The sequence below is a fragment of the Lentzea kristufekii genome (assembly GCF_033949925.1).
In the GTDB taxonomy this organism is placed as follows: Bacteria; Actinomycetota; Actinomycetes; order Mycobacteriales; family Pseudonocardiaceae; genus Lentzea; species Lentzea kristufekii.
Genome location: NZ_JAXAVV010000005.1, coordinates 334,670 through 391,019, shown reverse-complemented (window position 1 = coordinate 391,019; position 56,350 = coordinate 334,670). Strand labels below are relative to the sequence as shown.

Sequence of the window (56,350 nt, the reverse complement as noted above, 5' to 3'; positions counted from 1 at the left end):
GTGGCATGCAGGACTTCACCGTCACCTGCCGGGTGCTGGTCTCGCGCGCGGATGACCGCAGCGGGCAGAAGAAGCTGCAGGGCTACCTCGCGGCCGCCGGCACGACGTCGATCAAGGCGGCCCTCGAGGGAACCCGCACGCAGGCCGCCGGGGCGCTCGGCGGCGCCTGCCACGACCTGCAGGTCAAACGCGCCTCCGGCTACGGCTACTACGAGCACCCCAGCGGGCTGTTCTACCTCGGCGCCGAGTTCGAGGTCTACGTCATCGGGAGGGGCGACTGATGTTCCGTGTGCTCACCAACTGCCGGATCTTCGCCGGTGGCGCGGACCTCACCGGCGCGAGCAACAAGGTCGAGCTGTCGCTGGACCGTGAGGAGAAGGACCGCACGACCTTCGGTAGCGGGGGCGCCAAGGAGCGCACCGGCGGGCTGTTCGACTCGGCGCTGTCCGCGGCCGGTTTCTGGGAAGCCGGCAGCCCTGCCCAGGTCGACGACAACCGGTGGTCGCGGCTGGGCGCACACGACGCGTGGACGGTGACCGAGCACGGCGCCCTGGTCGGTGACGTCGCCTACCTGACCAAGGCGCTGGGCAGCACGTACAAGCTGCTTGGCGCGGTCGGTGAGGTCGCGCCGTGGGAGGCCGAGGCCAAGGGCGACTGGCCCACCGCACGCGGTGTCATCGCCCACCCGCCCGGTACGGCCCGCACCGCTACCGGCACCGGCACGGCGCTGGAGCTCGGCGCGGTCACCGCGGACCAGCACCTCTACGCGTGCCTGCACGTGCTGTCGGCCGCGGGCACCACGCCGTCGATCACGGTCGAGATCGAGTCCGACGACGCCGAGGCAATGGCGTCGCCGACGACGCGGCTGTCGTTCGCGGCCGCCACCGCCACCGGCGCGCAGGAGGCCGGCCGCGCGGCGGGTGCGGTCACTGATACCTGGTGGCGTCCCAAGTGGACGATCACCGGCGTCGGCCCGTCGTTCCTGTTCGTCGTCTCCTTCGGAATCAAGTGAGGTAGCAATGACTTTCATGGTGTTGACCGCCACGTTGGTGACGGTCTCGGGCAACGACCTGTCGACCTACTGCGCCAAGGCCGAGCTCGGCATGGAGGTCGAGGAGAAGGACGTCACGACCTTCGGCAGCCTCGGCTGGAAGACGCGCCTGGGTGGCCTCAAGGACGGCGCGCTCGCGCTGGCATGGAAGAACGACCTGGCCGACAACGCGCTCGACGAGATCCTCTGGGACATCTTCGGCAACGTCGTCACGTTCGCGGTCCGCGCGGCCAGCACGGCGGTCAGCGCGAGCAACCCGACCTACTCGGGCAACCTGCTGGTCAGCTCGCACAAGCCGATCGCCGGTGAGGTCGGTGGCGTCAACGAGTTCGACGTCGATTGGAAGACCTCGGGCGCGATCTCGCGCGCCGTCGCCTGACCTACTCGAAAGCCACTCGCACGGTTTCGCTTTGCAGTAGGGCGGTGTCCGCGTGCCGGTGGAGATGTCGTTCGACGAGAAGCGCCTGGTGCGCCTGGCCCGCGCGATGCGGTCCGAAGAGGACGGCAAGGCGCTGCGCAAGGACATGCTGCGCGAGTTCCGGGCGGCGCTGAACCCCACCCGCAACTCCGTGCGTGCGGCGATCCGGGCGATGCCCACCAAGGGCCACGCCGGCATGAAGCTGCGCTCCAAGGTCGCGGCCAAGGTCATGGTGCAGATCCGCCCAACTGGCAAGTTCCCCGGCGCGACGCTCAAGGCCAAGAAGACGCCGAACGTCCGCAAGTTCCGCAACGCCCCGAAGCGGCTCAACCAGAAGTCGTTCCAGCGGCCGATGATCGGCAACCCGCGCCAGCGGGTGCGCCAGGTCGGTGCGCCGGGGTGGTTCGACAAGACCGTGCGCGCACGGCGCGGCGCGCACCGCCGCGCCGCCCGCAACGTCATCAAGGCCGCGGAGAAGCGGCTCAAGCGAAAGGTGTGATCCCGCCATGATCATCACGTACCGGCCGTCCGAAGGTGACGAGCAGCGCTGGGAGTTCGACCCGGCCAAGGTTCTCGACGACGCCGCCGAGGACATCGAGTACCACTACCGCGGCACCTACGACGAGTGGCACGTCGGCATCCTGCAGGGCCAGACGCGGGCCCGCCGGGTGCTGCTGTGGCACCTGCAGCGCGAGATCCACCCGACGCTGGCGTTCGCCGATCTGCCCCGGTTCGAGCGTGGTGCTTTCGAGGTCGAGCTCAACCGCGCCGAGCTGCTGCAGATGCGCAAGCAGAGCGAGACCGCGGCGATCGCGCCGGCCGACAAGGAACGGGCGCTCATGTGGATCGACATGGAGCTCGCCAAGCACCCGGAGCCCGAGGGTGTTGCGTCGCAGGGAAAAGCCTCGCCGAGCGGCGCCACGACTACGCCGTCGAAATCGCCCTCCACCTCCACATCCCGCCGTCCGAGCAGCAAGCCCTGACGGTCGCGCAGCTTCGGCAGTGCTTCGCCGAGGTCGACGCCATCCGCAAGCAACACGCCGAGCAGCAGCGCCAGCAGCGGCGTTGATCGGCTGACCCGATGCGAGGAGGTGACTCCTCGCGATGTCGGACACCAGCCTGCTGTTCAACTTCCTGGGCCGCGACGGCGTCAGCAAGATCATCAAGGGGATCAGCGCGACCGCGATGGCGGCCGCGGTCGTGCTGCGTCACGCCGGCCAGATGACCGGCGACATGGCGCGGCGCAACGTCAGCGCGCTGCTGACGCTGTCCAAGGTGTTCGCCGGCGTCGGCGCGGCCGCGGCCGGTGGAGCTTTGATCGCCGGTGGTGCGCTGGCCGCGCTGCCGCTGGCGATCGCCGGGCTCGGCATCATGGCCGTCAAGGAGAACGCCGCCGTCGTCTCGGCGTTCACCAGCTTGGGCACCAAGGTCAAGGCCGAGATGACCAAGGCGGCCGCGCCGCTGGTGCCGGTGCTGGTGAAGATCGCGGGCGAGCTCGGCAAGAGCTTCGCCCAGATCGCTCCGATGCTCGGGCAGGCGTTCGCCGCGGTCGCCCCGATGCTGCTGACCCTCACCGAGGGCATCACCGGCCTGGCCGTCAACGCGATGCCGGGTTTCGTCACGGCGTTGCAGGCGTCCGGACCGGTGATCGACGGGCTGGCGAACCTGCTGGCCTCGCTCGGTGCGGGCCTGGGCGGCTTCTTCGCCAACATGTCGGCCGGCGCCGAGGGTGCGGGCACCGCGTTCTCCGCGCTCGGCGGCTTCCTCGCGCAGCTGCTGCCGACGCTGGGCACGCTGCTGGGCACGTTCGCGCAGGTCGGTGGCACGATCCTGTCGGCGCTGCTGCCGGTGATCAGCTCGCTGGTCAGCTCGCTGGTCTCCGCGTTGGCGCCGGTGCTGCAGGCGCTCGGCCCGGCGCTCGCGGCGGTCGCGACGGCGATCATGCCGCTGGCGGAGGCGATCGGCCGGCTGCTCGCCGCGGCCGGTGTGGCGCTGGCGGAGATATTCACTCAGCTCGGCGCCGTCCTGGTCCAGCTCGCGCCGGTGTTCGCGTCCATTGTGGACGCGGTGGTGCCGTTGGTGCCGGTGCTCGCGCAGCTGCTCACCCCGATCATGCCGCTGATCCCGGCGCTGGCGCAGGTGGTCGCGTCGCTCGTCGGCGGGCTGGCGCCGATCCTGGTGGCGCTGGTGCCGATCGTCACGCAGATCCTCGGCGTGATCGTGCAGTTCGTCTCCGGCGCGCTGCTCAAGCTGCTGGCGGCGATCATGCCGCTGCTGCCGCTGATCGGCACGCTCGCGACCGCGCTGGGCAACCTGCTGCTCGGCGCGCTGTCGGCGGTCGCGCCGATCCTCGACGAGCTGGTCAACATCATCGTGATGCTGGTCCCGCTGACCGCGGCCCTGTTCCCGCCGCTCATCGCGATCGTGCAGGCGCTCACACCGTTGATCGTGCTGGTGGCGCAGCTGGTCGGCTGGCTGGTCGGGCTGCTCGCCCCGGCGCTGCAGCTGGTGATCGGCTGGGTGAGCACGATGGCCGCCGACATGAGCGGCAAGCTGGCCGGCGCGATCAACTGGGTGGTCGGCGCCGTGCCGCGGGTGGCATCGGCGATCGGCAGCGCGTTCTCCTCCGCCTACACCGCGGCGGTGACCTGGCTGGGCAACCTCGTCAGCAGGGTGACCGAGCTGCCCGGCAAGATCATGTCTGTCCTTTCAGGACTGCCGGGGCAGCTGTACAACTCCGGCGCGTCGATGCTGCGCTCGCTGCTCGACGGGTTCATGTCGATGGTGCAGACCGTCAAGAACCGGATTTCCGGTGCGCTGCAAGACGTTCGTAACCTGTTCCCCTTCTCCCCTGCCGTCGAGGGACCGTTCGCCGGCCGCGGCTGGGTGAGCTACTCGGGGCAGTCGATCGCCACGGCGTTCGGCGCCGGTATCGACTCCCGCCGAGAGGTCGCAGTCACCGCGGCCCGGCAGCTCGCCGACTCCACCCGCGACCAGTTCGCCGGCGGCGGTGGTGCGGGTGGCGGTGCGGGCGGTGGCGGGTTCGCCGCGGCACGTGGTGAGCGTCCGATCCGGCTGGAGATCGGCAGTGACGGCTCGAAGCTGGGCGCGTTGCTGGTCGAGGTCCTGTCCAAGGAGATCACCGCGCGCGGCGGCGACGTGCAGCTCGTGCTGGGAAGGGGGCGGCGATGACCTTCCCCGTGGTCCAGCTTCCCCTCGAGGCAGAGATGTACGTCGGTGGCGGCTGGCAGCCGGTCGCCGACTACATCCGGGTGAGGGAGCAGTTCGACGTCGAGCGCGGGGACCGGTCCGAGAACGGGCAGGCGGGTCCGTCTCGGGTGGGGCTGCAGCTGGACAACTCCGACGGCCGCTTCAGCCCGCGCAACCCGGTGGGCCCGTGGTACGGCACGCTCGGCCGCAACACCCCGCTGCGGCTCGCGCTGCGCCTGGGCGACGACGTGTTCGCGCGCACCGTGTCCAACGGCTGGGGCAGCGCGACGTCGGGCCACGCGTGGACGGTGGAGACCAACGCGGCCAACTACGCCGTGAGCTCGGGCAGCGCGACGCAGGCGGTGCCCTCCGTGGGCAACTTCCGGATCGCCTACCTCCCGACCCTGGTGCAGGGCAGGGTCGACGTCGCGGCGACGGTGTCGCTGGCGGTGTCCAACGTGACCGGCGGCGACATCGAGCCGTGCAACATCGCACTGGCCGGTGTGTCCGTTCTGGACTACTACCTGGTGCGCGTGTCGGTCACCACGGCCGAGGCGGTCACCGTGAAGGTGACGCACCGCAACGGCACCGACTACTCCAGCACGGTCACGATCGCCGGGCTGACCCACACCTCGTCGCAGGCGTTGCGGGTCCGCGCGCAGCTGGAAGGCACGACCGTGCGCGCGAAGGTGTGGGCGGCCGCGGCCGCGGAGCCTGCCGGGTGGCACATCAGCGCCACCATTCCGGCCGCGCGTGCCGGGTGGGTCGGCATCCGGTCCGGCCTGTCCGCCAGCAACAGCAACGCCTTGCCGGTGGTGTTCACCTACACCGACGTCGTGATCCGCTCACCGCGCTACATCGGCGAGGTGTCGTCGCTGCCGCCGCGGTGGGACCTGTCCGGTAACGACAAGTGGGTGCCCATCGAGGCCTGGGGCATCATGCGCCGTCTCGGCCAGGGCGCGCCGGTGCTGCACTCGGCGCTGCACCGGGCGACTCTGTCGATCGCCCCGGTCGCGTACTGGCCGTGCGAGGACGGCCGCAACTCCGTGCAGCTCGCGTCGGTGCTGCCCGGCGGCGCGCCGTTGGTGATCGCCGGTGAGGCCTCGCTCGCCGCCGATGACGAGTTCCTCTGCTCGGAACCGCTGCCGACGATGGGCACGTCCACCTGGGACGCGCCGATCCCGGCCTACACCAGCACCGGCAAGATCCAGCTGCGGTTCCTCATGCGCATGCCGGCGGCCGGCGTGCCGACCGACGCGATCCTCGCCCGCGTCTACACCACTGGCAGTCTCACGTTCTGGCAGCTGGTCTACGCCGGCGGCGGCACGCTGCGGCTGGAGGGCTGCCGCGACGAGGTCACGATCCCGGTCTCCTCCGGCAACATCGGCTTCAACCCGCAGGACCGGCTCGTGCGGGTGAGCGTCGAGTTGTCCGACAACGGCGGCGGTGGTGTGGACTGGCGGATCAGCACGTTGCAGGTCGGCGCCAGTTCAGCAGGGTTCTTCAACGGCACCGCCGCGTCGCAGTCGACCGGGCGTGCGACCCGCGTGTGGATGGCACCGCAGCGCAACCTCGGCGACACCGTGATCGGGCACATCTCGGTGCAGGACCAGATCACGACGCTGTTCGACCTGAGCCTGGAGCTCAACGCCTACATCGGTGAGACCGCCGGGGCCCGGATCGTGCGGCTGTGCACCGAGAACGCGGTCCCGGTCGCGATCCACGGCACGCTCACCTCGACCATGCCGATGGGACCGCAGCCGGTCGGCACGTTGTTGGAGCTGCTGCGGGAGTGCGAGGACGCCGACGCCGGAATCCTGTACGAGTCGTGCGGGGAGCTCGGCATCGCCTACCGCACCCGCGAGTCGATCTACAGCCAGGGCGCGCGGGTCGCCCTGGACTACAGCGCCGGTGAGGTCGCGCCGCCGTTCGAGCCGGTCGACGACGACCAGGCCACCCGCAACGACGTCACCGCCCGCCGGGTCGACGGGGCGACCGCCCGCGCGGTGCAGACCACTGGCCGCATGTCGGTGCTCGACCCCTCGGCCGGTGGCGTCGGGCGCTACGACTCCACAGTGGACGTCAACGTCGAGGCCGACGCGCAGCTGCCCGACCTCGCCAACTGGCTGCTGCACCTGGGCACGGTCGACGAGCCGCGCTACCCGGCCATCGCGGTCGACCGGGCGAGCCCGCACGTGGTCGCGAACGCGACGCTGTCCGCGGCCGCGCTCGACCTGGATATCGGTGACCGGCTGACGGTGTCCGGCACGGTCGCCGACTCGCACAGCTACGACGTCGTCGACCAGATCGTGCGCGGCTACACCGAGACCCTCGGCGCGTTCGACCACAAGATCGAGACCACCGGCGCCCCGGCCTCGCCTTACGACGTCCTGGTGCTCGACGACACGGCACGCGACCGCATCGACAGCGGCAGCTCGACGCTGAACGCCGGCATCTCCAACAGCGACATGAGCCTGTCGATCGCGTCCACGCAAGAGCTGTGGTCCACCGACGCCGGCGACTACCCGCTCGACCTGCAGATCGGCGGCGAGGTCATCACGGTCTCCGCCATGTCCGGGGCGTCGAGCCCGCAGACCGCCACGGTGTCGGCCCGCAGCGTCAACGGCGTGGTCAAGAGCCACTCCGCCGGAGCGCCGGTGCAACTGGCCGCACCGAACTTCATCGGACTGTAGGAGGCCGCGATGCCAGTGTTCGCCGGAAACCACGCCACCGCGGCCCGGCTCAACGCGCTGGGCCGCCTCGTCGGACAGACCACGTGGACGGTCGACTCGGCGACGTTCACGACCGTCGAGACGATGGTGCAGACGCTGACGGTGCCGGCGTTCTCCGGCGTCCAGTACCTGGTGGTCGTCGATTGCGGCTGGACCAACACCTCGCTGGCGACGGGGACCTTCTGTATCCGGGCCGCCGGTGGCGCGTCCGTGACGACGGCGGGCTCCCGAAAGTACTCGCGCAAGCGGCGAGTGCACACCAGCGGCGCGTTCGACGACTTCCAGGCCTTCAGCCAGGTGTTCTCCGACGTCGCGCCGGTGGGCGGTCAGATCACCGTGGGCCTGTCCGGATCGGTCGACGGCGGCACCGGCAAGTTGGAGGCCGACGCCGACAACATCGGCTGGATGGCCGTGTTCGCCGTTGGTCTCGCCTGAACGTCCACATCGGACAACCACTCGAATCTAAGGGGGCCATGTGCCATGTCCGAAAACGACGTCTCGGCGGCCTGGGTGATGTCGCTGCTCGACGAGCTCAAGTCCTCCTTCGTCCGGCTGGACGAGAAGCTGGACGTCAAGCTCGGCGATCACGCCACCCGCATCACCAAGCTCGAAGTCGAGGGCGAGCACAAGCAGCGCCAGATCGACGCCCTGCTGCTGCAGCAGCAGAACAACACCGCCGGCCGCCGGTGGGTCATCACCACCGCCATCGCGGTGATCGCGGTCCTGGTGTCGATCGCCGCCGTCGCGGCCGCCGTTTTGGGAGGGTGAGGAAAGTGGCGGACATCTACCTGCCGGGGTTCGAACGCGCGCCGATCGACGGCAAACCCGGAGTCGCCTACGACGAGCCCAACGATCCGAAAGCCTTGGCGCACACCACACAGGGCAGCAGCATCGAGGGCGCGGTGCAGGCCTACAAGGCGTACCCGCCGCAGCTGATCGTCGACCCGTGGAAGCGGCGCAAGGTCCAGCACATCCCCGTCAACCGTGGCGGCTACGCGCTGTGGAACGAGGACGCCGACGACAGCCGGTGCATCCAGGTCGAGATGGTCGGGTTCGCCGAGGACGCGCACACCTGGCCCGACGCGGTGCTGCGGTGGCTCGGCGAGGAAGTCGCGCGCCCGCTGCACGAGTACGCGGGTGTGCCGTACACGGTGGTGTGGAAAGGCTTCAAAGCCGCGCACCAGGTCAACTACACGCTCGCATCCGCGAGCAGTCCGCTCCGCCTGACCCAGGCCGAGCTCGACGCGTTCTCGGGATGGCTGGGGCACCAGCACATCCCCGGTGACGACCACTGGGACCCCGGTGGTCTCAACGTCCAGAAGATCCTCGACTACGCGCGCGGAGCGCGAGGAAGGCAGGGCGACATGACGACCCTGTTCAAGCACGCTGTCAGCGGTGCCTGGTACGAGCAGCACGGCCCGTTCGTCACCGGCATCGACCGCAAGATCGCCGAGGCCACGATCGCCGACCCGCGCAACTCGGTGTGCGTGATGTGGCTGCCGCACAACGAGGTGATGGACCGCATCACCAAGTCCGAGCTCGCGCTCGACGCCGGCCGCGCCGCGAAGGAGAACAGCGTCCTGCTGCGCGAGCTCGTCGGCGCGGTCAAGGCGCTGCAGCTGGGCGGTGTCGACACCGGCGCCCTGGCGGCCGCCGTCGCCGGACACCTCAACGAGTCCCTGCCCGACGCGACGGCCGACGAGCTCGACGACCGCGCCCGGCAGCGCCTCGGCGCAGGCGAGGGCAGCTGATGACGACGCCTACCCCGCACGGCTCGCGCGTGCCCGTGCGCAAGGTCGGCGCGGGCGGTGCCGCCGGCGCGGCCGCCACCGTCGTGCTGTGGGTGCTCACCGACCTGGTGCACCTGCAGGTGCCCGCCGGTGTCGCTGCGGCGATCAGCGTGCTCGTCACCGCTGGCGTCGCCTACCTCGTCCCTGGTAAGGCCTCGACCGGTGAGCCGCCGAGCGAGGCAGAACAGCTCAAGGCCCGATGGCTGGCCAACCACACGGGTGCGGGCGGTCCTCACGCGGCCGAGACCTACGAGCCGCTGACCGACGACGAGCGCCAGGCCGTCCGCGCCGCCGTCGAACAGCTGACCCGCGACGCGACGCTCACCCTGCGGGTGAAGGGATCGGAAGTCGCGCAGCGCGAGCTCGCGCGCGACCTGTCCGCGTTCCTCGAGCGGCGCCGTGACCAGCAGTCGGGGGGAGGCTGACCGTGTCCACCGTGGCGATCCGGCACTACCTCTACGGGCCCGGCCAGACCGGTGTGCCGCGGCGCCGGTGCACGGTCACCCTCACCGGCCTCGGTCTGTGGCTGGCCAACGAGACCGGCGAGATCATCGACCAGGCCACCGAGGACTCCGACGAGACCGGCCTGGTGACCTTCACCGTCACGCCCAACTCGGAGATCGCCGGACCGGACAGCTACTACGTGTTCCGGATCTCGGGCACGCCGGTAGCGCGGGCGTTCATCGCGCCGGTGTCGGGCGCACCGGTGAACCTGGTCGACTGCCTGGTCGACGAGACCACCCTCGACCCGGTCGACCCCGACCTGCCGTCGCTGTACCTCGCGCGCGCCGAGCTCGGCGCAGCGAACGGCGTCGCACCGCTGGACGCCGGCGGCAAAGTGCCCGCGGCCAACCTCCCGGCGAGCTCTGGCGGTGAGCTCGACGCTGACCTGGTCGCGATCGCCGCGCTCACCCCGTCCAACGACGACGTGCTGCAGCGCAAGGCCGGCGCCTGGACCAACCGCACGCCCGCCCAGCTCAAGGCCGACCTGGCGATCGCCACCGGTGACGTCTCGGGGTTCACCGCGGCGGTCGTCGCACTCGTCGACGTCGGCATCGCCGCACTGGTCGACGGCGCCCCCGGTGCGCTCGACACCCTGAACGAGCTCGCGGCCGCGCTCAGCGACGATGCCAGCTTCGCGGCGACGATCACCACGGCGCTGGCAGGCAAGCAGCCGCTCGACGCTGACCTGACCGCGATCGCCGGGCTGACGCCAGCCGCGAACGACCTGCTGCAGTTCGTGTCCGGAGCGTGGGCCAACCGCACCACGGCGCAGGTCAAGACGAGCCTGAGCCTGGTCAAGGCCGACGTCGGGCTGTCCGCCGTGGACAACACCGCGGACACGGCCAAACCGGTGTCCACCGCGCAGGCCACGGCGATCGGCAACCGCGGTGTGCAGGCGGTCGCGTCGAGCGGCCTGCAGACCGTCACGTTCACCGGCGACACCAGCTCCAGCTGGACGCTGTGCCCGGCCGAGTACCGGGTCACCATCGCCGCGGCGGTCGGTGATGTCCTGCTGTGGGAACCGCACCTGCTCGTCAACGCCGGCGCCGACGCCGAGCTCGACGTCGCCTCGGTCGTGTCCGGGGTGCCCGCCCGGTACTTCTCCAGCGGCACCGCGGTTCAGGGCGCCAACGGCCACGGCGGGTTGTACATCGGCGTGGGCTACAACCGGGCACTCAAGCCGATCCGGTGGATCGTCACCGCCGACGACCTCGACGGCGGCAACGTCACCCTCGCGCTGATGCGCCGTGACGGCACCGGCGTGACGTTCGGCAACGCCACCTACCCGAATCAGGTCGACGTCACCAACCTGGGCGGCATACCGGCCTGACCCACAACGACAACGGCCCCCGCACACCACCTTGGTGTGCGGGGGCCGCTTTCGTCGTGCGCGGGCTACTTGAAGCTGCCGATGTTCTCCGACACGTTCACCACGGCGTACGGGCCGCTGCTCTTGCCGTCCTTGACCAGCTTGCCGTCCACGGTGATCTTCACCGTGATCTCGCCAGAGGGGCCGTTCTGTGCCAGCAGCGTCGCCATCTGGAACGCCTCGCCGGCCTTCATCTCGACGGTCTTGGACCACGGCAGCTTGACGTTCGTCTCCTGCTGCGTGCTCGTCAGGCCGTCGGTGTTGTAGGTGATGTTGTTCGCCGTGCCGGTCCCGGTCACCTCGTAGACGACCGTGCGCACGGCCGGTGCCGCGGGCTGCTGCGCGGCGGTCGGCTGCGCGGCCGCGGTCGGCTGCTCGCCCGCCGGCGTGTTCGCGGTGGTGCCGGACGGTCTGCCGCCGCCGAGCGCCGCCCCGATGATCAGCAGCAGCACGAGCACCCCGATGCCGATGAACCAGCCCTTCTTCGACTTCTTCTTCGGGGGCTGCGGCTGCGGCATGTACTGCGGCTGCTGGGGGTACTGCGGCGGGTAGGGCTGCTGCTGACCGGGCGGCTGCTGGGACATCGGACGTTCCTCCTGAGTCGACTGCTGGCTGATTGTTCGTGTGCGGATCACGCGGTGTTACGGCTGTCGGGACTTTGTCCACGATCTGTCCATTCGAGAACCCGTACGGCGTCAGCCGGAGTGGTCCCCGCGCTGGCACTGATCGCAGCGCACCTGCGACGGCACCGGCGTGCCCGCCGCGACCCAGTTCCCCCAGCGCGTGCAGGGGCAGCCGCTCGCGGTGCAGTCACATTGGTACTGCTCGCCGGTGCTGATCTCTGGCTGATTGCTTCCGCCTCGGCCGATTCCCCAGGGCATCAGAGCGTTTCCTTCCTTGGTGATGTCGTACAGGTCGCCCGTCCACGTCCACCGGCTCGGCAGGGGCGTCGGGATCGCGACGTAGGGCCGGTGACGGCGCGCATGCACGGACAAGAGGCTGGTGTCCCAATCGCCCGCCGCGGCTTCCTCGAGGAGCTCGACGAGGGGACGTCCTCCGCGATGCCGACCGGTCGTGGCCGCCATCACCGGCGCTTCCACCTGTTCGCCTGGGAGACGCCGGTGACCTCGGCGTCGAGCGGGCAGTCGACGTCCGCGTCGATCTCGCGGTGGGTGCTGCCGCTCTCCTTCGGGCGCATGAACAGCCCGTCACACGCCCTGCAACGCACGGTCTCCTTGGCGTTCTCGGCGCTGCGCGTGACGGTCACGCTCGTCGATCCCCACACGTCACCGGACATCAGGCTGCCCTCGGGAGAAAGCGGGGCGTGCGGGCCCAGATGTTGATCCGGCCGCGCGGGCAGCTGCGGCAGTCGCACGTGATGTGGTGCACCCCCGCGATCGCGCCCCAGACGATCACGAACGTGCTCAGGCCGTTGACCACCAGGTCGACGTTCATTGCCTCACCGGTCCTTCCGAGGATGGGGGCGTGGCACCGCGAGATGATCGGCTCGCGGTGCCACGCCGGCACGGCGGCAGGTGCTACGGCAGTCCCTGGCCGCGCACACACGTCCAGCCGTGCGGCCCGGCGCGCCGCTTGCGCCGGGGTCTGTGGGAGTGGTGAGCGCAGCACCTCGAACGACGAGGAAGTCAGCTCGAGGTGCCGCGCCGTACTGGCGCAGCAGCAGGCACGCCATCGCCCAGTGGAGGCGTCCTGCGATCGGGGATCTGCGCCAGGCCTGTGGACGCGACGGGCGCGGGCGCGGCCGCCGCAGGGCGCGCTCCGCTGCCCGTCGCGCATGTGGCGACCACCGACACGGTTGGTGGTCGCTGGCCTGCGGACTCACGTGGCTGCCCCAGGCATCTGTGCCCGCTTCTCGGCGAGGACGCGCTGCAGTTGATCGAGCTCACGCCACCCGAAGCACGCTGCCGGCGTCGGAATCGTCAGGCACACTTCGCCGTCGACCAGCGAGACGCTGAGCGCTCTCGGCCGACCAGTCGCGTCGCGGCAAGCGATCTCGATACGGCCGTCGTCGGACACAGCGGGCCTCCCCGGTACACGGTCACAGTGGTTCGTGACCATGATGGGTGGTCACGAACCACCCTGCAATGCACCGATCGGGCTACATCTCACAACCAGGTGGTACGTCGTACTGTGTGGTTCGTGACCGAACCCGCATCGAAACCGCGCGCACGAGACCTGGCGAAGGCGCTCGACGAACTCGTCAAGCAGCACGGTGGCGTCCGCGCGACTGCTCGGCTCATCGGCGTTGCCCACAGCACGGTTTCCCAGTGGATCAATCTCCGTCGCGTACCTTCGGTCGACGCCGTGGCCGCCGCGCTGCAGAAGCTCGGCGCCCCGGAAGATGCCCGCGAGCGGATCCTGGCGCTCGCGCGAGCCGTAGCGGAGTCGAGCTATCTCACGACCGGGTTGCCGGGCGTATCCCAGCAACTCGCGTCCATGCTGGACAACGAACGCCGGGCCGTGAGGATTTTCGACTGGTCGCCGCTGCTGATTCCCGGCATGTTACAGACGAGTCGGTATGCCCGCGCGATCTTTGGCGGCGGTGGCGCCGAGGTGGAAACGCGAGTGACAATGCGGATGGGTCGGCGTGATGCGTTGACGCGTCCTGATCCAGTCGACCTTGTTGCTGTGATTCACGTGGCCGCGTTGATGCAACACATCGGCGGATCTTCGGTGATGCCAGAGCAGCTTGAGCACCTGCTGAAGATGGCCGAGTTGCCGTCGGTAAGTCTCCACGCGGTAGCCGATGAGACCGACTTTCATCCAGGCCTACTTGGCCCGTTCATCTTCTACGAGTTCGAGGACGAGCCATCCACGGTTCACCTCGAACATCACCGGAGTGGCGTGTTCCTCTACGGAGAGGCGGATGTTGACGCCTACAGGATCGCGGCCCAAGAGGTCCGCGAGGTGGCGATGAGTGCTGAAGACACGGCAGCGCTCATCGTCGAAATCCTCAACAGTAAATGGAGATAGCCGATGAAGAAGGATCGGCGGTGGCGCAAGAGTTCACGCAGCAACAGCGGGCAAGAGTGCATCGAGGTAGCGAACGACGTCGACGCCGTACGTGACTCGAAGAACCCGACGACGCTGCTGGAGTTCGGACCCTTAGCCATGTCGATGTTCATCGAAGCCGCGAAGGCCGGCACAGTCGGCCGCTGATGAGGGAAACGGAGGCCCGCGCCCAGACTCGTTGGGCGCGGGCCTCCGCGCATCCTGCCAGCTACTGCCGTCCCACGTTTGTCCCACGCCTCGACGCGTTGACGCAGGTCCTAGCGATCCTTGCGTAACTACAACTACGTCTCCGAGGAGAACCACTTCGGCGAGGACGTGCTGGTGACGCGCAAGGGTGCGATCCGCGCCGGCCGTGGGGAACTGGGCATCATCCCGGGTTCCATGGGCACCGGTTCGTACATCGTGCGCGGGCTCGGGAACCCCGACTCGTTCGAGTCGGCGTCGCACGGCGCCGGCCGGAAGATGTCGCGCAACAAGGCCCGCAAGACGTTCACGACACAGGATCTCGCCGCCCAGACAAGTGGTGTCGAGTGCCGCAAGGACTCCGGCGTGGTGGACGAGATTCCGGGCGCCTACAAGGACATCGACACCGTGATGGCGAACCAGTCCGATCTGGTCGAGGTGGTCGCCAAGCTCAAGCAGGTGGTTTGTATCAAGGGTTGATGTTTCCCTTGTGGGTGAACGGGAAGCCTCCAGGACAGCAGAGTCTTTCTTGCCTGTCTTGGAGGTTTTTCCATGTCAACGGGCGCCATCATCGGCCTGGTGGTCGCGGTTCTTGTGGTGCTGGCGGTCCTCGCGTTCGTGCTGAGGCCCGCTATGCAGCGCAAGAAGCTGCGCGACCGCTTCGGCCCCGAATACGACCGCGCGGTCACGGACAGCGACAGCAGAACGGCCGCGGAGAAGGAGCTCGCCGAGCGGGAGCACCGCCACAGCGAGTTCGACCTGAAGCCGCTTTCCCAGACGGCGCAGGAGAGTTACCGCCGGCACTGGGCGAACGTGCAGACGAAGTTCGTCGATTCGCCGGAGAGCGCGATCGCCGATGCCGACCGGCTCGTGACCGATCTGATGGCCGAGCGCGGCTACCCCACCGAGGGGTACGAGGCACAGCTGAGCGTCCTGTCCGTCGAGCACGCGCGGACGCTGGAGCACTACCGCAAGGCGCACGACATCTCAGAGCGCCAGGAGATCGGCGAGGCGAGCACCGAGGACTTGCGCACCGCGATGGTGCACTACCGCGAGCTGTTCACCGATCTGCTGGAACGCGGCGCAGAGCCGCGCAAGGACAGGGAAGCCGTGCGGAAGGAGAAGACCGATGTCTGAGGCACCGACTCACGCCGCGGGGGTTCCGACTCCTGCTCGGCCGCAACAGACCGAGCGCACCTCGCAGACGGACCGCATGCCGCAGCAGCCGCAGCGCACCGACGCGCAACGAACCGACGCGCAGCGGACTGAGGCGCAGCGGACCGACGCAAACCGGACCGACGCGCAGCGCACCGATGCACAGCGCACCGAAGCGCAGCGGACCGACGGCCAGCGCGACGACGTTCAGCGAACCGAAGCCTCACGAACCGAAGCCCAGCGCGCCGAACACCAGCGCACTGAACCGCAGCGCAACGAACATGAGCGCGACGAGCGTCGCACCGACCAACATCGCGCCGACCAGCCCACCGGCTCGCAGCACACCGACACGCGGTCGTCCAGCAAGCTCGAGGACGAGTGGCAGGCGGTGCAGTACGAGTTCGTCGACGACCCGAAGGCGGCCGTCCGCAAGGCCGACGAGCTCGTGACGCGCGCGCTGGAGGAGCTGAACACCCGGCACCGCTCCCTCACCAAGCAGCTCGAGGGAAACGGTGATCCGCAGACCGAGGACCTGCGACTGGCTCTCCACCGCTATCGGGAACTGTTCAAGTCGCTGGTCGCCGTCAAATAAGTGCTGGAAGCCCCGGCGCCGTGGCCGTAACAGGTGGCGGCGCCGGCAGGCGTGTCCAGAAGTTCCCGGTCAGCTGGGGAGTTCGCGGATCTCCATCTCGAGGACGTCGATCTCGTCGCTGATCGCCTCGTCCAGCATGTCGTCCAGCAACTTGCGGCACTCCTCCGAGCCGCAACGCGGCAGTCCCGCGCCGAACCGCGGCACCTGCTCCCACCACACCGCCGGGTTGTTCCAGAACGACCCGGACCCCTGGTCGACGCCTTCGAGGCACCGCAGCCTCTGGTCGGTCGCCGGAAGAGCTCGCACGAACTCGATGAACAACGCGAGTGCGTCGGGATTGCTCACCGGGACCGCGCCGTAACCGCGCAGACAGTCCTCGAGTTCTGCGAGGAACTCCGCCTTGAAGGACACGGCACACCCCGCTCCTCCGCACCGTCGCGGACGTCCTGAAAGTTCGTGACAACAACAGTACCTCCGCAACTCGGGCGGGAAACGAGTGCGAACGGGCGGTATCTTTCCTGCGCCCGCACGGGGTCCGGTGACCCGCAGTCACGTCACCCGCTGGTCATGTTCCTTCGTGGGAAACGTGATGCGACGCGAGGAAACCGTTGTCCAGCTTGACGATCTGGCCCACGACGAGCTTGTCGACGGGGTCCGCGCCGGACGTGCCGCTCGCGCCGGTCCGGTCGAACGTCAGCCTCCCGGACGCGCCCGGGAAGTCACGCAAAGTGCGCAACCTGTCATAGACGTTTTCTCGTGACGCCCCAACGGAGGTATGCCTCGCGACGACACTGATGGCGTCATAGGCGAGCAGAACGTGTCCGTTGGGGCCCGAAAGAAATGCCCTGTGCGCATGCTTCTTCTGAGCTGCCTCGTACGTGGTGAAGAACTGTTGCGTCGGTTGGGGAATCGGCTCGCGGCTCGGCGCCCACGCGAACGTCGTGAAGTAGAGCCGGCCGTCGGCAAATCGTTTGATGTCTTCCAAATCCGTGAAGTTCGTCGTCTCGAGCTGCGTCAGGTCGTCTCCGCCGAACACCACCGGGTCGGTGCAGTTGCTGTGGCTCAGTTCGGTCAGCAGCCCACCGACCTCCGCGGTGCGGCCGGTGTAGAGGATGAGCGGGTTCGGTGACTTCCCGCAGATGTCCGTCACCACCTGGCCGAGCTGCGTGGTGACGGCGTTGGCGGTCTCGTCGTAGTCGTGCCGCTCAGGCTTGAGCACGTCCTGGAACTGGTCGGCGAGATCCGAGCTGTACTCGTCGCCGGGACTGCGCACGAGGTGCATCGGGCGGCCGCGCAGCGCTTCGGTGCGTTCGATGATGCGCGCGGCGACCTGGGCTTGGCGGTCGTTGGCCGGAGCGACGCGGAAGAAGTACGGCTTCTGGCTGAAGCTCGTCGACGACAACGACGAGCCCACCATCGGGATTCCCGCCGGCTGGTCCTTGGACGGTCCCAGCACGGCGAGCGCGGACTGCGTGGTCTCACGGCTCTGCCCGAGCCCGGTCACGGCGATCACCGACGGATCGCGCTCGGCGTAGGCGCGGATCTGCTCCGCGACCTTCACCGCGTACTTGGACTCGCCGCCGAAGTTCGCGAGAACGAGGCGCACCAACGGATTGCGGCCGAGCCCGTCGAGCTGGTTCCAGTCGCGCTGGGCGAGATAGGCGCCGCGCAGCTCGTTGACACCGGCGGACAGGTCCCGCTTCACGCGTTCGCTGGAACTGAGCATCGTGGCGACGACGATCGTGACGACGCTGCGGTCCTTCACCTTGGCGGCGCGGTCGTTCTCCTCCGCGATGAGCTTCGCGAGCTCCCCGACCTCGGCGTCGTCGTTGTTCTGCGTGGCCGGGTCGCCGTAGGCGAACCTACCGGGTTTCTCACTCAGGCCGACGCACTGCACTCCGTCCATCTTGGACATGCGCGGGCGCTCGCCGGAGAGGTCAGCGACGAGCTCGGCGGGTTCGAGAACGCCGTAACGCAGGCAGTGGGTGCTGTTCTGGAGGCAGAAAGCCGCGCCGTACACCACAAGCAGCACCACGACGAGGTAGACGGTCACGCGGCGCACCGAGTTGCGGCCGGGCCAGCGCCACGGATACGGGAACCTGCCGACGGTGGACGGGCGTGGCAGCGACGCCGGTGGTGACGCGGGTGTGTTGTGTTCGAGCGCGCGTTTCGTCGCACGGTAGGAGGTCAGTCGTTCCTCGGCACCGTCGAGTTCCTGATGAGCACGCAGAACCCGGTCGTACATCTCGACGGTCGGGCGGTCGGTCCGGCTGCGGGAGCGCAGCTCCCACGTCGCGACCACCGCGTCCTCCAGCAGTCCGGTCTCCGGGCGCACCACGCTGTCGTAACGGCGGTGCAGGTTGCGCGTGGTGCCGCTCCTGAGGCGTTCCCACCACGTGCGCGGCTCTTCCTCGTGCTCCGGTTCACCTTCGCCGGGTGGCATCGGGGCTTCGGCGATGGCGGCGAGCTCGGCGATCCAGCGGTCGCTGCGTTCGTCGACGTGCGGGCGCAGGCGATGAGCGACGAGGTGGACCTGGCCGAGCGCGAGTGCGTGGTACAGCGCGTCTTCGCGTTGTCCGAGGCTGTCGTAGCGGTCCTTGAGCAACCGGTGGACGTGGACGTGCGAGAACGGCTGATCCGCCGGAACCTCGCGGAGCCGGCGAGCGAGGAGGTCGCGCAACAGCGGATGCAGCAAGAAGTTGTCACCTTCTTGCCTCACGAAACTGAGCTGTGCCAGCAGAGCACGCATGTTCTCGGCCGACCACGACGGCGGCAGCAGGGCGCGGATCACGTGCCGGTCGAGCACGCGCGGAGCGGCGAGGCGGGCGAAGATCTCGCGCGCGGCCTCGCGTTCGGGCATCTCCTCGGTGCCCGGAATCCGTTGGAAGAAACGGAGAAGCAGGTAGTCGCCGACCGTGGCGTCCTGGAACGTCGTGGTCTCGTCGACGGGCAGCCGTTCGTCGAACACCGAGCGCACCGACGGCAGCACCTGGTCCCGGGCGAACACGAACTGCACGAGCTGGATGGCGAGCCGCACCGCGAGCGGGTGGCCGTGCGTGACCTCCTGCAGTTCCTCCACGAGCGCCTCGGACTCGACCGTGCTGTTGCGGGTGCGGTTCCACTCGGCGAGGAACTGCCGCGTCTGCGCGAGCGTGAAGGGCTCCAGGCGCACCGGCTTGAAGACCGGGGAGTCGGGCAGTGAGGGTGCGGACTGCTTGGTGGCGATCACGAGCAGCGGCACGTGCGGTTCCTTGGCGCGCCGCTCCGCGAGCAGGCTGAGGAAGTCGGTCGCCCGCGCGGCGGGTCGTGGCCGTTTCGGGGGCAGGTAGGAGTCGATGCCGTCGAGCAGGTCGGCGCCGTCGAGCAACAGGAGGCTGTTCATCCTGCGGTAGCGGCGGAACCGGTAGGCCGCCGTGATGTCGGCGAGGAACGCCGCGACGAGCAGGCGGTCGATCTCCAGTGTGTCGCCGGCGCGGTTGAGGCTCCACGTGTGCACGAGTGCGGCGTCGAACTTCAAGCTGCTTCCGGGCCCGGCCTTCAGCTCTTCGCCGACGTAGTTCTCGAACCAGCGCAACGCACTCGCGACACGCGGCCCGCCCAGCAGCCAGCGCAACGGCCGCGGCGCCACGACCGCGAGCCCGATGAGCCACAGCAGCAGGGGCCGCAGCACCTTGCCGAGGCCCTGGGCGGGCGGCAGCATCTCGACGACCTCGGCGGCGTCCGCGACCGCGACGAGCCGGGTCATCTGCTTGGCGGCGAGTTCGCGGGCGCGGTGGTGGGGATCGTCGGCCGGCTCGGCGTACAGCGCGAGCCGGGCGAGATCGTAGCGCGGCAGCCGCATGCGGCCGAACTCGGCGTGCTGGTAGGACCGCAGCTGCTCGGCGGCGACGTCGAGGATGTCCTTGCAGGAACGGGATCCGGCCTTGTCGAGGTCGACCTTGGCCGTGGGGGCGTCGCGGTAGCGGCGGTGGACGTGGTCGAGCAACGACGTCTTGCCGCTGCCACCGGGGCCGAACGCGACGATCACCGGCAGGGGGTGTTTCGCGCGGCGTTCCACCAGGGACTCCACCAGTGCGGTGATGTCGTCCCTGCCGACGAGCCCGATCTCCGGTTCCAGCGCCATGATCTTCAGACGCCGCGGAGACCGCTGGTGTTCCGTGCCGGATGAATCTGACTAGCGGTCGGCGTGCAGCCTCGCGACGAAGCTGAACCGGTCACCGCGGTAGAGCGATCGGGCGCGTTCGATCGGGTGGCCGTCGACGTCGTAGGAGACGCGGTGCAGCAGCAGCATGGGCAGCGCCGGGTTCGTGCCGATCAGCAGCGCCTCACGGGGCGTGGCGAGCACCGTCTCGACGCGTTCCTCGGCCTCGGCGAAACGGACGCCGAGCCGTTCGGTGAGGCACGCGTAGAGCGATCCGGCGGGGTCGAGCTTCTCCAGCAGGTCCGGGAAGCGGCCGAGGCTGAGGTAGGTCGATTCGAGGCCGATGCGTTCGTCGTCTGCGAGCAGGACGCGTTCGAGATGCACGATCGGGTCGCCCGGTTCGAGCAACAGGTCGCGGGCCAGGCCGTCGTCGGCGCCGAGTTCCTCGACCGTGATCACCGTGCGGTTCGGCTCGACGCCCTGACGGCGCATGCCCTCGGTGTAGCTGACCAGGGACAACGGCTGCACGAGCTTCGGCGGCGCGACGAACGTGCCGCTGCCCTGGCGGCGGATCAGCTTGCCTTCGAGCACGAGTTCGCTGACGGCCTGGCGCAGCGTGACGCGCGAGACGGAGAACCGTTCGGCGAGCTCGCGTTCGGACGGCAGGACGGTGCCCTCGCCCAGGTTCTCGACGAGGTCGAACAGTTCGGCCTTGACCGCGTAATAACGCGGGACTCGGCCGTGTTCTGGGATGCCCGCGCGAACGGGTCGATCAGCGCGGTGCGGCGGGACGCGGTTCACGTGGCGTGAGCCTACGTGACGCCCCGTGTGATCACGGGGCCAGCTTGGGCGGATCGGGGATCTTGTAGCCGGAAGATCCGATGTTGACTTCGAGCGACTTGCGCCAGGCGCCCGTGTCGATCATCTTCTGCAGCGCGGCCTGGACCTTGGCCTTGCTGCTCGGGTCGTCGCGGTGCAGGCCGACGCCGTACTCCTCCTTGCTGAACGGGTCGCCGACGACCCGCAGGAGCTCCGGGTTCTGGGCGGCGTAGCCCGCGAGCAGCACGTCGTCGGTGGTGACGGCGTCGACGTTCTCCGCGAGCAGCGCCGTGACGCAGTCGCTGAACTTGGCGTACTCGACCATCTTCACGTCCTTCGCGAACTGGTCGCGGACGTACTCGGCGGACGTGGAGCCCGCGGTGGAGCACAGGCGGAGGCTGGCGTTGAGCGACTTCGGGCCCTCGATGCGGCTCTCGTTCATGCGCACCAGCAGGTCCTGACCGGCGACGAAGTACGGGCCGACGAAGTCGACGATCTGCTTGCGCTTGTCCGTGATCGAGTAGGTGGAGACGACCATGTCGGCCTCACCGCTGGTCAGGAGCGTCTCGCGGTTGCCCGGCTGCGCTTCCTTCCAGGTGATGTTCTCCTCTTTGACGCCCAGTTCGTTCGCGATGTACTTGGCGACGTCGACGTCGAATCCGCGGTAGCTGCCGTCGAGCCTGCGCACCGCCATCCCCGGCTGGTCGTACGACACGGCGATGACCATGCGGTCGCTCGAGCTGACCTTGCTGGCCATGCCGGACCCACCGCCGCCGGCACACGAGGCGAGCAGGAGCACGGCCGCACATGTTGTCGCCACCAGGCGGAGAAGTGCTCTCGGCGTCATTCTTCCCTCTTACAGCGGTTATCAGCTACTACCCGTATTCCACGGGCACGCGCCTGCGCACCTGGTTCGGCGCTGCTCGGTGATGCGGGAAACCTAAGCGCCCAAAGGACGCATGTCCATACCTGCGCGCGAATGAAACATCGGAATCGTTGCGGTAACTCATCAGTACCGCGGTCACCTCAGACGGCGCGGACCGGCGTCGTGCAGGGACGGAGGCGGGCCGATGACGATGCGCGCGCTGCTCACGAAAGCCCCTGCGGCAGAAGCAAGAACGGGCTCGAGCTTCAGCGACCGCACCTCCGGAAGGTCCTCGGCCAGTGCCGCCAAACGGAGTACCAGTTCCTGAAGTGCTTTCAGGTCCGCGGGTTCGTCGCCGCGGTACCCGGTGAGCAGAGGCGCTGCTTTCGGCGCGGCAACGAGTTCCGCCGCGTCGGTGTCGGTGAGGGGTACCGCCCGGTAGGCACGGTCGCCGAGGAGGTCGCTGACCAGACCCGACAGTCCGAACCAGACCAGCGTGCCGAAGCTCGGGTCGTCCTGCAGGCCCAGGACGCAGCTGACTCCCTTGGGAGCCATGCGTTGCACGTACACGCCCGGCTTTCCGGAGAGCGCGGCGAGGTCGTGGTAGGCGGCCTTGACCGATTCGCGCTGGGCGATGTCGAGCCTGACGCCGACCAGGTCGGTGCGGTGGCGCAGGCGTTCGCTGGTGGCCTTCATCGCGACGGGGTAGCCGAGCTCGTCGGCCGCCGCGACGGCTTCCTCCTCGCTGTGGGCGATGCGGAACGGGACTACGTCGATGCCGTAGCACTCCAGCAGTTCGACGGCCTTGTGGTCGTCGAGGCGGAGCTCGCTGCCGGGGTTGTCCACAATGGATCGCGCCCGGTCGAGGTCGATGCCGCCGGGCCGGGTGAAGGTGCCCTGCGGTGCGGCGCGCCAGCGGGCGTAGCGGACGGCGCGGGCCAGGGCGAGCACGGCGCGTTCGGGACTGGCGTAGCTGGGGATCGAGCCCTTGCCCGGCATCTTCAGCTCGTCGGGGATGCCCTCGACCGCGAGGAACGTGGACACGATCGGCTTCGTGCGGTGCGCGGCTTCCTTGAGCGCGCGGGCGTAGGCGGCGCCGGGGACCGCGATCGGAGGCACGAACACGACGACGAGGGCGTCGGTGTCGGAGCGGTCCAGGGCCTCCTGGACGGCCTTCGCGAACTCCTCGGGAGTGGCCTGGGCGCCGACGTCGACGGGATCACCCGCGAGGTCGAGGTCCTGGGCGAGGAGCGTGTCGGCGGCGAGCAGGCCGATCGCGGTGGAGTTGCCGACGACGGCGACGCGTTTGCCCGTGGGCAGTGGCTGGTGGGCCAGCAGGAGCGCGGTGTCGAACAGTTGCGCCAGCGAGTCGACGCGGATCACGCCGGCCTGCTCGAACAGGGCCTGGACGCTCGCCTCGTCGACCTTCGCGCCGGTGGCGGCGAGGCCGGGGACGACGGCGTGCCGGCCGGACTTCACCGCGACGATGGGCTTGGTGCGGCCGAGCCTGCGGGCGAGGCGCGCGAACTTGCGGGGGTTGCCGAACGACTCCAGGTAGAGCAGGACGACGTCGGTGGCGGGATCGGTCTCCCAGTACTGCAGCAGGTCGTTGCCGGAGACGTCGGCGCGGTTGCCGGCCGAGACGAACGTGGACAGGCCGAGGCCCCAGCCCGCCGCGTTGGCGAGGATGGCCGTGCCGAGGGCGCCGGACTGGCAGAAGAAGCCCGCGCGGCCCCGTCCGGGCAGCTTCGGGGCGAGGCTCGCGTTGAGGCGGACCTTGGGGTCGAGGTTGATCACGCCCAGTGCGTTCGGACCGACGACGCGCATGCCGTGCGCTCTCGCTTCCGCTGCGAGCCTGCGTTCGGCCGACAGCCCGTCAGGCCCCGTCTCGCCGTAGCCCGAACTGACGACGACGAGCGCTTTCACGCCCTTGGCGAGACACCCGTCCATGACCTCGTCGACGCTGGCCGCGGGCACGGCGACAACGGCGAGGTCGACGTCGTCGGGGATGTCGAGCACGGTCGGGTAGGCCCGGACGCCCCGTACCGCCCGGTGCTCGGCGTTGACGGGGTAGACGGGCCCGTTGAAGTCGGCTTCGAGGAGGTTCTTGAGGACCGCGTGCCCGATCTTGGTCGGGTCGGTGGACGCGCCGATGACCGCGATGCTGCGCGGGTGCAGCAGGTTGTGCACGCTGCGGGCCTCGGCGGCCTGCTCACGGGCCCTGGCGACGGCGACGGACTCGTCGGTGGGGTCGATCGCGAACTCCAGGTGCAGCACGCCCTCCTCGAACGCCCTGCTGACCTGGTAGCCGGCGTCGCGGAACACCCGCACCATCTGACCGTTCTCGGCGAGCACCTCGGCCTCGAACCGGGCCAGCCCGACCTCCCTGGCCGCGGCGGCGAGGTGTTCGAGCAGGATGCTGCCCAGCCCGCGCCCCTGATGGCCGTCCTGGACGACGAACGCGACCTCGGCGCTGTCGCCCCGATGGGTGTCCCCCTGGCCGTCGCTGTGCTTATCGCTGTGGAGCCGGTCGAACCGGCCGACGGCGACGATGTCGTCGCCCAGGAGCGCGATGAGCGCCACGCGGTCGTGGTGGTCGACGGTGCTGAACCGCTCCAGGTCGCGTTGCGGAATCCGCGGGTACGGCCCGAAGTACCGGAAGTACCGGGTCCGTTCGGACAGCCGCCCGTGGAACTCCCGCAGCTTCTCGCCGTCGTCCGGCGTGATCGGCCGCAGGTGAACGGTGCCACCGTCGCTGAGGACGACGTCCGCCTCCCAGCTCCTCGGGAAGTCGAACGGATCTCTGCCCGGCATGTCTTCAGGCACGTTGTCCGGCACTTTTGTCAGTCCCTGGGGTCGTCGGGATCGAGGCCATGCAACGGGAACACCGCGCGCCGGGTCTCGCGGATCGCCTTGTCCACCGGCTCCTCCGCGTCCCCGCCCCACGGCTGGTACCCAGCGTCGCATCCATCAGTCATGGACGCAGGCAAAGGCCACTGAGGTGCGATCTGTGTCGCATGAGCCACCCAGTCCGCCGGCAACGGCCGGTTCGGGTCGACATCGCGGTCCAGCACCGTGGCCAGGAGGTGCGTCCAGGACCGCGGGACCACCCTGAGCAGCTCGTACCCGCCGCCACCGAGCGCGAGCCACTTGTACCCGTGCTCGTCGACCAGGTCGCGGAACGCCTGATAGATCGCCCGATGCCCGTCCACGCTCAACGACAGGTCCGCGAGCGGATCCTCCTTGTGCGTGTCGACACCGCACTGCGTGACCAGCACCTGCGGCCGGAACGCCCGCAACAACGACGGCACCGTCGCTTGGAACGCCCGCATCCACCCGCCGTCGCGCGTCCCGGCGGGCAGCGGCACGTTGACCGCACTCCCCTCGGCCCCGGCGCCCCCGACCTCACCGGCCCACCCGGTGCCGGGCCACAGGCTCATCGGATGCTGGTGCAACGAGATCGTCAGCACCCGCGGGTCGTCCCAGAACGCCGTCTGCACCCCGTCTCCGTGATGCACGTCGACATCGACATAAGCGATGCGCTCGACCCCGCTGCGCAGCAACCACTCGATGGCCACCGCGCAGTCGTTGTAGACGCAGAACCCGGCGGCGCTGTCCGGCATCGCGTGGTGCAACCCGCCGGCGATGTTGACGGCCCGATCCGCCTCCCCCGACGCGATGGCCCGAGCCGCCACCAGCGACCCGCCGACCACCAACGCCGACGCCTCGTGCATCCGCTCGAACACGGGGTTGTCCGGCGTCCCCAGCCCGTGCCCGACGTCCCACCCAGCCGTGGGCGCGGCCTGCACAGCACTCAGGTACCCGGGCTTGTGCACCAGCTCGATCTCGTCGTCACCGGCGGGCTGGGGCACCCGCAACTCCACGCCGTCCAGCACCCCCAGTGCCGTGGCGAGCCTGATGGTCAGATCGAGCCGAACCGGATTCAGCGGATGGTCGCCACCGAGGTCGTACCCGAGGAAGGACCTGTCCCAGACAACAGTGGCTGGCTTACCCATGCCCAGCAACCTACAGTCGCGAGCCCGGAACCGAACTCACCGAACAGGGGTCAGAGGCGACATGCACCTGCGACCAGCGGCCGTCCTCCTCGCACTGGGCCTGACCCTCGCCGCCGTCTCGGGCTGCGCCGGCCAGGTCAAGGGCCAGGCCCGAGCCGACGCCAACGCGGCCCAAGAACCCGCGGACCCCACCACGACGTCGAAGAAGCCACCCGCCAGCACCGCGGCCTCGAAGCCGGCGGCTCCCACCCCTCAGAAGCAGGGCGACGTGAAGATCGCCACCAAGAAGAAGGCCGCCGGCCTCGAGACCTGCGGCGTCCTCAAGACGGCGGACATCGAGGCGGCCACCGGCGGCAAGTCCTCGGCGGACGGCGGCTGCATCCACACCACCACCGGCCCGTCGACCGTCATCACCCAGATGGTCACCGTCCCCGACGCGGTGGACCAGGAAGGCGAGAAGAAGCAGATCGAGATCGGCGGCAACACCGCGTGGCAGGTCAGCGCGTCCAAGGAGGACTGCCAGGTCACCGTCATGCTGACCGACGACCCGACCGTCATCACCTCGGCCTTCTCGGTGAACGTCCTCGCGATCGAGGAAATGGACACCTGCGCCACGGCCCTGAAGCTCGCCACCGAGGGCTTCAACCGCATCCCCGCCGCCTGACGCGAGCGTCCGGCCCTGCCAGCCAGTTCAGCCGCCGGTCGCGACCTCACGGTCAAGCGCACACCAGTTGGACCACGACCCGGCGTACAACGCCGCCGGCTTCTCGGCCGACGTGATCCCCGAGACCTCCAGCGCCAGCACCACGGACGAGGCGGTCACCCCCGACCCGCAGTACGCGCCGACAGCCACATCACCCGACACCCCGAGCCCGGCGAACCGCGCGGCCAGCTCCTCCGGCCCGAGCCACCGCCCGTCCGCTCCGACATGGCCGGTGGTCGGCGCGTTGAGCGCACCCGGAATGTGCCCGGCCTTGGGATCCACCGGCTCGGTCTCGCCGCGATACCGGGCGGCCGCCCGAGCGTCGAGCAACACGCCCTCCTGAGCGAGCGCGGCCGCCTCGTCCGCATCCAGCACGGGCATCTGCCCAGGCCGCACGACCACGTCACCGGCGGCATCCCCCGTCAGCGGCGCCGGCACCTCCGCGGTCACCGGCAGCCCGGCTGCCTCCCACGCGGCGAACCCGCCGTCCAGCACCGCGACCTCGCCGAACCCAGCCCACCGCAGCAGCCACCAGACCCGTGCGGCGACCGACCCGTCACCCGCGTCGTACGCCACGACCTGGGCACCCTCACGCACACCCGCGGCGCGCAGCACCTCCTGCAACCGCTCCGGGTCCGGAAGGGGATGGCGGCCCCCGGCACCGGGCGGAGCGGACAGCTCGGTGTCCAGATCCAGGTACACCGCGCCGGGGACGTGGCTGACCTCGTAGTCTTGGCGTCCGGGTGGTCCGCCGAGACGCCACCGGACGTCCAGCACGACGGTGGCCGAACGCGCACTCAGCGCATCGGCGAGGGCCTCAGGAGTGATCAAGGGATGCACGGCTCACATCCTGCACCCGCGCGGACACCTGTGTCCCCCGGCACGACTACCATCGACACCATACGAAGGGGAGCGGGTGTGAACGACCTCATCGACACCACGGAGATGTATCTCCGCACGATCTACGAGCTCGAAGAAGAGGGCGTGGTACCTCTGCGCGCCCGCATCGCCGAGCGTCTCGGCCAAAGTGGACCGACGGTGAGCCAGACCGTCGGCCGCATGGAGCGCGACGGCCTGGTGATCGTGGCGGAGGACCGCCACCTCGAGCTCACCGAGCAGGGCCGCAACCTCGCGATCGCCGTCATGCGCAAGCACCGGCTCGCCGAGCGCCTCCTCGTGGACATCATCGGGCTGGAGTGGGAGCACGTGCACAGCGAGGCATGCCGCTGGGAGCACGTGATGAGCGAGGCTGTCGAGCGCAAGCTCATCAAGCTGCTCGGCAACCCCACCACCTCGCCCTACGGCAACCCGATCCCCGGCCTCGACAAGCTGGGCGACGGCGAGCCCGCCCCGCCCGCCGAGGCGGACCTGGTGCGCGTGGACGAGGTGGCCCGCCGCGGTGGCGGCCGCGTCGAGGTGCGCCGCATCGCCGAGCACGTCCAGCTCGACCCGGACCTCATGGCCGAACTGAAGGCCGCCGGCGTGGTGCCGGGTGGCACCGTGGAGGTCGAGGCGCTCGGTGGCGCCAAGGTCATCCAGGTGCGCGGTGGCAACGGCACCGCCGCAGAACTCGACCCCGCGGTCGCCCACGCCGTCATGGTGCTCGCCCGGTGACCCAGGCGACGACACCGGCGGCGAAGGCGGCCGAGGCGTTCCAGCGCCTGCACGGACGCGCGCCCGATGGGGTCTGGTCGGCCCCGGGCCGCGTCAACCTCATCGGTGAGCACACCGACTACAACGACGGCTACGTGCTGCCGTTCGCGTTGCCCCACCGCATCGCGGTAGCGGCGTCGCCCCGTGCCGACGGCGTCATGACGGTCAGCACAATGGGCGACGACGGCGCGCTGCAGGAAGCGGACCCGGTCGTGGTCGCCGACCTAGTCCCCGGCACCGTCAAGGGGTGGGCCGCGTACCCCGGTGGCGTCGCCTGGGCCCTGCGGGAGCAGGGGATCGCCGTCACCGGCGGGACGGACCTCGTCATCGCGGGCGACGTGCCCGCCGGGGCCGGTCTGTCCTCCTCCCACGCCCTCGAGTGCGCTGTCGCGCTCGCGCTGCTCGGCCTCGCCGGTGTCGACGCCGAGCGGGCGGACATCGCGCGCTGGGTGCAACGCTCCGAGAACGACTTCGTGGGCGCACCGACCGGCATCCTGGACCAGACGGCATCGCTGTGCTGCATCGAAGCGCACGCCCTGTTTTACGACGTGCGCTCCGGCAAGCCCGAGCAGGTCGCGTTCGACGCGGCTGCCAGCGGGCTCGAGGTTCTCGTCATCGACACCCGAGCCAGCCACGCCCTCGTCGACGGCGGCTACGGCGCCCGGCGGGCGGGTTGTGAGCGTGCGGCCGGCGTCCTCGGCGTCCCCGCGCTGCGCGACGTCGACATCGCCGAGCTCGACCAGACGCTCGTCCGGCTGCCCGAAGAGCTGCGTCCGCTGGTGCGGCACGTCGTGACCGAGAACGACAGGGTCCTGCGCACCGTCGAGCTGCTCCGGTCGGGCCGGCTCGCCGAGGTCGGGCCTCTCCTCTCGGGCTCCCACGCGAGTCTCCGGGACGACTACCGGGTCTCGTGCCTCGAGCTCGACGTCGCCGTCGACTCCGCGATGGCGGCCGGCGCCCTGGGCGCCCGGATGGTCGGCGGCGGTTTCGGTGGCTCGGCCATCGCCCTCGTGCCCGTCGAACGGCACGACGAGGTCGAGCGGTCCGTGCTCGCCGGCTTCGCCTCGCGCTCGCTCACGCGGCCGAGGCTCTTCACGGCGGTTCCGTCCGCGGGCGCGGGCAGGGACCGGTAGCCAAGAACGATCTTGATCAGGAATGCGAGGACTGTGGTGAAGCTGCTCGTCACGGGCGGGGCCGGATACGTCGGCAGTGTGTGCGCTGCCAGGCTGCTCGAAGCCGGGCACGAGGTGGTCGTGCTCGACGACCTCTCCACCGGCCACGAGGACGCCGTCCCCGCGGGAGCGCGCTTCATCCGGGGTGACATCGCCGAGGTGATCGGCGATGTCCTCGCGGAAGGGTTCGACGGCGTTCTGCACTTCGCGGCGAAGTCCCTCGTGGGCGAATCCATGCAGGACCCAGGCAAGTACTGGACGGGCAACGTCCTTACCGCGATCCGTCTCCTCGACGCGATGAAGGAGCACGGCACGCCGAAGCTCGTCTTCTCCTCGACTGCCGCGACGTACGGCGAGCCGCGGGAGGTGCCGATCCCCGAGACCGCCCCCACCGCGCCGACCAACACCTACGGCGCCACCAAGCTGGCCATCGACCACGCGATCACGTCGTACGCCGCCGCGCACGGCCTGGCGGCGACGAGCCTGCGGTACTTCAACGTCGCCGGCGCCTACGGCAGCATCGGCGAGCGGCACGCGACCGAGACGCACCTCATCCCGCTCGTCCTGCAGGTCGCGCTCGGGCAGCGCGAGCACATCTCGATCTACGGCGAGGACTGGCCCACCGAGGACGGCACCTGCGTCCGCGACTACATCCACGTCCTGGACCTCGCCGACGCCCACCTCCTCGCGCTCGAGAACGCCACCGCCGGCGAGCACCGGATCTACAACCTGGGCAACGGCACCGGCTTCTCGGTCAAGCAGGTCATCGACACCTGCCGCGAGGTCACCGGCCACCTGATCCCCGCCGTCGTCGCCCCCCGGCGCGCCGGCGACCCGGCCGTGCTGGTCGCCTCCGCTGAGCGGGCTCGCGCCGACCTCGGCTGGAAGCCCGAGCGCGCCGACATCACCGGCATCGTCCGCGACGCGTGGGAGTTCACCCGCGCCCGGCACGAGGCCTGAGCCGGGATGACCGACTTCGCCTCCTTCGAGAGCTACAACGCCACCCCGCGGCTCGCGTCGCTCGCGCTGTCCCCGGACGGCACCCGGCTCGTCACGGTCGTGTCCACGCTCGCGCCGGACGGCAAGACGTGGCAGGGTGCTCTCTGGGAGGTCGACCCCACCGGGGAGCGGGAGGCCGTCCGGCTCACCCGCTCCGCCAAGGGCGACTCCTCCCCCGTGTTCGCGCCGGACGGGTCGCTGCTCTTCCTCTCGGCCCGCCCGGACCCGCTCGCGAAGCCGGGCGAGTCCAAGGAGAAGAAGGCGCTGTGGCGTCTTCCGGTCCGCGGCGAGGCCGCCGAGGTGCTGCGACCCGGTAGCGGAGTCGGTCAGCTGCGTGCCGCCGGTGAGACGGTGCTGTTCACGTCGTCGGCGTACCGCTTCACGGAGTTCGGCGACGACGACAACGCCAAGCGCAAGGCCCGCGAGGACGCCGGCGTGACGGCGATCCTGCACGAGTCGTACCCCATCCGGTACTGGGACGCGGACCTCGGCCCGGCCTACCCGCGGCTGCTCGCGGCCCCCGTCGAGGACGTCACCGCCGAGACGATCACCGACCTGAGCCAGGACTCCGAGAACAGGCTCAGCGACGAGGACGTCGCGCTCAGTCCAGACGGGAAGTGGGCCGTCTACGGCCACGCCGTGGACGTCAGCGCCTCCTACGGCCGCAGGACCGAGCTGCGGGTCGTGGCCACGAGCGGTGGAGCGTCGAGGGCCATCGCCTCCGAGGAAGGTTTCTCCTTCCACGGCGCGACGTTCACGCCCGACTCCTCTGCCGTGATCGCGATCCGATTCCGTGAGTCCACTCCGGACTCCCCACACCGGCGCGACCTGGTGCGCATCGAACTGACCGGCGACTCGGTCACGCCGCTGGCGCCCGGCTTCCAGGAGGAACCGGACCACCCGGTGGTGAGCCCGGACGGTTTGGCGGTCTTCTTCACCGCGAGCCACCTCGGCCACCAGCCGCTGTGGCGGCTGGACCTGGGCACCGGCGAGATCACCAAGCTGACGATCTCCGGTTACTACAGCGATCTGGTCGTGAGCCCGGACAGCAAGACGCTGTACGCACTGCGCAACTCGGTTGACCACCCACCGCAGCCCGTGCGGTTCGCCGCCACCGGAGCCGATCAGGACCCGGAACGGCTGCGCGCGCCCGGTGCCATCCCCTCCGTGCCCGGCACCCTCACCGAGATCTCCACGGTCGTCGCCGACGGCAGGACCGTCCGTTCGTGGCTGGTGCTGCCGGAAGGCGCCTCCGCCGACTCCCCCGTCCCGCTGGTCCTGTGGGTCCACGGCGGACCGGTCATGAGCTGGAACGGCTGGACCTGGCGCTGGAACCCGTGGCTGATGGCCGCGCGCGGCTACGCCATCCTGCTGCCCGACCCCGCCCTGTCGACCGGCTACGGGCCCGACTTCATCAAGGCCGGCTGGGGCCGCTGGGGCGCTGAGCCCTACACCGACCTCATGGCCATCACGGACGTCGCGGTCGAGCGGGCCGACATCGACGCGTCCCGGACCGCCGCGATGGGCGGATCCTTCGGTGGCTACATGGCCAACTGGATCGCCACCCAGACCGACCGGTTCCGCGCGATCGTCACCCACGCGTCCTTGTGGCACCTCGACGCCTTCTCCGGCGCCACCGACAGCTCCTACTTCTGGATGCGGGAGATGGGCGATCCCCTCACCCAGCCGGAGCGGATCCTGGCGAACTCCCCGCACCTGCGGGTAGCTGACATCAAGACGCCGATGCTGGTCATCCACGGGGACAAGGACTACCGGGTTCCCATCGGTGAGGGGCATCGCCTGTACTTCGACCTCGTCCGCCACGGGGTCAATGCGAAATACCTCTACTACCCAACCGAAAACCACTGGATCCTCACCCCCGGGAACTCTCGGATCTGGTACGAGACGGTGTGGGCGTTCCTGGCCGAGCACGTCCTTGATCAGGACTGGGAGCGGCCCGAACTGCTCTGAGTGCCTGCGAGCAGCTCAAGGGCGCTGTCCAGGTACTTGACGGACAGCGCCCGAATCTCCGACGGCGGGAACGCGGCACTGACGGCGGCTCGGACGAGCTTGCTGAGCGCGTGGCCGGGACAGGCTTCCTCGGCCGCGTCGAGCGCGATGGACGCGATCCCGCCGTCGCCGCGTTGGTAGGCGTAGAACGCGAGCAGGCACGCGGGCTCCGCTCGTTCCGGTGCCGGGCAGGCTCTGGTGAGTTCGAGCCACAGACGTTCGGCCAGCCTCGACCTCTGCTGCGCCGCGAACCCCATGCTCGCGTCGCGCACCTCGGGCATCGCCAGCGCCCTCGCCAGAGCGACGATCTCCTTGTCCGGCAACGATCCCTTGCGGTGCTCCACAGCGTCGATCGCGTCACTGACCCGACGCAGTTCGGTGCTCGGGTCGGCGTCGGACGAGCTCGTCGTGAGTTCGTCTAGCAACGTGGACCTGCGTTCCAGAGCCTCAGGTGGATCCAGCGTGAGGATCGCGGCCATGGCGGCGCGCGACTCGAACGTCACGTTGCCCTCGTGTGCCGACGCGGCGGCGACAGCGGACAACTGGGGATCCGGCAACGTCCCGTGACAGTCGACGTCGAGATAGCACAGCCATTGCGCGTCCTTTTGGCACGACGGCAGCCACACGGCTTCGATGACGTCGATTCCCACGCCGCCCAACTGGTGGTTGAGGGCGGTCACCAGTGGCTCGTGCGGCAGTTCCTCGGGCATGTGCTCGGACGGAGCGCATACGACGACGAGGATCACTTCTGACGCGCCGTGTTCTTGCAACGGCCCTTCCAGCTGGGCCGCGAGCAGGCCCCTATGTCGTGGGCGTGGAAGGTCGACGCGCATGGTCATGCTGACCAGATGGTCCTTCAGCACCAGCACGACCAGCGAGTCGGCCGGGTGGAACCCCATCAGGTGCGGGATCGCGGCGTAGAGATCGCCTGCGTCACGGACTCGGATCGGCTTCGAGAGGGTTGAGGGCATGGGCCCACTGTGGAGGGTGGGACCGGGTGGTGAGCCGGGCCGGCCCGGAGGGTGTGGACAACTCAGCGGCTGTGGACAGGTTGAGATCTTGGAGTGCTCGCGAGCGAGGGTGTGTCGGGGGTGGGTGCTAGGTTGCCGCGCTTCGGTCTCGGGAGACCGAAGCGCGGCAACACGTCAGAACGACTGGAACACGGAGCGCCAGCCGCCGACGACCGGCAGCTCCACCGACGTCCGGGTGAGGTCGACCGACAGGCCGGCACCCGGCTGCGGGCGCAGCGTGTAGTCGTAGTCGCTGGAGATCACGACGAACTCGATCCGGTGACCGGCCTGCAGGACGTAGTCGTCCGGCACGATCGGCACCTCGACGTCGTAGAACTTGCCGGGCTTGATCGGCGACGTCTTGTCCGGCCGCGCCCGGTTCTGCGGGTCGGTCGAACCACGCGTGATGACGTGCGACCTCCCGTCCGGTGCACGGTCGACGAGCAGCGTCGTCACGTTCGCCGCAGGCCGGTCGAACGCGACCCGCAGGTTCGCCGTCGACCTGCCCGACAGCCGCACCGGCTTCTTCGCCGGCTCCGAGGTGTAGGAGAGGCGGTTCGGGGAGGTCGCCAGGTCGATCAGCGACTCAGCCGTCTTCGTCGCGTCGTCGGTCAGCTTCTCGACACCGCGGCCGGGCAGGATTCCGAGGCCGCCCTTGGTGGATCCGCCCGCGGACAGCCGCAGCCGCACGTCGGACGTGCCGGGAGCCGGCCAGTCCTTCTCGTCGACCCACGTCTTGTCCTCGCGCTGCAGCGTCGCCTTGGGTTCCTTGTCGACGCCGTTGCGGTGACCCCAGAGGTACTGGGTGAACCAGCGGTTGAGCGTGCGCCGCCACTCGACCGAACGCAGCGTGTCGGCGTCCGTGTGCCCGGACTGGTGCAGCCAGATCTTGTGCGGCGCACCGACCTTCTTCAACGCCGAGTACCACTGCTCGACGTGCGTCATCTTGACGTTCCAGTCGTTGAGCCCGTGCACTGCCAGCACGGCCGCACGGACCTTGTGGACGTCGTTCATGTAGTTGCGCTTGTCCCAGAACCGGCTGTAGTCACCTGTGACGCGGTCCTGGTCCTTCGCGATCTCGGCGATGATCGGCTTGCAGATTTCCCTGTCGGCGCGCGTGTAGACGTACTCGGCGAGCACGTCCGCGTCCTCGCCCTGGAACGTGCCGGGTGCGACGACGGCGCCGTCCGCGCGGTAGTAGTCGTACCAGCTGGAGATCGCGGCGATCGGCACGATGGCTTCGAGGCCGCGCACACCGGTCGAGGCGACGGCGTTGGGCAGCGTTCCGTTGTAGGAGACGCCCATCATTCCGGTCTTGCCGGTCGACCAGGTCGCCTTGATGGCTTCGCCCGTGGCGGTGCGTGCGGTCGCACGGCCGTTGAGCCAGTCGACGACGACGCGCGCGCCGATCGTTTCGTTGACGTCACCCGTCGTCGGGCAGCCCGTCGACTTGCCGGTGCCGAGCGATTCGGCGTAGACGACGGCGTAGCCACGTGCGATGAAGTAGGCCTCGTAGCGACCCGACGTGATCGGGTTCGGGCCGAGGGCGGCGGTGATGCGTTCGTCGGCGGAGGACTTCAGCAAACGGCCGTTGCGCTTGTCCGGCACGTACAACTCGACGTCGACGTTGTGATTGGCAACGTCGTTACCGCCGGAGAAGTACGGGCTGACCATGTAGACGACGGGGACCTTGAGACCGCGTTCGGTGGCGCGCGGTCGGACGACCTCGGTGTAGACCTCGTCGTCCTTGCCGTCGCGGTCGCTGTCGACCGGCGCCCGGACCCAGAGGCTCTCCTTCACCACGTCCTTCGGATCGAAGACGGGTTGCGCCTCGCCGTCCTTGAACACCGGCCCTTCGGCGGCTTGGGCCGTCGTGGGCAGGAATGGCAGAACCAGCACCGCTGTCAGCAGTGCAACTCTTCGTGCGCCCCTCACGAGGCACCCCCAATGCGGAAGCCAGAGACAGGGATCGCCCTGCACCCTCTCCTTTGACTGCAAGACATGTCACCCGTCGAACGGCCCTTGACCTGAGAGCATGGGCCGTGCACATTTCCGACTTCGTCCACGCGTTGCCGAAGGCCGAACTGCACGTCCACCTCGTGGGCGCGGCTTCCGTCGACACCGTTCTCGCGCTCGCACGCCACCACCCAGGCGGCCGAGTGCCGACCGACGAGGCCGCTTTGCGGAAGTTCTACGAGTTCAGGGACTTCCGCCACTTCATCAACGTCTACGGCATCGTCAACGACCTGGTCACCACCGGCGAGGACGTCCGCACGCTCATCGTCGGATACGCCCGTGACGCCGCACGGACCAATGTCCGATATGCAGAGCTGACGATCAGCGCGACCAGCCACCTGCGGGCGGGCATCGCGCCGGACGAACTCGTCGAGGCGTTGAACGCAGGCCGCGACGAGGCGCTCGCCGTGCACGGCGTGACGTTGCAGTGGATCTTCGACGTTCCCGGTACCTGGGACCGCGACTGGGGCATGACGAGTGCGCGGTTCGCGACGGAACACCGGCCCGAAGGGCTGGTCGGGTTCGGGCTGGGCGGATTCGAGTCGGACTCGCCGAGAACGAAGTTCCGCGAGGCGTTCGCGATGGCGCGAGACGCCGGGCTGCACATGGTGCCGCACGCCGGTGAGACGACGCCGCCCAGCGAGATCTGGGCCGCGCTGCACGATCTGCGTGCCGAACGGATCGGGCACGGCGTCAGCGCGGTGCAGGATCCGGACCTGGTGCGGCATCTTGCCGACGAGGGCGTCGTGGTGGAGGTGTGCCCGACGTCGAACATCCGCACGGGTGCGGTGATGTCGCTGGACCAGCATCCGTTGCCGCTGCTCGTGGAGGCCGGCGTGCCGGTGACGATCAGCACCGACGACCCCGGCATGTTCCACACCGATCTCGACCGCGAGTACCTGCTGTGCCACGAGCGGTTCGGGTTCGGCCGCGACGAACTCGCCGGCCTCGCGCGGGCGGCAGTGCGGGCGTCGTACGCGCCTGCCGATCTGAAGGACCAACTTCTGAAGGAGATCGACGTCCTGTGAGCGGTGCGAGTGTGGTGACGACGACGGTCGACTCCGCCGAGGCTGCGGAGTCGCTGGCGAGAGGCATCGTCGAGGCACGGCTTGGCGCGTGCGTGCAGATCGTGCCGATCCGCAGCGTCTACCGGTGGGACGGTGAGGTGCGCGTCGACGCGGAATGGCAGTGCGTCGTGAAGACGTCTGCCATTCGCGTCGACGAACTCGTCGAGCACATCAAGGCGAATCACACCTATGACGTGCCAGAGGTCGTCATCACCCCCGTGATCGGGGGCAACGACGACTACCTCGCGTGGGTCTCAGAGGAGACCTCTTAGGTGACGTGGCAACGGCTCGGTGTGCAGGACGCCGAGCCGTTGCGTCGCCCTCGTCAACGCCACGTACAGCTCGCTGGGCGCCATGCGTTGCGGTTCGACGACGAGAACGACGTCGAACTCCAGCCCCTTCGCCGCTCGCGGTGGCATCCAGCCTTCGCCGATGACTGCGATCGTGCGTTCGTTGCATGCATCGGCGTGTGCGTCGAGTTCGTCGCGCACAGCCACCGATATATCAGTCACGTGACGAGCCCATGGACGTACTCCGGCCTCGCGCACCGACACCGGTGCCGACGCGTCGGGGTCGACGAGCTTCAGGACCGGGGTGGCGACGGCCATGATCTCGCCGGGGGTGCGGTAGTTGACCTCCAGCCTGCGGTAGGTGAACCGGTCGAACACCGATCCCCAGCTCCGGACGCCGCCCGCCGCCTGGCGCTGGGCCAGGTCGCCGACCACGGTCATGGACCTGTTCGGGCATCGGCGCAGGAGCACACGCCAGTCCATTGCGGACAGTTCCTGCGCCTCGTCCACGACGACGTGGCCATAGGTCCACGTGCGGTCTCCGGCGGCTCGTTCGGCGAGAGTGCGCTGGTCGTGGACCTCGTGCCGGGCGGCCAGCACTTCGGCGTTGACGAAGTCCGTGACGATGTACTCCTCGGAGTCCGCGCGCTCGTCGATCGACAGGACGTCCATGACGCCGCGCGCGTAGTCGAGCTGTTCCTCCTCTTCTCGCCGCGCCGCTCGTTCCGCGGCTCCGTCGGACCCGAGCAGATCGGCGAGCTCGTCCAGCAACGGCACGTCGGACACCGTCCAGGCTTCGGCATCAGGCCGGTGCAGCTCCGGTGCACCGATCCGGAAACAGCGGCCCTCGTACAAGTCGGCGAGCAACTGTTCCGGTGTGAGCAGCGGCCACAGCCTGTCCACGGCGTCGCGCACTGCGTGGCTGTGCCGGAGTTCGTGGCGGACGTCCTCCTCGATCTCCGGCCAGTCGACACCGATCAGCCGCATCGCCGGCGCGACGAGTTCCTCGGCAAGCGCGAGGAAGAAGTACTTGCGCGCGGCGTTGTGCGGCAGCCCGTAGTAGCGCGTCTTCTCCCGCGCGACGGCGGCGACGTGCGCGTCCAGCGGGACGACCACGTCCTCCAGCTCGATCTCGACGGGCTCGTCGGGAAGTTCCTGCCGGTCGGCGACCGCGACGGCCAGGAGATCCAGAACTGATATGTCGCCTTTCAGCCGTTGCAACTCCGGGGTGTCCTCGATGTCGGTCGCGATGCCGGGATACAGCTCGCCGGGTGTCGCGAACACGACGTCGGTCTCCCCGAGCGACGGCAGGACGTCGCCGACGTAGCGGAGGAAGCCGGTGTTCGGGCCGACGATCAGCACTCCGTGGCGGGACAGGCGTTCACGACGCGTATACAGCAGGTATGCCACGCGATGCAGGGCCACGGCGGTCTTGCCCGTGCCGGGACCACCTTCGATCACCAGCACGCCGGGGCCCGAGTAGCGGATGATCTCGTCCTGCTCGGCCTGGATGGTCGCGACGATGTCGCGCATCGTCTCGGTCCGCGGTGCGTTGAGGGCGTCGAGCAATGCCGTCGTGTCGGTCAGCAGTTCGTCGTCGTGGAAGTCGCACAGCTCCCGATCACGAACACGGAAGTGCCGCCGCAGTACGACACCCTCCGGGTTCGCGGCGGTCGCCGTGTAGAACGGACGCGCCGCAGGGGCGCGCCAGTCCAGCAGCAGCGGTTCAAAGTCGTCGTCGAACAGCCCGACCCGTCCGATGTAGGTGAAGTCGCCCTTCTCCGAGTCGATGCGCCCGAAGCACAGTCCCGCCTCCGCCGCGCGGTACTTCCCCACTTGCCTGGTCAGCACCTCGACGGCGGCCTCGCGGTCCAGTCGTGGCGTGGTGATGTCCCGCAGCGCGGCCGCAAGATCGGCGGCCGCTTTGTTCCGTTCTTTGTCGAGCCTTTCATACAGAGAGGTGATTCGTGCCTGTTCGCTCGCCAACACCTTGCCCCCTGTGATACAATCTTGCTATCTTCTCGGAAAATTCATTCCGAAAGCCCAAAGCCATTCTTTGTATCACACTTCAGTCGTGCGCGGCACCCTTTGCGAGAGCCCGCGATGAAGCCGATCAGCCTGGTCAGCAGGCCCGGCGGGTGGCCACAGGCCCTGCATCCACCCGCCAGTAGCGGGACCGACGAACCTTCGGCAATTCGTCGTCGACCGCACTTGGAAATGTAGGATTCAGCGAAGCGGCCACCACTGCGGAAGAGGCCTGAATGGATGTGGTGAAGGCATGAAGCTGGTTATCCTGGGCGGAGGCGGCTTCCGTGTGCCACTCGTCTATCGCGCGTTGCTGGCCGATCGCTCCCCCGGTCGCGTGACCGAGGTCGTGCTGCACGATCTCGACGCAGCCCGGCTCTCCGCGATCGGAGGCGTTCTCGCCGAGCTCGCGACTGATGTATCGGATGCGCCGGCGGTGACGGCGTCGACCGACCTCGACGAGGCGTTGCGCGGGGCGGACTTCGTGTTCTCCGCGATCCGCGTCGGCGGGCTCGAAGGACGTGCGGCCGACGAGAGCGTCGCGGCGGGCTGCGGTGTGCTCGGCCAGGAGACAGTCGGCGCGGGCGGCGTCGCCTACGGTCTGCGCACCGTGCCCGTCGCGCTCGACATCGCACGCCGCATAGCAATGCACGCGCCGGACGCATGGGTCATCAACTTCACGAATCCCGCCGGCATGGTCACCGAGGCGATGGCGGCGCACCTCGGCAGTCGAGTCATCGGCATCTGCGACTCCCCCGTCGGGCTCGGCAAGCGTGTCGCGCGGGCGGTCGGTGCCGATCTCGCAGACGTGTGGCTCGACTACGCCGGCCTCAACCACCTCGGCTGGCTGCGCGGCGTCCACGTACGCGGACGGGATGTGCTGCCGGATCTGCTCGCGGACACGGAGCGGCTCGAGTCGTTCGAGGAGGGCAAGCTGTTCGGCTCGGAGTGGTTGCGGACGTTGGGAGCCATTCCGAACGAGTACCTGCACTACTACTACTTCACGCGTGAGGCAGTGGAGTCCGGCGCGTCGCGCGGGGCGTTCCTGCTGGAACAGCAGAAGCAGTTCTACACAGCTCCTTCGTGGGACAGCTGGGAGCGGACCCGTCTCGAACGCGAGCAGACCTACATGGCCGAGACCCGCGACGACGAACGCGACAGCGACGACCTCGACGGCGGAGGCTACGAGCGGGTCGCCCTCGACCTGATGCACGCCATCGCGTCCGACGACCGAGCCACCTTGATCCTCAACGTGCCCAACAAGACGACGTTGGCGTGCCTTGACGCAGACGCCATCATCGAGGTGCCGAGCCTTGTCGACGCGAACGGCGCGCGGCCTGCCTCGGTCAGCCAGGTGCCGGACGAGGGCGTCGGGCTCGTCACCGCGCTCAAGGTCGTCGAACGCGCCACCATCAAGGCCGCCATCAGCGGTGAGCGCGCACACGCGGTGAAAGCGTTGGCGCTACATCCGCTCGTTGACTCCGTGAGCATCGCCCGCAAGATCGTCGACGCGCATCCGCTCCTGTCCGGAGCCTTCCGCTCTACGTCCTGAGATCGTGGACTCGTGACGGACCGATCGCTGACGCTGGACGACGAGTTTCAGGCGGCGATCGACGTTGACGACCTCAGAGCGTTCAAGGAGTGACGAGGGTCTGATGCCGAGTGGTGGTGTTCTTAACTACGCTCGTCTGCAAATGGACACCACCACCTCTCGCCGCGTGCCGCTCGTCATGGGCATCGCCGTGCTCGTGCTGCTGCTGGACCAGGCCACGAAGTTCTGGGCCGAGAGCGCGCTGACCGGCCGCGCGCCCATTCCCGTGCTCGGGGAGTTCCTGCAGCTCCGGCTCCTCTACAACCCCGGTGCCGCGTTCTCTATCGGCGCGGGGTCGACGTGGATCTTCACCATCGTCGCGGCCGTCGCCGTCGTGATGCTCGCGCGGTACGGCATGCAGCCGCAGACGAGGCTGCGGGCGGCCGCGCTCGCGTTGATGCTGGGCGGCGCGACGACGCACCTGCTCGACCGGCTGTTCCGGCCGCCGGGCTTCGCGCGCGGGCACGTCGTCGACTTCCTCGACTACAACGGCTGGTTCGTCGGCAACGTCGCGGACATCGCGCTGGTCTGTGGTGCGATCTTGCTCGTGCTGCTGAGCTTCACCCCGACGAAGCAACCTGCCGAGTGAGCGTGTCGGCGCGGCGGGTCGTCTCGGGCAGCCGGTAGCGCGGGGCCAGACGCAACACCTCGGCGCACGCCCGGTCCAAGTCGATCTTGTGGCCGACCGACACGAAGACGGGCTTCACGCCGTCTTGCGTGCGCAGGGCCCTGCCGACGACCTCGTCGCCGTTGTCGCCGTCCATGACGAGGTCGCTCATCGACCCGCGGGCGTGGCCGGGCTGCTCGAAGGTGCCCATCGGATTCTTCGCGACACCGATGCTCGGGATGCCCGTGTGCACACCGAGATGGCACGCCAGGCCGAACCGGCGCGGGTGCGCGAGGCCCTGACCGTCCGCGACCAACAGGTCGGGCGCGACGGTCACCTGATCGAGGGTCCGCAGCAGGACCGGCATCTCGCGGAACGCGAAGAGCCCGGCGATGTACGGAAAGTCCGTCGTGTCCTCGACGACCACCTCGTCGAGGACGGCCAGCGTCTTTGCATCGAACACCACGCAAACGCCCGCAACCGAGTCATTGCTACGGTAGCCAACGTCCAGGCCTGCCACGGTGTTTATGCGCAGGTCAGGGGCGCTGGTGGCGATCACCTGGGTGCGCAGGCGTTCTTGCATTGCGACAGCGTCGTCAACCGTTCTGGGCCACTCCACGGACGCCAGTGTGCCGTGACTCGTTGTAGTGGGCGGCGAGGAGGTCGTCGCCGAAGTCACCTGAATGGCGACGCCAGACCGTGTGGACGTGGTTGGCCTCGTTGGCCGTGTTGTCGTATTCGATGAGCAGGTCCGGGCCTTGGACGCGGTAGTAGTGGCCTTCGCCTCGGCGCAGCGAGCCTTCCCACGAGAAGTGCAGGCGCTCCGGGTCGAGCTGGGCGAACTCCTCGTCGGCCAGTTCGTAGGAGAGCCGGTCGAGGTAGAAGCGGACGATGTCGACGAGCAGCTCCGCGGCGGGTTTGCCGAGCTGGGCCGGCGTCACGCCGATCGGTTCGGACGGGCTGATGCGTGGCGAGTTCCCACTGCGGATGTCGTCCGGAGCGGTGTCCGAGACGACGGCCAGGCGGCGGGCGGTCGGGCCCATGCGGTCCAGGAGTTCGCGGGCGAGCTCCTCTTCCAGTCGCAGTGGCTGGCCCACGACGCGGCCGCGGTAGGTGACGCGGGCCGGGTTGGCGCCCAGGAAGAACGGTGTCGCCGACACGCGGCCGTCGGCGATGACGACGTTCACCGACAGGTGGTGTCCTTCGACGCGCCAGCCCCAAGGGTCGTCACCGCCGGGCGTGCCGAAGAGGACCGTCCAGAAGTCGCCGTTGTGCCGATCGCGGTGCCCGCCTTCGCGGTGGTCGAGCACATCCTCCAACGCCATCACCGCTGCGGCCTGCGCATAGGCGTGCGGGCTGAGCACGGTCGCGAGCATGCCGTGCACGGCCTTGCGCTGGTCGCGCCGAAGTTCACCTAGCGCGAGGCCTGGGCGTGTACCGGGTGTATACGCCCAGCGATGCCTCAGGTCGTCGTCAGTGACCGCCCGAATCGCATGTTCGCGCTGGTCAGCGGCTAGCAAACTAATATACTGGTGCGTGGCGTCGGCGACGTCGTGCAGCATGATTCGAACTTATAGGCCTTGAGGTCGCGGAGCAGCAGGTAGCGGGTACTGGCCACGCGGCCGAGGTATGCCGCCGGGAGCCGCGCCGATATTACCGCTCCGATGCTCGACACCTCGAGTGATAGGTGTTAGAAAACTTACGTAATGAAGTTGCCACATGATGACGACGCCGTCTGGCGCGCCCTCGCGAATCCCCTGAGGCGCGCGATTCTCGACGTTCTGCGCACGGGGCCGCGCACCACGGGCGAACTGATCGAGGCGCTGGAGACCAGCCGGCACGTCGTCATGCAGCACCTCGGTGTGCTCCGCGAGGCCGATCTGGTGCTTGTGGAGCCGCGGGGCCGGAAGCGGGTCAACCACCTGAATCCCGTGCCCATCCAGCAGATCCACCAGCGGTGGGTCTCGCACTACGAGGAGAACTGGGCAGCGGCGCTGGTCGGCTTGAAGCTCACGGTCGAGAGCGCCGAACAGGAGAGTGCTGACAGGTAGCCCTGGATGCTGCCCTCGGCGAGGAACGGCTGGCCGCCCGCGAAGACCAGGTCGCCGGTGAACAGGACGCGCTCGGCCGGGAGCCACACGACGGTGTCGCCGCGGGTGTGCGCTGGGCCGGGGTGGTGCAGTTCGACCACGCGCGTGCCCAGGTGCAGCGTCAGAGAGGTGCTGTAGGTGAGCGACGGCGGGCGGACCTTGATGTGGCCGTAGTCCGGGCCCGTCAGGACCTGCGCGGCGAGCAGGCCGGCGGCGAGCACCTCTTCGCGGCATACCTCGTGGCCGACGATCACGGTCGAGGGCGGCATGAGCCAGTTGCCGAAGGTGTGGTCGCCGTGGTGGTGGGTGTTGATCACGTAGCTGGGCGCGGCTGAGGACGCCGACGCCACCAAGGCGAGCAACGCGCGGTTGCGTGCCTCGGTGGACGTGGTGTCCACGAGCAGCAGCGTGTCGTCCGAGCCGACGACGACGCCGGTGTTGTTGATCATCCAGGACCCGTCGGGCTGGATGTAGGCGTGGACCCCTGGTGCGACCTCCACCAGTTCTGGGAGGAGTTCGGGCCGGTCAGGAGAAGGTTTCACCCGATCCAGCGTACTGAGGCGTTCCGGGGCCGGAACGCCGGTCAGCCTTGGACGATGTAGGCCTGCAACTGGTCCTGCGACTGCTCGAGCTGCCCGATCCGGCTCTTCACCACGTCGCCGATGCTGACGATCCCGACCAGTTGCCCGTCGGACAGCACGGGCACGTGGCGGAAGCGCCGCTCGGTCATCACGACCGTGAGGCTGTCCACCGTGTCCGACGGCGAACAGGTGAAGACGTCGGCGGTCATGATCGCCGACACGGGAGAAGACAGCAGGTCCGCGCCGGCCTCGTGCAGCCGGCGCACCACGTCGCGCTCCGACACGATCCCCGCCACGCCGGACGAACCGACGACGACGATCGCGCCGATGTTGTGTTCGGCGAGCGCTCTGAGCAGTTCGGACACCGGGACGTCCGGGGCGATTGTCGCGACCGCCGATCCCTTGGTCCGCAAAACGTCAGCGATCCTCACCTGGCGCCTCCGATCCTGTCGGTCCGGTAGCAACTCAGGCTAGATCGGATCCGGACAGAACGGGAGATCAAGCCCACGAAGGGAGCAGAGGACGTAGCCGTTCGGCCACGTCCTCTGCTGGTGTCGCGCCTGGTTCGGCGTCGGCTACGCGGATCCTCCGCGGCGACGGGTCGCGAACTGGCGCGGATGGACCATCGGCACACGCTGCTGCGGCAGCTGGAAGTGCGTGTTCTGGTCCTGCTTGCCCCGCTTCTGCGCACGTCGCGCAGCGCGGTTGCCCGGCTCGGGCTGGGGTTGGGTGGTGTCAGGCATGCGAAAGCCTCCTCGCGGAGAGGGCGTGCAAAGGGCACGGCGAAACGACGGCCGTGAGAGATGGACCCGCGCATGGGTCACCGGAGACGAGCGCGACGACGAGGTCGCGAGGGCAGCGTCGAGAGCGCTGCGGGGGCTTCATCAGATGAAGAGCATGTCCGCAACGCTAGCGATGCCGCCGCCTCGTGCCAACCGAATTAGATCGTGTTCTAACCCCGGACCCGAGCGGCGGCCGCGCCGGCGCCGAGCATCACGAGGATGACGGTGACCATCGCCCACTTGCGGGACTTGGTCATCGGGGTCGTCTCCGGGTCGAGCGCGAGTTCCTTGCGGGGCTCGGGTTTCTGACGCGCGGCACGCACCGGCACCGGTTGCCGCGGCGGAACGGGAGGCGGTGTGGCCGTGGTGGCCGGAGGTGGCGGCACGACCGGCGCGGGCACTGGAGCGGGAGCCGGGATCGGCGCGGGAGGAGCGGGCGGCGTCGGGGGCGGCGGCACCTCGGGGCGGGGTGCCGGCGGTTCGACGCGCGGCGGCATCGGGTTCGGCAGGCAGCCCGCCGCGTCGATCATGCCCATCTGCGGGCCGGTCGAGAGTTCCACGGCCGTGGTGCCCGTGAGGCGGTAGACGCGGCTGCGGCCCCTGTAACCGTTGTTGACGGCGTAGACGGTGCCGGCCGAGTCGATCAGCACGGCACCGTACGTGGACTTGCCGGGCAGTTCGGCGATCTCCGCCCTGGTCAGCACCCGCCCGGTCACCGGGTCGAACGACACGACCTCAGCCGGCCCCCGGCCCGCGGCCGACACCCCGGTCAGCTTGCCGCTCGCCGGGTCGGCGGTGAAGTCGTCGAGCGTCAGGGCGGGCCAGTCCAGCACCACGGTGCGCACGATCTTGAGGTACGACGGGCTGTCCGGGTCGATGTCGATGGCGTGCAGCAGGGCGTGGTCGCGCACGTAGAACGTGGTGCCGACGACCGCGCCCGCCGACACGTCGTCAGTGCGGAACCAGTGCGCGTCAACGGGTCCGAGGTCGTTGACCACGCCCTTGGTGTCGATCAGCACGACGTGCGACGGGTTCTTCCACCAGTGATGCCCCTTGGACGTGAGTCCCACCAGACGACCCAGGGCCGGCGAGTACCCCAGTGCATTCACCGCGTAGTCCAGGCGGGCCACTTCCGTCACCCCACCGGATGACACGTCCACTTTCGTGAATGTCGAAAAGTCTCCACGATGGGATGAACGTACTTGATAAGCGTCACAGTTCTGCGGTGCGGCCTGAGCAACGGCGCTGGTGAACGGCGCGGAAAGCACCAATAGCGACGAGACAGCGCTCAACGCGAGCGAATCCCGCCGCCACCGGTATGGAGTAGCCCAATACGACAACCGGGTATTTGTGCTGTTGCCGCGCATTCCCACCTGACCATTACTCGCCAACCAGACCGTGCTGTACCGGCCACAGTAGACCGTGGTCTAATCCCACACCAGAAAGGAGCCGAATTGAGCATTTACCTCAGCGGCACGCTTTGGGTTCTCGGTGCCGCCGCCATCTCCGCCGTTCTCGTCGTCATCACCCGCCGGTTCGGCTCGGCCGAAGTGGGCGAGAAGAACCTCGGCGCGGGCGGGTCGGTGTTCAGCATCGTCGCCGGCCTGCACGCGGTGCTCGCCGCGTTCATCCTGATCTCCCTGTTCGACTCGGCCAACGGCGCCGAGGAACAGGTGCAGAAGGAGGCCAACGCGCTGGTCGCCGTCAACTGGTCGTCGGACTCGCTGCCGGAACCCGCGAAGTCGAAGGTCGATCAGCTGATCCGCGACTACGTGTCGACCGTCGTCGACGACGAGTGGCCCCGCATGCGCGACGGCGAGGAGGTCGGCAACCAGGGCTGGACCACGTTGAACCAGCTCAAGGACACGATCTCGACGGCGGCGCCGGACGGCGGCTGGCAGGAGGACCGCAAGGCCGAGGCGGCGAACCAGCTGTGGGAGGTCTACCAGGCCAGGCAGGAACGGCTGGACGCGGCGGACAACGGGGTCAACCCGGTCGTGTGGCTCGCGCTGCTGATCGGCACTGGGCTCTCGCTGATGTTCCCGTACCTGTTCGGCGGGCCGACCCTGACCTCACAGCTGCTGATCACGATCACGCTGAGCTCGACGCTGGTCCTGCTGCTGTTCGCGATCCACCAGCTGCAGAACCCGTTCAGCGGTGGCGTGCTCATCCCGCCGGACGCGTTCAGTTCCGCGCTGGACCGGCTGAGCTAGCGCGGATCGGTCGTTCCGTCCGCTTCCTCGATCTCGACGGACAGCACCTCGCCGTCGATGAACTTCGGCAATACGTCCGTGTGAGTGAAGTAGCGATTCGCGAATGCGCCGACCGCCCTGGTGGACGCGGCGTCGACGCCACCGCCGATGACGCCGCCCAGCAGCGGAACGCCCTTCGCCGCGACGGTGCCGAGTTTCTTTGTACCGTATTTTGTGATGAGTGCCGACGCGGCCTTCTTGGTGAACTGCTTGATGCCGACTTTCTTGAACAGCTCGGTTCCGGCATTGCCGAGAAGGCACAGCAGGATGGCCATCTGCACCTCGTCGCTGTCCACGTCGTGGCCGCGCACCGACGCGATGGACGCGATGAGGTGCGTCTGGATGACGTAGGTGGCGGCGACGTTGGACGGAAGCGAGATCGGCAGCGTGATCAGGCCGCCGAGGTTCGTGATGAAGCCCTGCGCGCCCGCCAGCGCCACGTGCGTGCGGATGAGGTGCTTGATCGCGTCGGTCTCGTCGCCCTTCTTGACGAGCGCGTCGGACGCCGCCTCGCGGGCGCCCTTGAACGGCCCGAAGCCGTCAACGCCCGCGCGCAGCAGGTAGTCGGCGATGCCCTGCTGGGCCTTGTTCAGCTCACCCTTGGACTCAGCCACGAACCCGACATTACGCGTCCGGCCGACGCTCTGAGACCTCAACCGGCGACTCCAGCGTGGTCACCGCGCCCGTGCTGCCGTCCACGGTGATCCGCTCGCCGGTCCTGATCCGCGTCACGGCCTCGCGCACGCCCACGACCGCCGGAATGCCGTACTCCCGCGCCACGACCGCGCCGTGGGAGTTCGCGCCTCCCATCTCCATCACGAGGCCGCCGGCCGTCAGGAACAACGGCGTCCACCCCGGGTCCGTCGACGGCGCCACGAGGATCTCGCCAGGTTCGAGGTGCGCCCCGACCGGGTCCATGACGACGCGCGCGATACCGGTGATCGTGCCCGCCGACGCCGGTGTGCCGACGAGATCACCCTCCACGGAGACGCCGTGGTGCTCGGCTTCCGGTTCCGTGCCGTCCGACAGCAGCACGCGCGGGATGTGCCTGCGTCGCATCTCGCGGTCGTAGACCTCGCGGCGCCCGGCCACGATCGGACGCAGATCGCCTTGCGGGGAGCGCATTTCCTCGAAGTTCAGGAAGAACACGTCGTCCGTGACATCCAGCCGGCCGGCAGCGACGAGTTCGGCACCGATGCCGGTGATGCGCTTCCGAAGCGTCCCGAACAACGTGATGACCAGGTACTTCGGGTACTCCCGCAGACCGGCGAGCAACCTGGTGCGGCGCAACGCGAAGCGCACGAACCAGCCCCGGCCTCGGGCACGGCGGGCAAGCGTGTCGATCATCGCCTCGGCCTCGGCGGCACCGCGTGCGAAGACCGCGTCGGGGTGGACCTGGTCGCCTTCCAGGCGCAGGAAGTTCTTGATGACGCCGATGACGTGCGCCGGGTCGTCGGACCACCGCGGCAGGCCCAGGTCGATCTCGGCGACGGCGCGGTGGCCCCACCGCGCGAGGAAGCGGTCGAGGGCGGCCGGACGTTCACCGTTCTGGAACTGCCGCAGCGCGAGGGGATCGCGCCGGATCTCCTGCGCGAGGTCCCACATCGCCATGTCCATCTCGGTGGTGATGTTGTTCGGCAGGCCGCGCAGCACGGTCTGCAACTCCCCCGGCCTGGTCTTCACGACCTTGCCGACCAGGCCGAGCAGCGCGAACCCGACCAGGGCGGTGGGTGCGAGGCGGGGCAGCACCGGCACGACGCACTGCTGCAGCGCCTGCTCGATCGAGAGGGTCGCGGACTTCTCCAGGATCTGGCGTTCCAGCAGCAAGGCGTCACGCACGGCCTTCTCGGGGTTCGCCAGCGCCTTCACCACCGTCACGGGCACGCGGAAGCGGCGGGCGAGCCTGAGAACGCGCTTCAACGCGGGTGTCGGCGAGGAGTCCCTGATCGCGAACCTCGGGTCGTCGAACAGGCCGCGCAGCACCTCGGAGGAGCGCGCCTCCATCACGCCGAGCAGTCGCGCGACGAACTCGCGGCCCACCGCGCTCTGCAACACCTTGGTGACGTCGAAGAAGATGCGCTCGCCGTTCTCCACATAGGACTTGCTCTGCGGGTCGCCGATCACGATCTCGAAGGCGGACTTGGAGATCTCCCGGAACGTCGCGCGCCCCATCGGCGTGACCGGTCGTTCGAGTCCCTGCGCGAGGCTGAAGCAGAAGTAGACGTGCGCGTTGCCGTCCGGGTTGTCCGGCACCGGAAACAGCGTCGTGATCGGCCGCGCCTGGGTGAGGTGCGGTTCGCCGTCGTCGTCGATCCCCACTCGATGTCCTGGGGCGAGCCGTAGTGCCGCTGCACCTTGCGGCCGAGGACGGCGAGCCCGTGGATCTGCCCGTCGGTGAGGCACTGGTCGGCGCTTTCGCCGACCTCGACGTGCTCGGTACCGCCACCGGGTAGTGAGCGGATGACGATCCTCTTGTCCCCCAGCCGTTTCTCGACGATCTCGTTGCCGTTGACGACGAAGTGATCGGGGTTGACGGCACCGGAGACCACGGCCTCACCGAGACCGGGGCTCGCGTCGATGACGATCTGGTCGCGCGTGCCGGTGACCGGGTTCGCCGTGAACATCACGCCGGACACCGCGGACTGCACCATCCGTTGCACGACGACGGCCAGGTAGGTCGTGGTGTGATCGATGCCGTTGGCGTTGCGGTAGCTGACCGCGCGGTCCGTCCACAGCGACGCCCAGCACCGGCGCACGGCGTCGACCACCTCATCCTCGCCGACGACGTTGAGGAACGTGTCCTGCTGGCCCGCGAAGCTCGCGAACGGCAGGTCCTCGGCCGTGGCGCTGGACCGCACCGCGACGGGGAACCCGGGGCCGCCACCGTCGCCGAGTTCGTGGTACTCGGCGACGATCGCGTCCCGGATCTCCTGCGGCACCGCGGTTTCCAGCAACGTCCTGCGGGCGTTCTCCGCAGTGGTGGCCGCCAGCTCGTCGGCGCGCGCGACGGCGCGGTAGGCGTCGGTGGTGACGCAGAAACCCCGCGGCACCGGCAGGCCGGCCCTGGCGAGCTCACCGAGGTTCGCGGCCTTGCCGCCCACCTCGGCGAGCATCGTGCCGTCGATGGACTTGAAGCCGATGGTGAACGTCATGGTCACCCCTCCAGGTTCCGCCTGGAGAGGAGGCTACGAGCATTCCACCAAGAACTCAACACGCGATGAATAAATCACGCGCTCAGGATTGAACCTCCTGATCAGAGCGCTCCACCCAGTCCGGAAGGGGCTCGCGCTCCCGTCGCCACTCCTCCGGCGGGCTCGCGACGATGCCACCGACGATCGCGGCCGTCGTGTCGACGTCACCACCCGCCCTGACGCACGCCGTGATGGCGGCGCGGTAGTCGTCGAGGTGGTGGGCGGCGACCCAGAGCGTGAACGGCACGGTGTCCTGCGCCGTCACCCGCGAGCCGTTGCCCAGGACGTACGCGGCCTCTTCGGCGTCGCCGATCTTGCGCGCCTTGTCGATCCCCTTGCGCACGAACGAGTCTTCGAGGTGGTCGAGCACGGTCCCGAGCAGATCAGGCGGAGGTGTGCCCGTCAGCCGCGCTTTCGCCGCGACGGCCGCCGCGAGGCCGCCCATGACGCCCTCGGGATGCTGGTGCGTCACCTCGCTGGCTCGGATCGCTTGCGTCGTAACGGTTCGAGGGTCGTCGGCGAAGTAGGCGCCCAGGGGTGCGATCCGCATCGCCGCCCCGTTGCCGCACGAGCCTTGACCGTCGAACGCGCTGGAGGCCGCCTCTTTCCACGGCGTGCCCTGGCGAATCTTGCGCAGGATGGTGAAAGCCCCTGCGCCGTAACCGCGATAGGGCTCGCACCGATCGGCGAACGTCGCCGCGAGCCGGGTTCGATCGACGTCGCCGTGGTCACGGAGCTCGGCGACGAGGTTGCAGGCCATTTCGGTGTCGTCGGTCCACTCCCACGGACCCCGTGGCGGCTTGCCGGCCACGAGGTCGGGCAACGAGCGGCCGACCATGAAGAACTGAGCGCCCAGAGCGTCGCCGACGGAGAGCCCGTCGAGCGAGGCGTATGCGAGGTCAAGGCGCGCACGAGTGTGCAGAACTATGCGCATCACCTGCGATTTTACCGGTTCGACCTACCCTCGGCACATGGGTTTGGATTGATCGAGGAGTTCAGCGGGACAGCCCGGCAGGTGTGAAGACGAAGCTGTCGCGGAAGCCGCCGTCACCACGCCGCGTGGCCATCAGCCGCATCTCCGGCATGAAGTGGAAGAACACCAGCGCCCCCGAACGGTCCGGGTAGCCGAGCGTCTTCGAGTACTTGGGATTAGTGCCGCCCAGCCACAACGGCGGCTCCCCGTACTCGGCGATCACGTCGTCGAGCAGGCAGTCCCGCTCCCCCAGCACGCCGGGGATCCGGCTGTCGGCATCGAGGGACAGCCAGCCCTGCCGGTGCGCGAGGTCCGCGTACACCGACGCCATGACGTCCTCGCTGCGGTGCCCGAGCGCCTCGTGCACCGCGCCGCTGACCATCGCCGCGTTCGCCGCGCCGCGCTTGACCAACGACTCGAGCTCGGTCTGCCACCGGTCCGTGCGGTCGTCGGCGAACGCCAGCGCGTCGAGCAGGGTGAGGATCACCGCCTCACCGCCGTACATGCCGGGACGCCGGACAGCCGCATTGAGCTGACCGAGCAGGTACCGGCGTAAGTCGTCGAACGAAGGCATCTCTCCCCCTTAATGCGAGATGTTCTATCAGTTGCGGGTAGGCGAAACGGAATCGCCTTCATGACCGACAGGGGAGGCAGCAACAACTGGGGAAGGATCACATGAGCATCAGCAACCAGCAGATCGTCGCGTACTGGGTCGAGCACGAGGTCGAGCTCGTCATCGACTGGAGCACGGCCCACGAACGGTGCTGGCGCTGCGGTTACAGGTCCTCACTGGAGCAACACCTCGTCGTGCCTGCGTCAATGGGCGGCAGTCGCACCACGGACAACCTCGTGCTGTTGTGCGGGCGGTGCGTCGGCGAGTCGCCGAGCCACCAGGACCCGCGGTACCTGTGGCGGTGGCTGCGCGCGACGTCCGCCTCGTCCTACGACACGTACTGGACGTTGCGCGGCTGGGAGGAGTTCGAGGTCATCTTCGGCCGCAAGCCGCTGGAGTGCTTCGAGGAAGCGGCGGTCAACCACCGGTCGCTGAACGCCGAGTGCCGGGCGCTGGCCGCGGCCGAGTTCGCGAAGACCGTCGTGCGCTTCGGGGAGGGCCGGCTCAACCCGTCGACGATCGCGTGCGTGATCGCGGAGATCGAGAAGAAGCTGGCGGACCGCCACGGCATCAAGTTGCCGTGACGGTCCGCCGTACAGATCAACTAGAGGATCAGCTGCAGCCGGAGGTGCTGCCGCAGCCCTCGCACAGGTAGCACGAGCCGGCCGGACGCATCTTCGTGCCACAGGTCATGCACAGCGGCGCGTCCGCGGCCTTGCCCAGGTGCAGCTCCAGCAGCTCGGTCGAGCTGCCCACCTGCTTCGGCGTCTCGACGGCGGCCTCGACCTGCTTCGGAGCGGCCTCCACCGATCCGCGCAGACCCTCGAGGTCCACATCGGACGACGGCGCGCCGTACTCGCCGGCCACCTGCGCCGAACGCTCGTCGGCGGTGAAGATGCCGAGCTGCGCGCGCTTGTCGTAGGACAGGTAGTCCAGCGCCAGGCGGCGGAACAGGTAGTCCAGCACGGACGTCGCGATGCGCACGTCCGGGTCGTCGGTCATGCCCGCCGGCTCGAAGCGCAGGTTCTGGAACTTCGAGACGTAGAACTCCAGCGGGATGCCGTACTGCAGGCCCACCGAGATGGACATGGAGAACGCGTCCATCACGCCGGCGAGCGTGGAGCCCTGCTTGCCCAGCTTGACGAAGATCTCGCCCAGGCCGTTGTCCGGGTAGGAGCCGGCGTGCAGGTAGCCCTCGGCGCCACCGACCGTGAACGACACGGTCTGCGACGGGCGCTTCTTCGGCAGGCGCTTGCGGACCGGGCGGTACTCGACGACCGTCTCGGTCTTGGCCTCGGCGCCGTTGTTCGCGCCCTTGCCGGCGGACAGCGGCTGGCCGACCTTGCAGTTGTCGCGGTAGATCGCGAGCGCCTTCAGGCCGAGCTTCCAGCCCTGGTAGTAGATCTCCTCGACCTCCTCGACGGTCGCCGTCTCCGGCATGTTGACCGTCTTGGAGATCGCGCCGGACAGGAACGGCTGCGTGGCCGCCATCATCCGCACGTGGCCCATGGGCGCGATGGAACGCTCGCCCATGGCGCAGTCGAAGACCTCGTAGTGCTCGCGGCGCAGGCCCGGCGCGTCGACGACGTGGCCGTGCTCGGCGATGAACTCGACGATCGCCTCGATCTGCTCGTCCTGGTAGCCCAGCGACTTCAGCGCGCGCGGCACCGTCTGGTTCACGATCTGCATCGAGCCGCCGCCGACGAGCTTCTTGAACTTGACCAGGGCCAGGTCCGGCTCGATACCGGTGGTGTCGCAGTCCATCATCAGGCCGATGGTGCCGGTGGGGGCCAGCACGGACGCCTGGGCGTTGCGCCAGCCGTTCTTCGCGCCGATCTCCAGCGCCTGCTGCCACGCCTCGGTCGCGACCTTGTGCACCGACGAGTCGTTCGCGTGGTAGGTGCGGATCAGGTCGTTGGCGGCGGCGTGCTTGCGCATGACGCGCTGGTGCGCCGTGGCGTTGCGCTTGTAGCCGTCGTACGCGCCGACCATGCCCGCGAGCTCGGCGGAACGGCGGTACGAGACACCGGTCATCAGCGAGGTGATGGTCGCGGCGAGCGCGCGGCCGCCCTCGGAGTCGTACGCGTGGCCGGTCGCCATCAGCAGTGCGCCGAGGTTGGCGTAGCCGATGCCGAGCTGGCGGAACCTGCGGGTGGTGTCCGCGATCGGCTCGGTCGGGAAGTCCGCGAAGCAGATCGAGATGTCCATCGCGGTGATGATCAGCTCGACGGCCTTGGCGAACGTGACGGCGTCGAAGCGGCCGTCGTCACCGAGGAACTTCATCAGGTTCAGCGACGCGAGGTTGCAGCTCGAGTTGTCGAGGTGCATGTACTCCGAGCACGGGTTGGACGCGGTGATGCGGCCCGACTCGGGGCAGGTGTGCCAGTCGTTGATCGTGTCGTCGTACTGGATGCCGGGGTCGGCACAGGCCCACGCCGCCTGGGCGAGCTTGCCGAACAGCGACTTGGCGTCGACGCGCTCGATGACCTCACCGGTCTGACGCGCGCGCAGGCCGAAGTCGCCGCCGCTCTCGTAGGCGTGCATGAACTCGTCCGACACGCGGATCGAGTTGTTCGCGTTCTGGTACTGCACCGACACGATGTCCGCGCCGCCCAGGTCCATGTCGAACCCGGCATCGCGGAGCGCGCGGATCTTGTTCTCTTCCTTCGCCTTGGTCTCGATGAACTCCTCGACGTCCGGGTGGTCGACGTCGAGAACGACCATCTTGGCCGCGCGGCGGGTGGCGCCACCGGACTTGATGGTGCCCGCGGACGCGTCGGCGCCACGCATGAACGACACCGGGCCCGAGGCGGTGCCGCCGGAGGACAGCAGCTCCTTCGACGAACGGATGCGCGAGAGGTTCAGGCCGGCACCGGAGCCGCCCTTGAAGATCAGGCCCTCCTCGCGGTACCAGTTGAGGATCGACTCCATCGTGTCGTCGACCGCGAGGATGAAGCACGCGCTGACCTGCTGCGGCGAGGTCGTGCCGACGTTGAACCACACCGGCGAGTTGAAGCTGAACACCTGGTGCAGAAGCATGTAGGTGAGCTCGTGCTCGAAGATCTCGGCGTCCTGCTCACCCGTGAAGTAGCCGTGCTCCTTGCCGGCGCCCACGTAGGTCTTCACGACGCGGTCGATCAGCTGCCGCAGCGACTGCTCGCGCTTCTCGCTGCCGACGGCACCGCGGAAGTACTTGCTGGTGACGATGTTCGTGGCGTTCACCGACCAGAACTCGGGGAACTCGACACCGCGCTGCTCGAAGTTCACCGAGCCGTCGCGCCAGTTCGTCATGACGACGTCGCGGCGCTCCCACGTGACCTCGTCATAGGGGTGGCGGCCTTCGGTGGTGTAGACGCGCTGGAACTTCAGCGCGGCAGGCTTCGCAGCCGCCCGTGCGGCTGTCTTCTTGGCTGAGCCGCCGACGGTCTCGGTCACGGTGGATCTCCCTCGTACTGGTGCTTAGAAAAGATGGTGGCTGCGCGCGCTCGGGCACACGCGGATCACTGCTCGGCCGGAGTGTCCTCGGCGCGGGCAGTGCGAAGATCAAGGATTTCCTTCTCGAAGTCCTCTACCGAGGAGAAGGAGCGATACACGCTCGCGAAGCGCAGATAAGCGACCTCGTCGAGCTCACGCAGGGGGCCGAGAATGGCGAGACCCACCTCGTGACTGGCGATTTCCGCGCATCCGGTCGACCGGATCGACTCTTCCACCCGCTGGGCGAGTTGCTGGAACGCGTCCTCGTCGACCGGGCGGCCCTGACACGCCCTGCGCACGCCGACGACCACCTTGTCGCGGCTGAACGGCTCCGTCACCCCGGAGCGCTTGACCACGGCGAGAACCGCTTCTTCGACCGTGGTGAACCTGCGGCTGCAGCTGTTGCAGGAGCGGCGACGACGGATCACCTGTCCCTCGTCGACTTCACGGGAGTCGACCACCCGCGAGTCCGAATGACGGCAGAACGGACACCGCACGGCACTTCCCCCCTTCTCAGCGCAGCACCCATCGCAGCAGCCTCACTGGTCGGGTTACCCACAACCTGTGGACTACTTACGACGGTGTAACCACTAGATGTAGGGGTAGAACCTAGATCGCTGCGGACGGCAACGCAACTCGACACACCACTCGAACGGGGGAACGTTGCGCCGATCAGCGCCGATTACGCAAAAAAGCCCGCCGGTGACGGAGCGTTCACGTCACGGCGGGCACCGAAACACAAGATGTGGGGGCAGGCCTACGGGGTGACCCCCGCCTGCTGTAGGTAGAGCACGCCGAGCGCGACCACTGTCAGTGCGCTCAAGACGCCGACGGCGATGAGTTCGAACAACGACTCGCGCTTCGGCCGGACCTCGCACGAGCTCGACTCGCGCGACGAGGGCACGGCGAGCGGACGCGGCTTGGTCGCCGGCCTGCGCGGCATGACCCGAGGACCCGAACGGAGTGGACGTCCCGCTGCTACGTCCGCGTCTTCGACTACCCGCATCCGCTTCTCGACGAGCACCGCCATCACGACCTCCATCGCAGGTCAACCACCATGATCGAACAGGGGTTCGATCGAACGTCCGTGCGAATTTCTACCAGACCCACCGTCCTGACGCCACAACACGCGCCCAAATACCTCGAACAGGTGTTTGATCTGTGCAGCAAACACGACTACCGTCGACCGCGAAGATCGACGGAGGCCGGAATCCCATTCGAACTGGGGGCGGCGAGGAGGACAGCGACCGTGGCAGGCAAGACGATCGAGCCGGACCCAGCTCTTGTGGGCGCAGAGGTGAGTGAGATCGCGGGAAACGCCGGCCTGACTTTGCGCCAGCGCAAGGTGCTCGACGTGATTCGCGATTGGGTCG

58 protein-coding genes and 1 pseudogene (2 of these 59 cut by a window edge) are annotated in these 56,350 nt (G+C 68.8%); 30 read left to right on the top strand and 29 right to left on the bottom strand.

Annotated features, from left to right (window positions below; translation table 11 throughout):
- The 12 genes from SK571_RS13510 to SK571_RS13455 form a co-directional block, all read left to right on the top strand.
- Positions 1-281: the 3' portion of a hypothetical protein gene (locus SK571_RS13510; protein WP_319984378.1), read on the top strand. The gene continues 148 nt to the left of window position 1, outside the view; the window shows 281 of its 429 coding nt (coding positions 149-429); the start codon falls outside the window, past its left edge; the stop codon is at positions 279-281.
- The gene (locus SK571_RS13505; protein WP_319984377.1) at positions 281-1,012 is read left to right on the top strand and encodes a hypothetical protein; all 732 of its coding nucleotides are present in this window, start codon (positions 281-283) and stop codon (positions 1,010-1,012) included. Before SK571_RS13510 ends, SK571_RS13505 begins: the two co-directional genes overlap by 1 nt.
- A 7-nt stretch (positions 1,013-1,019) precedes the next feature.
- Entirely contained in the window at positions 1,020-1,430 is a 411-nt protein-coding gene (locus SK571_RS13500) for a hypothetical protein (protein WP_319984376.1), read from the top strand.
- Between the two features lie 52 nt (positions 1,431-1,482).
- Positions 1,483-1,968 carry a hypothetical protein gene (locus SK571_RS13495; protein ID WP_319984375.1) on the top strand — a complete coding sequence of 162 codons (486 nt, stop codon included), beginning with the start codon at positions 1,483-1,485 and terminating at the stop codon, positions 1,966-1,968.
- Between the two features lie 7 nt (positions 1,969-1,975).
- Positions 1,976-2,452, top strand: coding sequence for a hypothetical protein (locus SK571_RS13490; protein ID WP_319984374.1), 477 nt, complete (start codon positions 1,976-1,978; stop codon positions 2,450-2,452).
- A gap of 121 nt (positions 2,453-2,573) precedes the next feature.
- Positions 2,574-4,661 (top strand): phage tail protein, encoded by a 2,088-nt coding sequence (locus SK571_RS13485; RefSeq protein WP_319984373.1) that lies wholly within the window; start codon positions 2,574-2,576, stop codon positions 4,659-4,661.
- Positions 4,658-7,372, top strand: a complete 2,715-nt coding sequence (locus SK571_RS13480; RefSeq protein WP_319984372.1) for a hypothetical protein — start codon at positions 4,658-4,660, stop codon at positions 7,370-7,372. The genes SK571_RS13485 and SK571_RS13480 overlap by 4 nt, the downstream gene beginning before the upstream one ends.
- 9 nt (positions 7,373-7,381) lie before the next feature.
- Positions 7,382-7,846 (top strand): hypothetical protein, encoded by a 465-nt coding sequence (locus SK571_RS13475; protein ID WP_319984371.1) that lies wholly within the window; start codon positions 7,382-7,384, stop codon positions 7,844-7,846.
- Between the two features lie 45 nt (positions 7,847-7,891).
- Entirely contained in the window at positions 7,892-8,179 is a 288-nt protein-coding gene (locus SK571_RS13470) for a hypothetical protein (protein WP_319984370.1), read from the top strand.
- A 5-nt stretch (positions 8,180-8,184) separates the two neighbouring features.
- Positions 8,185-9,162 carry a hypothetical protein gene (locus SK571_RS13465; protein WP_319984369.1) on the top strand — a complete coding sequence of 326 codons (978 nt, stop codon included), beginning with the start codon at positions 8,185-8,187 and terminating at the stop codon, positions 9,160-9,162.
- Positions 9,162-9,626, top strand: a complete 465-nt coding sequence (locus SK571_RS13460; protein WP_319984368.1) for a hypothetical protein — start codon at positions 9,162-9,164, stop codon at positions 9,624-9,626. Before SK571_RS13465 ends, SK571_RS13460 begins: the two co-directional genes overlap by 1 nt.
- 2 nt (positions 9,627-9,628) lie before the next feature.
- Positions 9,629-11,035, top strand: coding sequence for a hypothetical protein (locus SK571_RS13455; RefSeq protein WP_319984367.1), 1,407 nt, complete (start codon positions 9,629-9,631; stop codon positions 11,033-11,035).
- A gap of 65 nt (positions 11,036-11,100) precedes the next feature.
- On the opposite strand, the gene SK571_RS13450 is transcribed toward SK571_RS13455, so the two are convergent.
- From SK571_RS13450 to SK571_RS13430, 5 genes are all read right to left on the bottom strand, one after another.
- Complete coding sequence (locus tag SK571_RS13450) at positions 11,101-11,658, bottom strand: MmpS family transport accessory protein (protein WP_319984366.1); 558 nt, start codon at positions 11,656-11,658, stop codon at positions 11,101-11,103.
- Between the two features lie 111 nt (positions 11,659-11,769).
- Complete coding sequence (locus SK571_RS13445) at positions 11,770-12,174, bottom strand: hypothetical protein (RefSeq protein WP_319984365.1); 405 nt, start codon at positions 12,172-12,174, stop codon at positions 11,770-11,772.
- On the bottom strand, positions 12,159-12,371 hold the full coding sequence (locus SK571_RS13440; protein ID WP_319984364.1) for a hypothetical protein: 213 nt from the start codon (positions 12,369-12,371) through the stop codon (positions 12,159-12,161). The genes SK571_RS13445 and SK571_RS13440 overlap by 16 nt, the downstream gene beginning before the upstream one ends.
- The gene (locus SK571_RS13435; RefSeq protein ID WP_319984363.1) at positions 12,371-12,529 is read right to left on the bottom strand and encodes a hypothetical protein; all 159 of its coding nucleotides are present in this window, start codon (positions 12,527-12,529) and stop codon (positions 12,371-12,373) included. The genes SK571_RS13440 and SK571_RS13435 overlap by 1 nt, the downstream gene beginning before the upstream one ends.
- A gap of 384 nt (positions 12,530-12,913) precedes the next feature.
- A complete protein-coding gene (locus tag SK571_RS13430) occupies positions 12,914-13,111 on the bottom strand; it encodes a hypothetical protein (RefSeq protein ID WP_319984362.1) in 198 nt (65 codons plus the stop codon).
- 123 nt (positions 13,112-13,234) lie between these two features.
- On the opposite strand from SK571_RS13430, the gene SK571_RS13425 reads away from it, so the two are divergent.
- The 5 genes and pseudogenes from SK571_RS13425 (at position 13,235) to SK571_RS13405 (ending at position 16,037) form a co-directional block, all read left to right on the top strand.
- On the top strand, positions 13,235-14,068 hold the full coding sequence (locus SK571_RS13425) for a helix-turn-helix transcriptional regulator (RefSeq protein WP_319984361.1): 834 nt from the start codon (positions 13,235-13,237) through the stop codon (positions 14,066-14,068).
- 3 nt (positions 14,069-14,071) lie between these two features.
- Positions 14,072-14,254, top strand: a complete 183-nt coding sequence (locus tag SK571_RS13420) for a DUF397 domain-containing protein (protein WP_319984360.1) — start codon at positions 14,072-14,074, stop codon at positions 14,252-14,254.
- A gap of 126 nt (positions 14,255-14,380) precedes the next feature.
- Positions 14,381-14,770: pseudogene (locus SK571_RS13415) on the top strand (RtcB family protein); the annotation flags it as partial.
- Between the two features lie 72 nt (positions 14,771-14,842).
- Positions 14,843-15,427, top strand: a complete 585-nt coding sequence (locus SK571_RS13410) for a hypothetical protein (RefSeq protein WP_319984359.1) — start codon at positions 14,843-14,845, stop codon at positions 15,425-15,427.
- Entirely contained in the window at positions 15,420-16,037 is a 618-nt protein-coding gene (locus SK571_RS13405; RefSeq protein WP_319984358.1) for a hypothetical protein, read from the top strand. The genes SK571_RS13410 and SK571_RS13405 overlap by 8 nt, the downstream gene beginning before the upstream one ends.
- Before the next feature lie 69 nt (positions 16,038-16,106).
- Here the strand turns inward: SK571_RS13405 and SK571_RS13400 are convergent, their stop codons facing one another.
- The 6 genes from SK571_RS13400 to SK571_RS13375 all read right to left on the bottom strand — a co-directional run bounded on the left by SK571_RS13400 (position 16,107) and on the right by SK571_RS13375 (position 25,878).
- Positions 16,107-16,448 (bottom strand): hypothetical protein, encoded by a 342-nt coding sequence (locus SK571_RS13400; RefSeq protein WP_319984357.1) that lies wholly within the window; start codon positions 16,446-16,448, stop codon positions 16,107-16,109.
- Positions 16,449-16,602: 154 nt separating this feature from the next.
- Positions 16,603-20,160, bottom strand: coding sequence for an ABC transporter substrate-binding protein (locus SK571_RS13395; RefSeq protein WP_319984356.1), 3,558 nt, complete (start codon positions 20,158-20,160; stop codon positions 16,603-16,605).
- A 51-nt stretch (positions 20,161-20,211) separates the two neighbouring features.
- Positions 20,212-20,979 (bottom strand): GntR family transcriptional regulator, encoded by a 768-nt coding sequence (locus SK571_RS13390; protein ID WP_319984355.1) that lies wholly within the window; start codon positions 20,977-20,979, stop codon positions 20,212-20,214.
- Between the two features lie 31 nt (positions 20,980-21,010).
- Positions 21,011-21,844, bottom strand: coding sequence for a glutamate ABC transporter substrate-binding protein (locus tag SK571_RS13385; RefSeq protein ID WP_319984354.1), 834 nt, complete (start codon positions 21,842-21,844; stop codon positions 21,011-21,013).
- Positions 21,845-22,018: 174 nt separating this feature from the next.
- Positions 22,019-24,676, bottom strand: coding sequence for a bifunctional acetate--CoA ligase family protein/GNAT family N-acetyltransferase (locus SK571_RS13380; protein ID WP_319984353.1), 2,658 nt, complete (start codon positions 24,674-24,676; stop codon positions 22,019-22,021).
- Positions 24,677-24,705: 29 nt separating this feature from the next.
- A complete protein-coding gene (locus tag SK571_RS13375) occupies positions 24,706-25,878 on the bottom strand; it encodes an acetoin utilization protein AcuC (protein WP_319984352.1) in 1,173 nt (390 codons plus the stop codon).
- 61 nt (positions 25,879-25,939) lie between these two features.
- Here SK571_RS13375 and SK571_RS13370 point away from each other — a divergent pair, with 61 nt between their 5' ends.
- Entirely contained in the window at positions 25,940-26,542 is a 603-nt protein-coding gene (locus tag SK571_RS13370) for a hypothetical protein (RefSeq protein WP_319984351.1), read from the top strand.
- 27 nt (positions 26,543-26,569) lie between these two features.
- On the opposite strand, the gene SK571_RS13365 is transcribed toward SK571_RS13370, so the two are convergent.
- Positions 26,570-27,421, bottom strand: coding sequence for a sulfurtransferase (locus SK571_RS13365; protein WP_319984350.1), 852 nt, complete (start codon positions 27,419-27,421; stop codon positions 26,570-26,572).
- A 78-nt stretch (positions 27,422-27,499) separates the two neighbouring features.
- On the opposite strand from SK571_RS13365, the gene SK571_RS13360 reads away from it, so the two are divergent.
- Genes SK571_RS13360 through SK571_RS13345 form a run of 4 tightly spaced genes read left to right on the top strand, consistent with a single transcriptional unit; the run spans position 27,500 to position 32,376 of the window.
- A complete protein-coding gene (locus tag SK571_RS13360; RefSeq protein ID WP_319984349.1) occupies positions 27,500-28,195 on the top strand; it encodes a metal-dependent transcriptional regulator in 696 nt (231 codons plus the stop codon).
- The gene (gene galK / locus SK571_RS13355) at positions 28,192-29,367 is read left to right on the top strand and encodes a galactokinase (protein ID WP_319984348.1); all 1,176 of its coding nucleotides are present in this window, start codon (positions 28,192-28,194) and stop codon (positions 29,365-29,367) included. Before SK571_RS13360 ends, galK begins: the two co-directional genes overlap by 4 nt.
- Before the next feature lie 36 nt (positions 29,368-29,403).
- Complete coding sequence (gene galE / locus SK571_RS13350; protein WP_319984347.1) at positions 29,404-30,366, top strand: UDP-glucose 4-epimerase GalE; 963 nt, start codon at positions 29,404-29,406, stop codon at positions 30,364-30,366.
- A 6-nt stretch (positions 30,367-30,372) separates the two neighbouring features.
- Positions 30,373-32,376 carry a S9 family peptidase gene (locus SK571_RS13345; protein WP_319984346.1) on the top strand — a complete coding sequence of 668 codons (2,004 nt, stop codon included), beginning with the start codon at positions 30,373-30,375 and terminating at the stop codon, positions 32,374-32,376.
- Here the strand turns inward: SK571_RS13345 and SK571_RS13340 are convergent.
- Together SK571_RS13340 and SK571_RS13335 are read right to left on the bottom strand one after the other, a co-directional pair.
- A complete protein-coding gene (locus SK571_RS13340; RefSeq protein WP_319984345.1) occupies positions 32,346-33,386 on the bottom strand; it encodes a DUF4192 domain-containing protein in 1,041 nt (346 codons plus the stop codon). The genes SK571_RS13345 and SK571_RS13340 overlap by 31 nt on opposite strands.
- 174 nt (positions 33,387-33,560) lie before the next feature.
- Positions 33,561-35,360 (bottom strand): Xaa-Pro dipeptidyl-peptidase, encoded by a 1,800-nt coding sequence (locus tag SK571_RS13335; RefSeq protein ID WP_319984344.1) that lies wholly within the window; start codon positions 35,358-35,360, stop codon positions 33,561-33,563.
- A 107-nt stretch (positions 35,361-35,467) separates the two neighbouring features.
- Here SK571_RS13335 and add point away from each other — a divergent pair, with 107 nt between their 5' ends.
- Positions 35,468-36,469 (top strand): adenosine deaminase, encoded by a 1,002-nt coding sequence (add, locus tag SK571_RS13330; RefSeq protein ID WP_319984343.1) that lies wholly within the window; start codon positions 35,468-35,470, stop codon positions 36,467-36,469.
- Positions 36,466-36,780 carry a divalent-cation tolerance protein CutA gene (cutA, locus tag SK571_RS13325; protein ID WP_319984342.1) on the top strand — a complete coding sequence of 105 codons (315 nt, stop codon included), beginning with the start codon at positions 36,466-36,468 and terminating at the stop codon, positions 36,778-36,780. The genes add and cutA overlap by 4 nt, the downstream gene beginning before the upstream one ends.
- Here the strand turns inward: cutA and SK571_RS13320 are convergent.
- The gene (locus tag SK571_RS13320) at positions 36,763-38,787 is read right to left on the bottom strand and encodes a helicase (RefSeq protein WP_319984341.1); all 2,025 of its coding nucleotides are present in this window, start codon (positions 38,785-38,787) and stop codon (positions 36,763-36,765) included. The genes cutA and SK571_RS13320 overlap by 18 nt on opposite strands.
- 289 nt (positions 38,788-39,076) lie before the next feature.
- Between SK571_RS13320 and SK571_RS13315 the strand changes: the two genes are divergently transcribed.
- The gene (locus tag SK571_RS13315; protein WP_319984340.1) at positions 39,077-40,375 is read left to right on the top strand and encodes a 6-phospho-beta-glucosidase; all 1,299 of its coding nucleotides are present in this window, start codon (positions 39,077-39,079) and stop codon (positions 40,373-40,375) included.
- Between the two features lie 142 nt (positions 40,376-40,517).
- Positions 40,518-41,003 (top strand): signal peptidase II, encoded by a 486-nt coding sequence (gene lspA / locus SK571_RS13310; RefSeq protein WP_090073316.1) that lies wholly within the window; start codon positions 40,518-40,520, stop codon positions 41,001-41,003.
- Here the strand turns inward: lspA and SK571_RS13305 are convergent.
- Entirely contained in the window at positions 40,975-41,604 is a 630-nt protein-coding gene (locus SK571_RS13305; RefSeq protein WP_319984339.1) for an endonuclease V, read from the bottom strand. The two genes, lspA and SK571_RS13305, sit on opposite strands and share 29 nt — an antisense overlap.
- Before the next feature lie 13 nt (positions 41,605-41,617).
- Positions 41,618-42,583, bottom strand: a complete 966-nt coding sequence (locus SK571_RS13300; protein ID WP_319984338.1) for a DUF3500 domain-containing protein — start codon at positions 42,581-42,583, stop codon at positions 41,618-41,620.
- A 144-nt stretch (positions 42,584-42,727) separates the two neighbouring features.
- On the opposite strand from SK571_RS13300, the gene SK571_RS13295 reads away from it, so the two are divergent.
- Entirely contained in the window at positions 42,728-43,072 is a 345-nt protein-coding gene (locus SK571_RS13295) for an ArsR/SmtB family transcription factor (RefSeq protein ID WP_319984337.1), read from the top strand.
- On the opposite strand, the gene SK571_RS13290 is transcribed toward SK571_RS13295, so the two are convergent.
- The 4 genes from SK571_RS13290 to SK571_RS13275 form a co-directional block, all read right to left on the bottom strand.
- Positions 42,991-43,653 carry an MBL fold metallo-hydrolase gene (locus SK571_RS13290; RefSeq protein WP_319984336.1) on the bottom strand — a complete coding sequence of 221 codons (663 nt, stop codon included), beginning with the start codon at positions 43,651-43,653 and terminating at the stop codon, positions 42,991-42,993. The two genes, SK571_RS13295 and SK571_RS13290, sit on opposite strands and share 82 nt — an antisense overlap.
- A 41-nt stretch (positions 43,654-43,694) precedes the next feature.
- Positions 43,695-44,123 carry a CBS domain-containing protein gene (locus SK571_RS13285; RefSeq protein WP_319984335.1) on the bottom strand — a complete coding sequence of 143 codons (429 nt, stop codon included), beginning with the start codon at positions 44,121-44,123 and terminating at the stop codon, positions 43,695-43,697.
- Positions 44,124-44,267: 144 nt separating this feature from the next.
- A complete protein-coding gene (locus SK571_RS13280; RefSeq protein WP_176929635.1) occupies positions 44,268-44,435 on the bottom strand; it encodes a hypothetical protein in 168 nt (55 codons plus the stop codon).
- Between the two features lie 209 nt (positions 44,436-44,644).
- Positions 44,645-45,841, bottom strand: coding sequence for a DUF6923 family protein (locus tag SK571_RS13275; protein ID WP_406601973.1), 1,197 nt, complete (start codon positions 45,839-45,841; stop codon positions 44,645-44,647).
- 87 nt (positions 45,842-45,928) lie between these two features.
- On the opposite strand from SK571_RS13275, the gene SK571_RS13270 reads away from it, so the two are divergent.
- Positions 45,929-46,687: a bestrophin-like domain gene (locus SK571_RS13270; RefSeq protein ID WP_319984333.1), complete on the top strand. Its 759-nt coding sequence runs from the start codon at positions 45,929-45,931 to the stop codon at positions 46,685-46,687.
- Here SK571_RS13270 and SK571_RS13265 read toward each other — a convergent pair.
- The 5 genes from SK571_RS13265 to SK571_RS13245 all read right to left on the bottom strand — a co-directional run bounded on the left by SK571_RS13265 (position 46,684) and on the right by SK571_RS13245 (position 51,464).
- Positions 46,684-47,340 carry an EcsC family protein gene (locus tag SK571_RS13265; RefSeq protein ID WP_319984332.1) on the bottom strand — a complete coding sequence of 219 codons (657 nt, stop codon included), beginning with the start codon at positions 47,338-47,340 and terminating at the stop codon, positions 46,684-46,686. The two genes, SK571_RS13270 and SK571_RS13265, sit on opposite strands and share 4 nt — an antisense overlap.
- A 10-nt stretch (positions 47,341-47,350) precedes the next feature.
- On the bottom strand, positions 47,351-47,644 hold the full coding sequence (locus SK571_RS13260; protein ID WP_319984472.1) for a PEP-utilizing enzyme: 294 nt from the start codon (positions 47,642-47,644) through the stop codon (positions 47,351-47,353).
- 1,202 nt (positions 47,645-48,846) lie between these two features.
- A complete protein-coding gene (locus SK571_RS13255; RefSeq protein ID WP_319984331.1) occupies positions 48,847-49,878 on the bottom strand; it encodes a PEP/pyruvate-binding domain-containing protein in 1,032 nt (343 codons plus the stop codon).
- An 82-nt stretch (positions 49,879-49,960) separates the two neighbouring features.
- A complete protein-coding gene (locus tag SK571_RS13250; RefSeq protein WP_319984330.1) occupies positions 49,961-50,851 on the bottom strand; it encodes an ADP-ribosylglycohydrolase family protein in 891 nt (296 codons plus the stop codon).
- Positions 50,852-50,912: 61 nt separating this feature from the next.
- A complete protein-coding gene (locus SK571_RS13245) occupies positions 50,913-51,464 on the bottom strand; it encodes a hypothetical protein (protein WP_319984329.1) in 552 nt (183 codons plus the stop codon).
- A gap of 101 nt (positions 51,465-51,565) precedes the next feature.
- Here SK571_RS13245 and SK571_RS13240 point away from each other — a divergent pair, with 101 nt between their 5' ends.
- The gene (locus SK571_RS13240) at positions 51,566-52,087 is read left to right on the top strand and encodes an HNH endonuclease (protein ID WP_319984328.1); all 522 of its coding nucleotides are present in this window, start codon (positions 51,566-51,568) and stop codon (positions 52,085-52,087) included.
- 28 nt (positions 52,088-52,115) lie between these two features.
- On the opposite strand, the gene SK571_RS13235 is transcribed toward SK571_RS13240, so the two are convergent.
- From SK571_RS13235 to SK571_RS13225, 3 genes are all read right to left on the bottom strand, one after another.
- A complete protein-coding gene (locus SK571_RS13235; RefSeq protein WP_319984327.1) occupies positions 52,116-54,938 on the bottom strand; it encodes a vitamin B12-dependent ribonucleotide reductase in 2,823 nt (940 codons plus the stop codon).
- Positions 54,939-55,003: 65 nt separating this feature from the next.
- Positions 55,004-55,474, bottom strand: coding sequence for a transcriptional regulator NrdR (gene nrdR, locus SK571_RS13230; RefSeq protein WP_266042139.1), 471 nt, complete (start codon positions 55,472-55,474; stop codon positions 55,004-55,006).
- A gap of 260 nt (positions 55,475-55,734) precedes the next feature.
- Complete coding sequence (locus SK571_RS13225) at positions 55,735-56,019, bottom strand: hypothetical protein (protein ID WP_319984326.1); 285 nt, start codon at positions 56,017-56,019, stop codon at positions 55,735-55,737.
- 222 nt (positions 56,020-56,241) lie between these two features.
- On the opposite strand from SK571_RS13225, the gene lexA reads away from it, so the two are divergent.
- Positions 56,242-56,350 carry the start of a transcriptional repressor LexA gene (lexA, locus tag SK571_RS13220; RefSeq protein ID WP_406601979.1) on the top strand. The gene runs 569 nt beyond the window's last position, so only the first 109 of its 678 coding nucleotides appear in the window; the start codon lies at positions 56,242-56,244; its stop codon lies off the right edge, out of view.

What these genes read in the sequence shown, in the direction of transcription:
- SK571_RS13505 (WP_319984377.1), top strand. Translation starts at nt 281, where the DNA reads ATGTTCCGTGTGCTCACCAACTGCCGGATCTTCGCCGGTGGCGCGGAC.
- SK571_RS13500 (WP_319984376.1), top strand. Translation starts at nt 1,020, where the DNA reads ATGACTTTCATGGTGTTGACCGCCACGTTGGTGACGGTCTCGGGCAAC.
- SK571_RS13490 (WP_319984374.1), top strand. Translation starts at nt 1,976, where the DNA reads ATGATCATCACGTACCGGCCGTCCGAAGGTGACGAGCAGCGCTGGGAG.
- SK571_RS13485 (WP_319984373.1), top strand. Translation starts at nt 2,574, where the DNA reads ATGTCGGACACCAGCCTGCTGTTCAACTTCCTGGGCCGCGACGGCGTC.
- SK571_RS13480 (WP_319984372.1), top strand. Translation starts at nt 4,658, where the DNA reads ATGACCTTCCCCGTGGTCCAGCTTCCCCTCGAGGCAGAGATGTACGTC.
- SK571_RS13475 (WP_319984371.1), top strand. Translation starts at nt 7,382, where the DNA reads ATGCCAGTGTTCGCCGGAAACCACGCCACCGCGGCCCGGCTCAACGCG.
- SK571_RS13470 (WP_319984370.1), top strand. Translation starts at nt 7,892, where the DNA reads ATGTCCGAAAACGACGTCTCGGCGGCCTGGGTGATGTCGCTGCTCGAC.
- SK571_RS13460 (WP_319984368.1), top strand. Translation starts at nt 9,162, where the DNA reads ATGACGACGCCTACCCCGCACGGCTCGCGCGTGCCCGTGCGCAAGGTC.
- SK571_RS13450 (WP_319984366.1), bottom strand. Translation starts at nt 11,658, where the DNA reads ATGTCCCAGCAGCCGCCCGGTCAGCAGCAGCCCTACCCGCCGCAGTAC.
- SK571_RS13440 (WP_319984364.1), bottom strand. Translation starts at nt 12,371, where the DNA reads ATGTCCGGTGACGTGTGGGGATCGACGAGCGTGACCGTCACGCGCAGC.
- SK571_RS13435 (WP_319984363.1), bottom strand. Translation starts at nt 12,529, where the DNA reads ATGAACGTCGACCTGGTGGTCAACGGCCTGAGCACGTTCGTGATCGTC.
- SK571_RS13420 (WP_319984360.1), top strand. Translation starts at nt 14,072, where the DNA reads ATGAAGAAGGATCGGCGGTGGCGCAAGAGTTCACGCAGCAACAGCGGG.
- SK571_RS13410 (WP_319984359.1), top strand. Translation starts at nt 14,843, where the DNA reads ATGTCAACGGGCGCCATCATCGGCCTGGTGGTCGCGGTTCTTGTGGTG.
- SK571_RS13405 (WP_319984358.1), top strand. Translation starts at nt 15,420, where the DNA reads ATGTCTGAGGCACCGACTCACGCCGCGGGGGTTCCGACTCCTGCTCGG.
- SK571_RS13395 (WP_319984356.1), bottom strand. Translation starts at nt 20,160, where the DNA reads ATGGCGCTGGAACCGGAGATCGGGCTCGTCGGCAGGGACGACATCACC.
- SK571_RS13385 (WP_319984354.1), bottom strand. Translation starts at nt 21,844, where the DNA reads ATGACGCCGAGAGCACTTCTCCGCCTGGTGGCGACAACATGTGCGGCC.
- SK571_RS13380 (WP_319984353.1), bottom strand. Translation starts at nt 24,676, where the DNA reads ATGCCGGGCAGAGATCCGTTCGACTTCCCGAGGAGCTGGGAGGCGGAC.
- SK571_RS13375 (WP_319984352.1), bottom strand. Translation starts at nt 25,878, where the DNA reads ATGGGTAAGCCAGCCACTGTTGTCTGGGACAGGTCCTTCCTCGGGTAC.
- SK571_RS13370 (WP_319984351.1), top strand. Translation starts at nt 25,940, where the DNA reads ATGCACCTGCGACCAGCGGCCGTCCTCCTCGCACTGGGCCTGACCCTC.
- SK571_RS13345 (WP_319984346.1), top strand. Translation starts at nt 30,373, where the DNA reads ATGACCGACTTCGCCTCCTTCGAGAGCTACAACGCCACCCCGCGGCTC.
- SK571_RS13340 (WP_319984345.1), bottom strand. Translation starts at nt 33,386, where the DNA reads ATGCCCTCAACCCTCTCGAAGCCGATCCGAGTCCGTGACGCAGGCGAT.
- SK571_RS13315 (WP_319984340.1), top strand. Translation starts at nt 39,077, where the DNA reads ATGAAGCTGGTTATCCTGGGCGGAGGCGGCTTCCGTGTGCCACTCGTC.
- lspA (WP_090073316.1), top strand. Translation starts at nt 40,518, where the DNA reads ATGGACACCACCACCTCTCGCCGCGTGCCGCTCGTCATGGGCATCGCC.
- SK571_RS13305 (WP_319984339.1), bottom strand. Translation starts at nt 41,604, where the DNA reads ATGCAAGAACGCCTGCGCACCCAGGTGATCGCCACCAGCGCCCCTGAC.
- SK571_RS13300 (WP_319984338.1), bottom strand. Translation starts at nt 42,583, where the DNA reads ATGCTGCACGACGTCGCCGACGCCACGCACCAGTATATTAGTTTGCTA.
- SK571_RS13295 (WP_319984337.1), top strand. Translation starts at nt 42,728, where the DNA reads ATGAAGTTGCCACATGATGACGACGCCGTCTGGCGCGCCCTCGCGAAT.
- SK571_RS13280 (WP_176929635.1), bottom strand. Translation starts at nt 44,435, where the DNA reads ATGCCTGACACCACCCAACCCCAGCCCGAGCCGGGCAACCGCGCTGCG.
- SK571_RS13275 (WP_406601973.1), bottom strand. Translation starts at nt 45,841, where the DNA reads ATGCGCGGCAACAGCACAAATACCCGGTTGTCGTATTGGGCTACTCCA.
- SK571_RS13260 (WP_319984472.1), bottom strand. Translation starts at nt 47,644, where the DNA reads ATGGACCCGGTCGGGGCGCACCTCGAACCTGGCGAGATCCTCGTGGCG.
- SK571_RS13255 (WP_319984331.1), bottom strand. Translation starts at nt 49,878, where the DNA reads ATGACGTTCACCATCGGCTTCAAGTCCATCGACGGCACGATGCTCGCC.
- SK571_RS13250 (WP_319984330.1), bottom strand. Translation starts at nt 50,851, where the DNA reads ATGCGCATAGTTCTGCACACTCGTGCGCGCCTTGACCTCGCATACGCC.
- SK571_RS13245 (WP_319984329.1), bottom strand. Translation starts at nt 51,464, where the DNA reads ATGCCTTCGTTCGACGACTTACGCCGGTACCTGCTCGGTCAGCTCAAT.
- SK571_RS13240 (WP_319984328.1), top strand. Translation starts at nt 51,566, where the DNA reads ATGAGCATCAGCAACCAGCAGATCGTCGCGTACTGGGTCGAGCACGAG.
- SK571_RS13225 (WP_319984326.1), bottom strand. Translation starts at nt 56,019, where the DNA reads ATGGAGGTCGTGATGGCGGTGCTCGTCGAGAAGCGGATGCGGGTAGTC.